Origin of the sequence: Bifidobacterium biavatii DSM 23969, assembly GCF_000741165.1 — a bacterium.
GTDB lineage: Bacteria > Actinomycetota > Actinomycetes > Actinomycetales > Bifidobacteriaceae > Bifidobacterium > Bifidobacterium biavatii.
In genome coordinates this window covers 1-57671 of record NZ_JGYN01000034.1, presented here as the reverse complement: position 1 = coordinate 57671, position 57671 = coordinate 1, and the positions used below count along the sequence as shown (strand labels likewise).

General features: G+C 64.5%; 41 protein-coding genes, 1 tRNA gene and 1 other RNA gene (1 of these 43 running past the window's edge). 14 read left to right on the top strand and 29 right to left on the bottom strand.

The features are described from left to right. The 3 genes from BBIA_RS11455 to BBIA_RS11445 all read right to left on the bottom strand — a co-directional run. Positions 1–956, bottom strand: the 5' portion of a protein-coding gene (locus BBIA_RS11455; RefSeq protein WP_033494111.1) for a glycoside hydrolase family 43 protein. 61 nt of this gene lie to the left of the window's left edge; only the first 956 of its 1017 coding nucleotides appear in the window; the start codon lies at positions 954–956; its stop codon lies beyond the left edge, outside the window. Between the two features lie 132 nt (positions 957–1088). Continuing rightward, the gene (locus BBIA_RS11450; RefSeq protein WP_033494179.1) at positions 1089–2147 is read right to left on the bottom strand and encodes a LacI family DNA-binding transcriptional regulator; all 1059 of its coding nucleotides are present in this window, start codon (positions 2145–2147) and stop codon (positions 1089–1091) included. A 122-nt stretch (positions 2148–2269) separates the two neighbouring features. Next, positions 2270–4366 (bottom strand): family 43 glycosylhydrolase, encoded by a 2097-nt coding sequence (locus tag BBIA_RS11445; RefSeq protein WP_033494110.1) that lies wholly within the window; start codon positions 4364–4366, stop codon positions 2270–2272. A 157-nt stretch (positions 4367–4523) separates the two neighbouring features. Between BBIA_RS11445 and BBIA_RS11440 the strand changes: the two genes are divergently transcribed. The 4 genes from BBIA_RS11440 to BBIA_RS15075 all read left to right on the top strand — a co-directional run bounded on the left by BBIA_RS11440 (position 4524) and on the right by BBIA_RS15075 (position 11186). After that, positions 4524–6086, top strand: a complete 1563-nt coding sequence (locus BBIA_RS11440) for a glycoside hydrolase family 43 protein (protein WP_033494108.1) — start codon at positions 4524–4526, stop codon at positions 6084–6086. Positions 6087–6161: 75 nt separating this feature from the next. Continuing rightward, positions 6162–7838 (top strand): glycoside hydrolase family 43 protein, encoded by a 1677-nt coding sequence (locus BBIA_RS11435; protein WP_081892358.1) that lies wholly within the window; start codon positions 6162–6164, stop codon positions 7836–7838. A 377-nt stretch (positions 7839–8215) separates the two neighbouring features. Beyond that, positions 8216–9277 (top strand): nucleoside hydrolase, encoded by a 1062-nt coding sequence (locus tag BBIA_RS11430; protein WP_051924021.1) that lies wholly within the window; start codon positions 8216–8218, stop codon positions 9275–9277. 103 nt (positions 9278–9380) lie between these two features. Further along, the gene (locus BBIA_RS15075) at positions 9381–11186 is read left to right on the top strand and encodes a DUF805 domain-containing protein (protein WP_051924020.1); all 1806 of its coding nucleotides are present in this window, start codon (positions 9381–9383) and stop codon (positions 11184–11186) included. Between the two features lie 94 nt (positions 11187–11280). Here BBIA_RS15075 and BBIA_RS11420 read toward each other — a convergent pair whose 3' ends face one another. After that, complete coding sequence (locus BBIA_RS11420) at positions 11281–12318, bottom strand: hypothetical protein (protein ID WP_033494106.1); 1038 nt, start codon at positions 12316–12318, stop codon at positions 11281–11283. A gap of 106 nt (positions 12319–12424) precedes the next feature. Next, complete coding sequence (locus tag BBIA_RS11415; RefSeq protein WP_033494104.1) at positions 12425–13084, bottom strand: histidine phosphatase family protein; 660 nt, start codon at positions 13082–13084, stop codon at positions 12425–12427. A 677-nt stretch (positions 13085–13761) separates the two neighbouring features. Here BBIA_RS11415 and BBIA_RS11410 point away from each other — a divergent pair. Then, entirely contained in the window at positions 13762–15195 is a 1434-nt protein-coding gene (locus BBIA_RS11410) for an MFS transporter (protein ID WP_033494102.1), read from the top strand. A gap of 183 nt (positions 15196–15378) precedes the next feature. On the opposite strand, the gene BBIA_RS11405 is transcribed toward BBIA_RS11410, so the two are convergent. Continuing rightward, positions 15379–15915, bottom strand: coding sequence for a GtrA family protein (locus tag BBIA_RS11405; protein ID WP_033494173.1), 537 nt, complete (start codon positions 15913–15915; stop codon positions 15379–15381). Between the two features lie 233 nt (positions 15916–16148). Here BBIA_RS11405 and BBIA_RS11400 point away from each other — a divergent pair, with 233 nt between their 5' ends. Further along, complete coding sequence (locus BBIA_RS11400) at positions 16149–16496, top strand: phenylpyruvate tautomerase MIF-related protein (protein ID WP_033494100.1); 348 nt, start codon at positions 16149–16151, stop codon at positions 16494–16496. Between the two features lie 159 nt (positions 16497–16655). On the opposite strand, the gene BBIA_RS11395 is transcribed toward BBIA_RS11400, so the two are convergent. From BBIA_RS11395 to BBIA_RS11360, 8 genes are all read right to left on the bottom strand, one after another. After that, entirely contained in the window at positions 16656–18173 is a 1518-nt protein-coding gene (locus BBIA_RS11395) for a formate--tetrahydrofolate ligase (RefSeq protein WP_081892356.1), read from the bottom strand. 169 nt (positions 18174–18342) lie between these two features. After that, positions 18343–20010 (bottom strand): C69 family dipeptidase, encoded by a 1668-nt coding sequence (locus tag BBIA_RS11390; RefSeq protein ID WP_033494096.1) that lies wholly within the window; start codon positions 20008–20010, stop codon positions 18343–18345. 28 nt (positions 20011–20038) lie between these two features. Continuing rightward, the gene (locus BBIA_RS11385) at positions 20039–20593 is read right to left on the bottom strand and encodes a YbhB/YbcL family Raf kinase inhibitor-like protein (protein ID WP_033494094.1); all 555 of its coding nucleotides are present in this window, start codon (positions 20591–20593) and stop codon (positions 20039–20041) included. 114 nt (positions 20594–20707) lie between these two features. Then, on the bottom strand, positions 20708–22186 hold the full coding sequence (locus BBIA_RS13525) for a family 43 glycosylhydrolase (RefSeq protein WP_051924019.1): 1479 nt from the start codon (positions 22184–22186) through the stop codon (positions 20708–20710). After that, complete coding sequence (locus BBIA_RS11375; protein WP_033494093.1) at positions 22183–23991, bottom strand: glycoside hydrolase family 2 protein; 1809 nt, start codon at positions 23989–23991, stop codon at positions 22183–22185. The genes BBIA_RS13525 and BBIA_RS11375 overlap by 4 nt, the downstream gene beginning before the upstream one ends. Positions 23992–24066: 75 nt before the next feature. Next, positions 24067–24900 carry a carbohydrate ABC transporter permease gene (locus BBIA_RS11370; protein ID WP_033494091.1) on the bottom strand — a complete coding sequence of 278 codons (834 nt, stop codon included), beginning with the start codon at positions 24898–24900 and terminating at the stop codon, positions 24067–24069. A gap of 16 nt (positions 24901–24916) precedes the next feature. Beyond that, a complete protein-coding gene (locus tag BBIA_RS11365) occupies positions 24917–25792 on the bottom strand; it encodes a carbohydrate ABC transporter permease (protein WP_033494089.1) in 876 nt (291 codons plus the stop codon). A 135-nt stretch (positions 25793–25927) separates the two neighbouring features. Beyond that, complete coding sequence (locus BBIA_RS11360; RefSeq protein WP_033494087.1) at positions 25928–27172, bottom strand: ABC transporter substrate-binding protein; 1245 nt, start codon at positions 27170–27172, stop codon at positions 25928–25930. Positions 27173–27394: 222 nt separating this feature from the next. On the opposite strand from BBIA_RS11360, the gene BBIA_RS11355 reads away from it, so the two are divergent. Continuing rightward, positions 27395–28327, top strand: a complete 933-nt coding sequence (locus tag BBIA_RS11355) for an ArsR/SmtB family transcription factor (RefSeq protein ID WP_033494086.1) — start codon at positions 27395–27397, stop codon at positions 28325–28327. An 83-nt stretch (positions 28328–28410) separates the two neighbouring features. Here the strand turns inward: BBIA_RS11355 and ptsP are convergent, their stop codons facing one another. Next, on the bottom strand, positions 28411–30060 hold the full coding sequence (ptsP, locus tag BBIA_RS11350) for a phosphoenolpyruvate--protein phosphotransferase (RefSeq protein WP_033494084.1): 1650 nt from the start codon (positions 30058–30060) through the stop codon (positions 28411–28413). Between the two features lie 264 nt (positions 30061–30324). Here ptsP and BBIA_RS11345 point away from each other — a divergent pair, with 264 nt between their 5' ends. Together BBIA_RS11345 and BBIA_RS11340 are read left to right on the top strand one after the other, a co-directional pair. After that, positions 30325–30585: an HPr family phosphocarrier protein gene (locus BBIA_RS11345; RefSeq protein WP_033494083.1), complete on the top strand. Its 261-nt coding sequence runs from the start codon at positions 30325–30327 to the stop codon at positions 30583–30585. A gap of 108 nt (positions 30586–30693) precedes the next feature. Continuing rightward, positions 30694–31812 carry a LacI family DNA-binding transcriptional regulator gene (locus tag BBIA_RS11340; RefSeq protein ID WP_081892354.1) on the top strand — a complete coding sequence of 373 codons (1119 nt, stop codon included), beginning with the start codon at positions 30694–30696 and terminating at the stop codon, positions 31810–31812. 81 nt (positions 31813–31893) lie between these two features. Here BBIA_RS11340 and BBIA_RS11335 read toward each other — a convergent pair whose 3' ends face one another. From BBIA_RS11335 to ffs, 11 genes are all read right to left on the bottom strand, one after another. Then, a complete protein-coding gene (locus tag BBIA_RS11335) occupies positions 31894–32745 on the bottom strand; it encodes an HAD family hydrolase (RefSeq protein WP_033494081.1) in 852 nt (283 codons plus the stop codon). A gap of 128 nt (positions 32746–32873) precedes the next feature. Beyond that, entirely contained in the window at positions 32874–34307 is a 1434-nt protein-coding gene (locus BBIA_RS11330; RefSeq protein WP_033494079.1) for a 6-phospho-beta-glucosidase, read from the bottom strand. Between the two features lies 1 nt (position 34308). Further along, positions 34309–34656 carry a PTS sugar transporter subunit IIA gene (locus tag BBIA_RS11325; protein WP_033494077.1) on the bottom strand — a complete coding sequence of 116 codons (348 nt, stop codon included), beginning with the start codon at positions 34654–34656 and terminating at the stop codon, positions 34309–34311. A 72-nt stretch (positions 34657–34728) separates the two neighbouring features. Next, entirely contained in the window at positions 34729–35028 is a 300-nt protein-coding gene (locus tag BBIA_RS11320) for a PTS sugar transporter subunit IIB (protein ID WP_033494075.1), read from the bottom strand. Between the two features lie 279 nt (positions 35029–35307). Then, entirely contained in the window at positions 35308–36648 is a 1341-nt protein-coding gene (locus BBIA_RS11315; RefSeq protein ID WP_033494074.1) for a PTS sugar transporter subunit IIC, read from the bottom strand. Positions 36649–36971: 323 nt separating this feature from the next. Next, positions 36972–37679, bottom strand: a complete 708-nt coding sequence (locus tag BBIA_RS11310; RefSeq protein ID WP_033494073.1) for a GntR family transcriptional regulator — start codon at positions 37677–37679, stop codon at positions 36972–36974. A gap of 241 nt (positions 37680–37920) precedes the next feature. After that, positions 37921–39099 (bottom strand): DNA polymerase III subunit delta', encoded by a 1179-nt coding sequence (locus tag BBIA_RS11305; RefSeq protein WP_033494071.1) that lies wholly within the window; start codon positions 39097–39099, stop codon positions 37921–37923. Next, positions 39096–39872, bottom strand: coding sequence for a dTMP kinase (gene tmk, locus BBIA_RS11300; protein ID WP_051924018.1), 777 nt, complete (start codon positions 39870–39872; stop codon positions 39096–39098). Before tmk ends, BBIA_RS11305 begins: the two co-directional genes overlap by 4 nt. Before the next feature lie 265 nt (positions 39873–40137). After that, a complete protein-coding gene (topA, locus tag BBIA_RS11295; RefSeq protein WP_033494069.1) occupies positions 40138–43131 on the bottom strand; it encodes a type I DNA topoisomerase in 2994 nt (997 codons plus the stop codon). 88 nt (positions 43132–43219) lie between these two features. Continuing rightward, positions 43220–44398: a phosphatase PAP2 family protein gene (locus BBIA_RS11290; protein WP_033494067.1), complete on the bottom strand. Its 1179-nt coding sequence runs from the start codon at positions 44396–44398 to the stop codon at positions 43220–43222. 55 nt (positions 44399–44453) lie between these two features. Next, positions 44454–44548: signal recognition particle sRNA small type (gene ffs / locus BBIA_RS13950), an RNA gene on the bottom strand. A gap of 187 nt (positions 44549–44735) precedes the next feature. On the opposite strand from ffs, the gene BBIA_RS11285 reads away from it, so the two are divergent. After that, positions 44736–47198: a transglycosylase domain-containing protein gene (locus BBIA_RS11285; RefSeq protein ID WP_081892352.1), complete on the top strand. Its 2463-nt coding sequence runs from the start codon at positions 44736–44738 to the stop codon at positions 47196–47198. 67 nt (positions 47199–47265) lie between these two features. Here BBIA_RS11285 and rsmI read toward each other — a convergent pair whose 3' ends face one another. Further along, entirely contained in the window at positions 47266–48345 is a 1080-nt protein-coding gene (rsmI, locus tag BBIA_RS11280) for a 16S rRNA (cytidine(1402)-2'-O)-methyltransferase (RefSeq protein ID WP_238548512.1), read from the bottom strand. A 215-nt stretch (positions 48346–48560) separates the two neighbouring features. Between rsmI and BBIA_RS11275 the strand changes: the two genes are divergently transcribed. From BBIA_RS11275 to BBIA_RS14985, 4 genes are all read left to right on the top strand, one after another. Continuing rightward, positions 48561–49418 carry an alpha/beta hydrolase gene (locus tag BBIA_RS11275; RefSeq protein WP_033494065.1) on the top strand — a complete coding sequence of 286 codons (858 nt, stop codon included), beginning with the start codon at positions 48561–48563 and terminating at the stop codon, positions 49416–49418. 184 nt (positions 49419–49602) lie between these two features. Next, the gene (locus BBIA_RS11270) at positions 49603–50346 is read left to right on the top strand and encodes a DedA family protein (protein WP_033494161.1); all 744 of its coding nucleotides are present in this window, start codon (positions 49603–49605) and stop codon (positions 50344–50346) included. Positions 50347–50466: 120 nt separating this feature from the next. Beyond that, positions 50467–50539 (top strand) — tRNA-Ala (locus tag BBIA_RS11265). A 1141-nt stretch (positions 50540–51680) separates the two neighbouring features. Next, entirely contained in the window at positions 51681–55874 is a 4194-nt protein-coding gene (locus BBIA_RS14985; RefSeq protein ID WP_238548511.1) for a 5'-nucleotidase C-terminal domain-containing protein, read from the top strand. Positions 55875–56063: 189 nt separating this feature from the next. On the opposite strand, the gene BBIA_RS11255 is transcribed toward BBIA_RS14985, so the two are convergent. Together BBIA_RS11255 and BBIA_RS11250 are read right to left on the bottom strand one after the other, a co-directional pair. Beyond that, positions 56064–56819: a type 1 glutamine amidotransferase gene (locus tag BBIA_RS11255; RefSeq protein WP_152600541.1), complete on the bottom strand. Its 756-nt coding sequence runs from the start codon at positions 56817–56819 to the stop codon at positions 56064–56066. Positions 56820–56995: 176 nt separating this feature from the next. After that, positions 56996–57671 (bottom strand): DUF1727 domain-containing protein (locus tag BBIA_RS11250; protein ID WP_156103695.1); only part of this gene is annotated, 676 nt, incomplete at its 5' end.

Here is a 57671-nt window from a genome sequence, read left to right as displayed (position 1 = left end):
GGCGACCACACGTCGTCCGGCTCGGGAACGCCGAAGTCGGGCGTGCCGTCATCGTTCCAGCGCACCACGCCGACTCGGGCGTGGCGGTTCGGGTCGAACAGCGGGTCGCCCTTGATTTCGGTGTAGTTGCGGGCGTGGTAGATCATCAGGTCCTCGGAATCATCCTCGGATTTGGTGAACGAGTTGTGCCCGGGGCCGTACTGGCCGTTCTCGGCGCAGGTCCTGAACACCGGCACCGGGCTCTTGGCCCAGCTCTTCGGGTCCAGCAGGTCGCTGCCGCGCTCGGCGCTCAGCAGGCCGACGGCGTACGGCACGCCGGTGCCGGACGCGGAGTACGTGATGAAGATCCTGTCGCCGTGGAACAGGAACGCCGGGCCCTCGTTGACGAGGAAGTCGATGCACTCCCAGTCGTATTCTGGCTTGGTGAGCATGACTGGATCGGCGGCCAGCGTCCACGGGTTCTCCATCGGGGCGATGTACAGGTTGGAGTTGCCCGGGATGTCGTAGTCCTTCTGCGCCCAGACGAGGTACTGCACGCCGTCGATCACCTCGGTGGTCGCGTCGAGCGAGAACGAGTCCATCGGGGTGACGATCCGGCCCTTCTCCACCCAGTTGTCGGTGGTGGGGTCGGCGTCGGTGTTCTCGAGCACGAACATGCGGTGCGTCGGCATGCCGGACGCCTCGAAATCGGTCTCCGCGCCGGCGAAGTAGATGTACCAGGCACCGCCGATGCGGTGCAGTTCGGGAGCCCAGATGTACTTGCTGCACGGGCCGGACTCGTGCTTGCGCCAGACCACGGTCTCCGGGGCCTTCTGCAGGTCGTTGATCGCGGAGGCGTGGCGGATGGCGATCTTGTCATACTCCGGATCCGAGGCGGTGAACCAGTATTCGCCGTCGACCTTGAGCACCCACGGGTCAGCGCGCTGCAGCACGATCGGATTGTTGTAAACAGTCATTGTTCATCCTTTGCAATCCAGTGTTCATCACGATTTACATCGATGAATATAGCAAATATACAACGATGAAACAACCCGGCGTTTCCTCGGTCCGGCCCAGACACTGCGCGGCCGGCGCCGCCGGCCGCGCGTTCACAGGGAACGGGTGGATTCGCGCACCACCAGCGTGGAGGCCACCTTGCGGAAGATCGGATCCGGAGAGTCGTTGCCGAGCGGGTTCTGGCCGGCGATGCGCTCGTTGAGCACGCGCACCGACAGGCGCGCCACCGCCTCAAGTCCGGGGGCGATCGACGTGAGCGCCGGGGACAGGTACTGCGAATCGTCCGAATTGTCGAAGCCGATCACGGAAATGTCCTCCGGAATGCGCAGGCCGCGCATCTGGATCGCATGCATCGCGCCGGCGGCGAGCATGTCGTTGAGCGCGACCACGCCGTCCGGGTTCGCGCCGGAATCGAGCAGCGCATTCATCGCGTTCACGCCGTCGGTGCGATGCCACATGCCCACCGGGGCCTCGAGGCGCGGATCATAATCCACTCCGGCCTCCTCAAGCGCCTCCTTATAGCCGCGCAGACGCAGCGACGCCGAGCCGATGTCCTCCCCCGGATGCGTGCCCAGTACGGCCACCCGCTTGCACCCGGACTGCAGCAGGTACTGCGTGGCGTGCTTCGCGCCCTCGATGTTCTCGGTGGCGATATGGTCGAACCGGTCGGTGAAGATGCGCTCGCCGACGAGCACCATCGGATATTCGAGCTTGAGGTCCTCGACGTCCTCGACGGCCAAGTCCAGCGGGCTGTAGATCAGGCCGTCCATCATCGACTGCTGGGAGCCGAGCAGCGCGTCGAACTCGCCCTCGCGCGAGTACAGCGTCGGCTCGACGATCACGCGCAGGCCGACCTTCTTCGCCTCCTCGATCACCAGCGACGACAGCTGCGCGAAGTACGGCATCTGCAGGTCCGGGATCGCCAGGCCAATGATGCCCGTGCGGCCGCGGCGCAGGTTGCGCGCGGACACGTTCATCACGTAGCCGAGCTCCTCGATCGCCTTGTTGACCTTGTCGCGCGTCTTGTCGGACACGAATTGGTAGTCGTTGACCACGTTCGAGACGGTTTTGATCGACACGCCGGCCGCCTTGGCCACGTCGCGCATAGTGACCACCCGGTCGGGGGCCGCCGTCGCCGCATTGCTGCTCATGATGTTCTCCATATTCTGTTCTCGTCGGTCGATGGTCATGCGTTGCGGCAATGGCTGCATCGCCGGAAAAACGGCCGTCCCCGCCCACGCACCACAAGCGGGGGACGGCGTGGCGAAAAGCCTTACCGTACGGCGATTTCCATCGTTATACAAGCATAGGCCGGATTGAGTTCCTCGTCTGCCTGCATGTCAAGAATTGGCATGCCGTCGGCCGCCCAGTGGACGCGGCGCACCTGCGCGTCGCGGCCGCCGTAGCGCCCGTTGTCATATTCCGCGTTATGGAACACGTAGATGAGGTTGCCGTCCTCGTCGCGCGACCACATGCCGTGGCCGGTGCCGAGCTGCCATTCGCCGTTGTACACGCCGGATTTCTGCAGCGGATAGTCAAGCTTCGTCCACACGGCCGGATCGGTCAGATCAGCGCGCTGGCCGGCCGGCGCGCTCGCCAGACCGGTCGTGTAGTCGATGCCGACGAGCGAACCGGAGTAGATCAGCCAGATGCGCCCCTTGTGCACGACCGCGTTCGGGCCTTCCGCGATCAGGTTGTCCCACGCGAACTCCGGCACAACGATCTGCCGCGGCTTCGACGTGAGCCGGTCAGGACGCGCCGGGTCGAACGAGGCTATCCACACGCTGCCGACCTGCTGCCACGCGTAGTACCAGCGGCCGGAGTCCTGAATCACGGTCATGTCGAGCGAAATGCGCTGCACCGGGTTGAGCGGGCCTCCGTCCGGGTCGAGGATCGGCCGCGGCACGTCCCAGTTGGCCTTCTCGCGCGGGTCGAGATCGCGCCCGTCCGCATCCTGCTTCAGCTGCATGATGTGGCAGCTGCCGGTCCACATGTCCGGCCGTCCGGCAGCCGGGTTCGGCGAACCGTCCGGGTCCGTCGGCTCGCCGTCGAAGCACGGCATGAACAGCACGGACAGTCGCCCGCCGATCACGTGCAGTTCGGGGGCCCAGAAGCAGCCGGTCATCGCGCGGCCCTCGCTGTTGAGGTCGCCGCGCTTGAGCAGGTCGATCTCGCGCTCGCGTCCGCCGGCCGCGTCCGACAGTTCGATGATCGACGCCGCGGCGCGCAGCGGCATGTGCGTGCGGCCGTCGTTCGGGTCGATGCAGTTGCCGTCGGTGTCGTCGGTCGCGATGAACAGGAACAGCGGCTCGCCGTTGAAGTTCCATGCGAAGACGGACGGATCGGCGCGTTCGACCGCGAACGGCACGGGATAGACGGTCTGGCGGACGCGACCGTCGATGCGGCGCGTCTCGCCGGGCTTGAGACGGCCCGTGGCCGCGTCGTCGGCGAGTGCGGCCAGCTGGTCGGCGTTCCAGTCGACGGCGCGGTTGGCGGTGGATCCGTCGCTGTAGGACAGCGTGGCGGTGGCGTGGCCGAGCGCGCGGACCGCGTCGCGCGCCTCGCCGTCGCGCAGATCGGCGGGCAGCGAGAACGGGCGGACGGATGCGCCGGTGTTGTAGACGCGGCCGAAGCGCGCGATGAGCGCGGCGGCTTCGGCTTCGGTGATGTCGATGACGTTGCCGGGGACGATGGGGCCGAGGGCGGGATACCGGACGGCTGCGGTCTCGTACGGTTCGCCCGCCGCGCCTGCGACGGCGAGCGGCTCGGACGACGCGGCGGCAAGGATGTCCGCGGCGAAGGCGGAGCGGGGCGCGCCCTCATCGTCCTGCCAGCGGATGACGTAGCGTTCGACAGAACCGTCCCAGTCGACGGCGGGACGGCGGACGCCGGCGGCGGTGTCGAGCCGGACCATGCCGAGCTGCGTGTAGGAGCGCAGGTCGCGGCTGACGGCGAGCAGGAACGAGGACCGTTCGGAGCCGTCCGCCTCGCCGCCGCGGGCGGTGCGCGTGGCGACGATGCCGAAGCGTCCATCGCGCAGGCGGAACAGGTACGGGTCCTTCAGGCTTTTGAGCGCGGTGTCGACGTCGGGCATGACCGCATCGACCGCGACGGCGGCGCTAACCGGATCGTCGCCCTCGGCGGCGAGGCGCGCGGCGGCAGTGCATGCGCGGCGGGCGGCGGCGGTCACGCCGGTGCGGGGCACGGCGGCGGCGAAGAATATGCCGTAGTTTTCGTTGAGCGGCATCCATTCGCCGGTGGTTTGCGAACGCAGCGCGAGGTGCATGCTCAGCGCTATGTCCTCATTGTTCGCTTCGTCGCGGGTGGTGGGGATACGGGTATAGCACAGCAGGGAATACGCGGGGGACAATGTGACGGCCTTTCGTCTCGACTTGTCTTTTACAACGATGTACAGTATACTCACGATTACATCGTTGTACAAATGCGCGTCGCGTCGCGAACAGCAATCCACCCCGACCCCCATTTGCCAGACGATTTCATCCATGAACCCAACGGAAAGGGACGTCATGAAGTCTTCCATCATCCGTCGCGTCGCAGCGGCGGTCGCCTTCATCGCGGCCATCGTCGCGCCGCTCGCCGGCTGTTCGGCAGCGGCCGGCGCAGACGGCACCAAACCGGTCGTCTCCAAGGTCTCCGACATCAAGCGCGCCTCGTCGCACGACCCGACCATCGCCAAGGACGGCGACACGTACTACATCTACGGCTCGCACCGCGCCTGGTACAAGAGCACAGACCTCGTCAACTGGGAACCGTTCACCGACAACCTGAGCACCGACTTCAAGGACATCCTCGGCGGCATCTGGAAGGAATGGCCGCAGCAGCCCTCCAACTCCGACCTGACCGGCAACATGTGGGCTCCCGAAGTCGTCTACAACAAGACCATGAAGAAATGGTGCATGTACATGTCCGTCAACGGCACCAACTACAAGTCCGTGATCGTGCTGCTCACCGCAGATCATCTCGGCGGCGACTGGACGTACGTCGGACCGGTCGTCTACTCCGGCTTCCGCACCGAAACCATGGACAAAACCGACGTGGGCAAGGTGCTCGGCACCAATGAGGTACCCACCCGGTACCTGTCCCCCGGCGACACCGAAATCAACGCCATCGACCCGAGCGTCGAAACCGACGACAACGGCGACATGTGGATGACGTTCGGCTCGTGGTTCGGCGGCCTGTGGATGTTCAAGCTCGACCAGAAGACCGGCCTGCGCGACTACGCGACCACGTACAAGACCGTGCCGGACAAGTCCGACCAGTACTACGGCGTCAAGCTCGCCGGCGGCTACGGCAACTCCGGCGAAGGATCCTACCTGCTGCACACCAACGGATACTGGTACCTGTTCGCGTCCTACGGCGCACTGCAGCAGACCGGCGGCTACCAGATCCGCATGTTCCGCTCCAAGGACATCACCGGACCATACGTCGACGAAAACGGCAACCCGGCCGTCTACACCAAATCCGTCGCGAACAACTGGACGTCCGACATCGGCGTGCGCCTCATGGCATCCGTCAAGTGGAGCGGCAACGACAACACCAACATCGAAGTCGCGCAGGGCGGCAACTCGGCATTCGTGGACGACGACGGCACCGCGTACGTCATCTATCACACGCGCTTCTCCAACCGCGGCGAAGAGCACGAGGTACGCGTGCGCGAGCTGCTGCCCACCTCCGACGGCTGGATCGTGGCCGCGCCGTACGAGTACGTCGGCGTCAAGGCCGCGGCCAAAGGCTACGACAAGAGCAAGCTCGCCGGCGACTACGAGCTCGTGACGCACGCGCAGAACACGTTCTTCCAAGGCAAGAAGAACATCGCGGACAAGGACAGCACCGACTACATCGGCGTCAACGAGCCGGTGAACATCACGCTCAAGTCCGACGGCACGGTGACCGGCGACCAGACCGGCACATGGAGCGTCAAGGACGGATCGGACCGGATGAGCATCACGCTCGGCGGCACGACGTACGAGGGCGACTTCGCGCAGCTGCCGCGCGACAAGGATCTCAAGCAGGTCATGACGTTCTCCGCGATCGGCGGCAACGTGTGCATCTGGGGGTCGAAGCAGTAGGCTCCCTGCCTTCGCCCCGCCACGCACCCAATCCGCAGCACGCACATCGCACGCATCACGCAAGGATCGTCACACATGGACACGCAATCCGACATCATCCCCTCCCCCACGACCGTCGCCGGACCGGCTGCCGCATTCCACGGCCCCGCCATCCACGATCCGGCCATCGTCGAGGAAAACGGCACGTACTACCTGTTCGGCACGCACCGCAAGTGGGCGCGCAGCCGCGACCTCGTCCACTGGGAGCCGTTCGAGAACAACCTGAGCCGCGATCCGGAGCGCCTGCTCGGCGAGATCTGGCGGGCGTGGCCGCAGCAGCCGGAGAATCCCGACCTGCGCGGCAACACGTGGGCTCCGGACGTGATCTGGAACGACGCGATGCGCAAGTGGTGCATGTACCTGTCGGTCAACGGGCACGATTTTCGCTCGGTGATCGTGCTGCTCACCGCCGACCATCTCGACGGTGACTGGACTTACGTCGGGCCGGTCGTCTACTCCGGATTCGACGAGGGCAACGTGGACGCGACCGACGTGCCGCGCGTGCTCGGCGAGGAGGAGGCGCACGGCGATCTCGCCCGCTACCGTTCGCTCAAGAACACGCGGATCAACGCGATCGACGCCGCGCCGATCCGCTGCGACCACGGCGAAATGTGGATGAGCTTTGGCTCGTGGTTCGGCGGGGTTTGGATGTTCAAGCTCGACCCGACCACCGGCCTGCGCGACTATGCGACGCGCTACCCGCTCGTACCCGACGCGTCCGACCCGTACTACGGCGTGAAGGTGGCCGGCGGCTACTGGAATTCCGGCGAAGGCTCGTACTTCGTCCATCATGGCGGCTGGTGGTACCTGTTCATGTCGTACGGTTGGCTCGGCCGCACCTGCGGCTATCAGATCCGCCTGTTCCGCTCGCGCAACCTCGTCGGCCCGTACGTCGATCAGAACGGCAATCCGGCCATCGCCAACGGCGAGATTCCGGACAACCAGACCAAGGACACCGGCGTGCGGCTCACGTCGTCGGTGTGCTGGAGCGGAGGCCCCTCCGACGACGCCGACGTCGAGGTGTCGCAGGGGCACAATTCGGTGCTCACGCGCGCCCGCGACGGCCGGCTGTTCCTCACGTACCACACGAGATTCGCCGGCCGCGGCGAAGACGACTTCGAGGCGCGCGTGCGCGAGCTGCTGCCCACGGCCGACGGCTGGCTCGTCGCCGCGCCATACGGGTATCGCGGTGCGGTCGTGCTGCCGCCGTCCGCCGCCGCGTTCGTCGCGGGGAACGGTGACAGTTCGGCGGCCTCCGCGTACGCAAGTCCTGCGTCCGCATGCCCCGCGTACGTCGCCGATCGCGCCCATCCCGCGCATCTGGCCGGTGACTACGAGCTCGTGCGGCACGATCCGCACACGTACTTCGACGGCACACGCGACGCGGACGGATCATGGCGCGGCGTAAACCTGCCCGAAACGATCACGCTGCAGCCCGACGGCCGCGTGACCAGCGGCGGTCGGATCGAATTCAGCGATACGCCGGGCGCGACGCCGCGGCCGACCGACGGTCCGATTTCGCGCGGATCGTGGCGGATGCTCGGCGCGGCCCCGGCCGGCGTGCGCTGCTGCGACAGCGACGTGGCGATCACGATCGACGGCATGACGTACACGGGCGTGTTCGCCGTGCTACCGCGCGAGTCCGACGGCCGACCGACGCTCACGTTCACGGCGGTCGGCGGCAACCGGGCAATCTGGGGATCGCGGGCGTAGGTCCGGCGGCCCAGCCATCCCCCACCCGTCGAATCCAACTGTCAAATCCAGCCAGTTCCACCGATTGTGGGCATAGACGGGTCACTGCGAGCCGTTTTTCGCTCGTACATGACACGTCTATGCCCACGATTGTCTTAATGCACCGTCTATGCCCACGAACTGCGAGACGTTATGTACCGTCTATGCCCACGATCGGGAAGGTCATGGTCGGTTATGCCCACGATCGGGATGTTCGCGATCGGGAACTCGGCCGGTTATGCCCACAACCGGGCAAATCACCGGAGCAATCATCTCAGTTCCTCTCCCCCTAGCGAGTAGAATAAATACCGTTTACTACAACGCTGTATATATTGCGCTGCAACAAAAAGGGAGCGATCATGGGACAAATCAGCACATGTGAGACCACCGACAACAGTGAACGGACGTGGCGACCGAGCACGAGCCCGTGGCTGGGCGACGAGCCACATCCGGCCGCGTGCCGCGTCATCATCGACAACGACTTCGCAGGCGACCCGGACGACCTGTTCCAACTCGTGCACCACCTGCTCTCGGAATCGGTCAACATCCGGCTCATCGTCTGCTCGCACCTGCGCCACGGCGACTTCATCAACGGCTCCGACACCACCGCCGCAAACGGACGCGCGCGCATCGAGCGCATGTTCGGACTCATGGGACTGCGCGACTACGACGACCTGCTCGTCACCGGATCGGAGCTGCCACTGGCCGACGCGACCACCCCACAGCGAGGCGCGGCATGCGAGGCAATCGTGCGCGAGGCGATGCGCGACGACACCGATCTGCCGCTGTACTACGTGGCCGGCGGCGGTGTGACCGACCTGATGAGCGCATGGCTGGTCGAGCCGCGCATCGCGCAGCACATGACGGTCGTGTGGATCGGCGGGCAGGAGTATCCGGGACTGGCCGAACCGCCGCTGGGACGGCCGGCGCGCGAATACAACGCCGAAATCGATCCGGTCGCAGCGCGGATGCTGCTCGCCGGCTGCGACCTGCCGCTGTGGCAGGTGCCGCGCAACGCGTACCGGCAGTGCCTCGTCTCGACGGCGGAACTGGCCGCGAACGTGCTGCCGTGCGGCGCACTGGGCCAGTATCTGTGCGGGGAGGTCGACAACATCCGGTTCCACGGCGAGCACTACTGGACGAAGCCGACCGGCGCGTACTGCCTTGGCGATTCGCCGCTGGTGAGCCTGACCGCGCTGCTCACGCCGTGGGATACGGCGCCGGCGTCGCACGGGTGGGTCGCGATTGCACGGCCCGCGCTCGACGCCGACGACCGGCCGGGACCGATCGAACCGGTGAGCGAAGCGGACGCGCAGGCCGGACGCGGCATCCACGTGATCACGCAGGTCGACAACCGCCTGCTGTTCGGCGACCTGTTCGCCAAGCTGCGGCTGTTCGACGCGTGGCGCTCGGGACGGTAGGCGACGGGCCGCACGTCAGGAACCGGGCAAATACGGACGGGACGTCGGGATTGTGGAAGAATGAGAGCGTGAACGTCATCATTCCAGCGAAGGGAGCGAAACGATGACCGATGCAAACACCAACCCCGACGGCAGCCCCAACGAGCCGCATGTGCCGGCGATTCCGGACATTCCCGGCGTCGGGTCTCTGAGCATGCCGGACATTCCTGATTTAAGCGCGGAAACCTTGTACGACCAGACGCCGGAGCCGAGCGCGCATGCGACCGACGCGGCTGATTCGACCGATTCTTCGGCCCCGGCCGGTTCGACTGGTGTTCCGGAAACTTCCGCGGCGGCCTCGCCGTTCAGCGGTTCCTCCGTGACACCGTCGGCTCCGGCGTCGGACACCCCCGCAACCCCGTCCGATCAGACCGATTACGCGGCTCCGTCCGAGCCCGCCGCCGAGCAGGCGCAGCCGTCTGCGGACTCACAGCCGGCCACGGATTACGGCCAGGCGCCGTATATTCCGCCGGCCGCTCCGGTGCAACCGGCCGCACAGCCGGCCGCGTCAGCGACTTCGCAGACTCCCGACACAAGCGCCTACGCGCAAGAACCGTACGACCAGTCGAACTACGGTCAGCAGCCGTATCAGTCGCCGGAGCCGGCCGCCGACTACGGTCAGCCGGCCACGCCGCAAGCGCAGGCTCCGCAGGCTGCGTCGGCGAATCCGTTTGACCCCCAACCGCAGCATTCGGTCCCAACGCAGGGCGACCAGTCGTACGGCCAGCAGCCGGGCGCGACTGCGACAGGCAATCCGTTCGACCCGCAGCCGCAATCACAGCCGCAGTACGGTTCGACCAACCCGTACGAACAGCCAGGCGCACCGGCCAACCCCTTCGCGGCGCAGGGCGAACAGCCCGCATACGGACAGTATGCGCCGACCAGTCAGGGACAGCCGGACTACGGACAGGCGTATGGTCAGCCGGCATACGGCCAGGGACAGCCCGAGTACGGGCAGGCCGCGCCGGAATATGGGCAGAACGCGTACGGTCAGGGCCAGTCGGGCTACCAGATGCCGCCGCAGGGCGTGATGCCGCAATACGGCATGCCCGCGAGCGGTCCGGGCGCGGGCGTGTCTTACGGCGTGCCGCCGCTGAACAAGCCGTATTACGGATGCCCGTTCCCGGAGGCATTCCTGCGCTTCTGGAAAAAGTACGCCACGTTCAAGGGCCGCGCGTCGCGCAGCGAGTTCTGGTGGTGGATGCTGGCGTCGTTCGCGATCAGCTTCGTGCTGAACATGCTCTCGGGCGCGACCGACGATCATGCGTCGTTCCTGGTCGCGATTTGGGATCTGGCGGTCCTCGTGCCGACGATCGCGCTGAGTGTGCGCCGACTGCACGACACGAACCGATCCGGCAAGCTGCTGATCCCGCTGTACGTTATACCGGTCATCGGCTGCATCATCATGATCGTGGGCGGCGGCGCCACGTTCATCGGCATGCTCAGCGGCTACGGCAGCGCCTACTACGGCTACGGGTATGGCCGCGGCTTCGGCATGACGGCCGGCGGCGTGATGGCACTGCTGTTCGGATTCCTCCTGACGATCATCCCCTGCATCATCTGGATCGTGTTCATGGCGCAGGCCAGCAAGCCGGAAGGCGTGCGCTTCGACGACGACTATCAGCCGTATCCGCCGGCTGGCTCGCAGTACGGACAGCCTTATGGCCAGCCGGGTCAGCCCGGTGCGTACGGCCAGCAGGATCCGTACGGATCGGCATACGGACAGCCCGGTCAGCCCGGCCAGTATGGTCCGGACGCGTACGGACAGCCCGCGCAACCCGGTCAGTACGGACAGCCTGACCAATACGGCCAGCAGCCGCAGAATCCGTACGGCAACGGTAACGCGCAGTATCCGCAGCAGCAGCAGTAGGCATTCGCCGAGATAACAAACCACAAGGGCCGCATGGGATCATTCCCATGCGGCCCTTTGCGTATGTATGAGCGGCGCCGGAACGGCGCGGCGCTCAGAGTTCGACTTCGGGCTTGGAGGGGTCGTCTTTGACGTGGGCGAACTTGGCGGCAAGCGCTTCCTTGTTCTTGCGCTCGTCCTCCTCCTTGGCGCGGCGCTTGGCCTCGTCGGGGTCCCAGGTCACGTCGTCGTAGTGGCGCTTCCACTCGTTGACGGCGACCGGCGCGATCGCCCCGGCGGTGGCTTCCAGCGTGTCCGCGGCGGCCGCACGCGCGTCGAGCAGCGCCTGATACTGTCCGTCGCTCAGGCACAGACGCGGCACGGACATCTGCTCGCGCAGTTCGTTGACGAACAGGATGACCGGCAGCTTGGCGACGGCCGCCTCGCGCGAACCGGGCTCGGCCGCGAGCGTGTCGTCGATCGCCGTGAACAGTCCGTCGCAGATGACGAGCGCCTGCGCGAAGCGGTGGGCCAGCCCGCTGACCAGTTCGGGGGACGCCGCGGGGGTACCATCCGATTCGCCCGCAGGTCCGACTGCGACAGCGGAGGCGGTCTCCGCTTCACGCGCGGATCCGGCGGCATTCACTCCGGCCGCATTCACCACACCGGCGTCTCCGGCCGCGCCGGCAATCCCGTCCGCGCCCTCATCCTCCGCGACAGCCCGCTCGACTTCCGGCAGCGCCGTCCGCAGCGCGTCGACGGTCGCGTCCGGCCATGCCACGCCCATCGCGTCGGCCGCGTCGAACAGGACGTTTGGATCGCGGTCATCGCGGTAGCCGACCATCGTGTCGTAGGCGTCGTTCGCGGCGAGCAGCGCGTCAACGATCTCCTGAGGACGGCCGGGGATCTCATCCGCGCCTTCGTACACGAATTCGGCGTCGGGCACGGTCACGTCGTCGCCGGTCGTGACGCGCGCGATCGTGCGCGTGAGGCGCACCTGCAGGTTTTCCGCGTATTTCGCGTCGTTGTCCATCTGCTTGGCGTCGGTGAGCGGCCACAGCGCGATCAGCTGCGCGCCGGATTCGGCCGCGGCCCGCACGCCGGGCAGCGCGGCCACGCGCGCGACGGTATCGTCATCGATTGCAAACCCCATATTCGCTCCTTTGCATACGTTTCCGCAGCGCTGCCCTGCCATCCGGCCAATCAGACGTCCGTATCCGGACGCGGCCGGGCGCACTGCTCCGTCTACCATTGTCGCGCTACTGCACGTCGGCTGCGGGGTCGACGTACGTGATTGACATCACATTGCCGGTCGCGCAGTCGTACGTGACGGATGTGACGGACGCGAGCGCCGTCTTGCGCAGGAACATCCAGTGTTCCGGATGCCCGGTTTCCAGCAGGTGCCGGTACGACCAGATCGGCGATTCGTGGCTGACGACGACGATCTGCTCGCCGGGATGCTGCGCGACTTTTTCGCGCGCGAACTCGCTCATACGCGCGGCGATGGAGCGGTACGATTCGCCCCAGCTCGGCTTGTACAGGTTGAGGACGAGCTTCCAGTTGCCGTTGCGCCACAGCGCGCCTTCGCCGTGGCCGATGCGCTTGCCGCGGAATTCGTTGCCCGCTTCGATGACGCGGGGGTCGGTTTCCAGCGTGAGCGGGGTTTGGCCGCGGTCGGCGCGCACGGCGTTGAGCGCGTCGATGATCGCGCCGGCGGTTTCGCGCGTGCGCTCGAGCGGCGACGAGTAGACAGCGGAGATGGTGTTGGTTTGCGGATTGCTGGCGAGATAGCGCGCGGTCGCTTCGGCCATGCGGCGGCCGCGGTCGGACAGGTGGAAGCCGGGAAGCCGCTCGTAGAGCAGGTGGCCGGGGTTGTAGACCTTGCCGTGGCGGACGAAGTGGATGGTGGTTGCGGGCATCGTCGTCTCCTTGTTCTCGAGGCCGCCGCGCGCCCAAGGGCCGCCGCGAACGTCAGTCGTGCCGTCGGCAACGGCGAAGGGGCCGCATGGGTCACGCCGTGCGCGGCGGTTCCCAGCCGAAGGGTCAACGTGACCATCGGCACGATATATTCACTTTGCTTTCTTTCACTGTACCGCGTGTCGCGACCGGGGTGGCCTATAGAGTGGCCCTGACCAAACAAGTGAAGAGCAACGCATGCATTCGCACGGCTGACCCACGGCACGGCAACATGACGCAGTGACCGTCGTTGGGAAGTAACGGGAAAGCCGGCCTTCAACCAGCTACCAAACGGTAACCAACGGCGACGGGAGTCCGCCGGCAAACGGGCACCTGCCGGCGGGCGGTAGACTACGGCATCGTCGTCGGACGCGGCAGTACGCGGCAGCCAGAAGCCGGCAACCGGAAGCCGAATGGGCGACGATCGTCGGCAGTCGACTCGGCACCGAGCCAAAAGGTGCCAACCGCCACCGTCCGAGCCAGCAACACGGCATCATCGTGCATGACATGCGGCGTGTGGCGTCAATCGATTGACGATCAATCAATCGGTCACGTCCGCACAACACGCAACAAGGCCGACCGACGCGACGCAAAGCGACGGCCCGGCCTCAGACCCAACCGTGAGCAGAAAGGAGCGGCCATGGCAACCGGCAACAACCAGGTAGTGAGCGCAATCAAGGACATCAACCACAAACTCTTCGGCGGGTATGCGGAACTGCTCCGCATACCCCACACCGCACGCTTCGCCGTCGGATCGGTCATCGCCTGCATGCCGTTCCCGATGGTCGGCATGACGATCACCATCTCCGTGCAGCACTACTACGGCAACTACTCGCTCGCCGGCATGCTCACCGCCATCCAGGCGATCGCACTGGCGATCACCTCCCCCGTGCTCGGCAAGCTCGTCGACAAGTTCGGCCAGCGGCAGGTGTCGATCCCGACGATCATCGTGTGGATCGTCTCGGCGATCGCGCTCGTCACGGCCATCACCAACCGGGCGCCAGAATGGGTGCTGTACTGTCTGACCCCGCTCCTCGCCGCCATCCCACCGTGGGGCGCGATGAGCCGCGCCCGCTGGACGACGCTGCTCAAGGGCGACCGCGAACGCACCGACCGCGCGCTGAGCCTGTCCGGCGTGTTCGACGAGTGCATGTGGGTGATCGGCAACCCGCTCGCCTCCACGCTCGCCGTGATCTCCGGCCTGCTCGCGTTCTCGTTCACCGGCGTGTGCGTGGTCGTGGGCGCGCTCATGTTCCTGACCGAGCTCACGACCGAACCGAAGTCGCAGACCGTGCTCGCCCGCGAAGCCGGCATGACGCGCAAGCAGTACCGCGAACGCGAGGCGGCGCGCGCGAAGGCCGTGCAGGCCGAGGCCGCGGTGGAACGCGCGCGGTGCAAGGCGATGAGCGAAGGCCTCGGCGAGGCGGAAGTGGCCGCGGCGATGCGTTTGGCCGAGGCCGACGTGCAGGCCGGACGCAAGGAGTCGATCTGGGGACCGGGCCTGATCGCCGTGTGCGTGACGTGGTTCTCGCTCGGCGCGTTCCAGTCGGCGGCCGGCATTTCGATCATCGCGTTCGCCACCGAGGCGAACATGAAGCAGTACACGGGATTCGTGTTCGCGTGCTTCTCGTTCAGCTCGCTGTGCGGCGCACTGTTCTACGGCGCGAAGAACTGGACGATCCCGCTGTGGAAGCGCTTCTACTTCTGCCTTGCCGTGGTGAATATCGGCATCGGCACGTTCATGTTCGCGAAGCACCTGTGGGTGATCATGATCATCTACCTGCTCATCGGCGTGTGCCAGGCCCCGACGTGGATCAACGGCAACCAGCTGATGCTGCACTTGGTGCCGCCGACGCGCTTCACCGAAGGCGTGGCGTGGATGGGTGCGATGAATTCGATCGGCTCGTCGGCCGGTTCGGCGATCGCGGGCCAGTTCATCGACCGCATGGGATCGCACGGCGGATTCATGGTGGTCACGACGCTGGCGCTGCTGTCGCTGGTGATCGCGTTCGTCGGATTCAAGCAGATCAAGTCGAGCACGGAAACGCCGACGCTGACGACCGTGAGCGTGTGACGCGCGTGACGCGCACGCATGCATGGGCGAATCACCGCGCATGACAAGGCTTGCATGACTCGCATGGCAGACGCAAGAGGGCGGTCTCCCGATGATAGGGAGACCGCCCTCTGCATATTGCATATGTCGCGCATGCGTTTGCCGGACAATGCGACGCGCCTGCCCGCATCTATGGTCTATGGCCTACTTCGGCCAGCCCTTGGGCGTGTGCTCGAGCGACCACAGGCCGAGCCGGTGGGAGAAGCTGCGCTCCCACTTGGCCTCGAGCTCCTCGGCGGTGAGGCGGTTCTCGGCCTTCTTGAGACGGTTCATGGCGTTGGTGTGCGTGTCGTCGAGCAGCCACTTGCGGATGCAGAAGTTCCACACCATCACCACGGCGGTGGCGACGAGCTTGCCGATGTTGGTGCGCAGCAGGTATTCGGCGTGCTGCGACCAGTAGGCGTCGTGGTTCATGCCGTACGTGGAGATCCAGATGATCGCGTCGTTCATGAACAGTCCGACCACGGCCGCGCCCACGAAGATGAGGATCTCCATCCACCGGGCCATGTCGGGACGGTGCTTGAACACGAATTTCATGCTCGCCAGATAGTTGAACACCAGCGAAATGAGGAATGAGATGGTGGCGGCCAGCACGTTGTGCATATGGAACACGCCGACCAGCAGGTTGAGGATGCCCCAGTCGATCACGAAGGCGATCACGCCCACGATGCCGAACTTCATCAGCTGCGCTATCAGTTTCTTCACGGGGAACCATTTAACACGGCGGCGATGACTCGAGCCGACGACTTGTCCCGATCCGCACGGTTTCGCCGCATGATCATGCCGTGCAAATTTGCCACACATTTTGTGTTGCACGATGCCGCCGCACGCCGCGGAAAAGACGCCACGTTTTGCCCGCACACGGAATGATTAGGATGGAAAGCGACGATTGTCAATCCAATCAAGGAGGAATCATGCCCGTCATTCACACCCACGTTTCCGTCAAGACCACGCCCGAGCAGCGCGAGGCGCTCAAGGCCGCGTACGGCAAGGCGATCACCGCCGTGCCCGGCAAGTCCGAAGGCTGGCTGATGTGCCCGTTCGAGGATGAGATGCCGATCTACTTCGGCGGCGACGATTCCAAGCCGGCCGCGTACGTGGAGGTCAACGTGTTCGGCCGTTCCGTGCCGGGCTCCGCATGGGAGAAGCTCACCGAGTCGATCATGGCCGCGCTCAACTCCACGCTCGGCATTCCGGAGGACCGCACGTACATCCGCTACACCGCCACCACCGACTGGGGTTGGAACGGCAGCAATTTCTAGTTGCCACCTATAAAAAACTGGAGGAGCAACCACCGCAGGCCTACACAGAGTAGGTAGGCCACGGGTCGTACGCTCCCCCAGTCAGCTTCGCTGACAGCCCCCTCAGCCGAGGGGGCCGAGGCTGCCGCCAGCTTTACGACGCACTTTCCTCTCCGCCAATCAGACGATCTTCGGCATCGGGGTGGTCAGGGACGTGGTCAGGTTCACGTGGACCAGACCGGCGCCCGCATGCACTTCGACCTTCTTGAGCGTCACGGTGCGCTCGGCCTCCGGCGCGCGGTCGTTGTCGGTCATCGTGGCCGGCGACTTGACCGCGACCAGCGCGAGGTCGTCGAGCGAGAGGCCCGCGTCCTTGCACAGTTCCGAGGCCTCGCCGAGCGAGTCGAGGAAGCCGTCCTTGAGCACCACGCGGTCGGCCGGCACGCCGTACGCGTTCTCGGCGACCCACTTGACGTTGTCGATCAGCGGCATGCCCCTGTGACTGTCGCGCGCGGCCGGAGCGGCGGCGTTCGCAAGCACGTCGGCGAACGCGTCGATCTGGTCGGCGAGGCCCTCGCCGCCGTCGCGGTACAGGTTGCCGACGATCGGATCGCGGAAGCCGAGCTTGGCCGCGGTCTCGCGCAGGGACGGCACCTGATCGTCCTCGCCCTCCCACAGGTTGATCAGCGGGAACGCCGGGATGTCGAGCTTTTCGAGACGGTTCACGTGGAACGGGTAACGCCACGCAAGTTCCGGATCGTCGCGCCACGTCGAAGCGCGAGTCACGACGACCGCGGCCGACGGCCACTGCGCGCCGTACTCGCGGCAGGCGATGTCAAGCCACTTCTGCGCGCCCGCGTCGGTGCCGTAGCCGGCTTCGACGATGACGACGTCGTGCAGCGCGCACGCCATCTCCACGGAAACGAGCGTCGGGATTCCGATCGACACGTTCGCGAACGGGCCGCCGTGCACGTACACCGGGGAACCATTCACGGTTTCGGTCAGGGCCGGCTTGACCGCGTCAGCGAGCATGTCGGTGATGCGCCACAGGTCGATGAACTCGCCGAACTGGACGGGCTTGCCGTCCTTCGTGCCGGCGATCATCGCGGCGACGCGCTTGCCGAGCTCGTCCATCGAACGCGACAGGACGACGATCTGCATGAGCTCAGAAGTCGGCGTGAGCACGACCTTCTCGGCCACGTTGTTCTTGCCGGCATCCACGGTGATGGAACGCAGGGAGCGCGACGGAACTTCGGACACGCGCGGCACGAGAATCGTGTCGAGCTTGCCCTCGTCGATCGCCTTCTCAGCGAACGAAACCAGCAGGTTCTGGGCGGCCGCGATGGCGGCCATTTCGCCGCACAGACCCCAGTCGATGAGCTCAGGGTGGGTCAGCGACGCCTTGCCGCCGCCGGACGCGCCGCCCTTCGAGCCGGCCGCGGTGATGCCCATGCTCGGCTGGCGCAGCACGGCGGTCGCGTCGATGCCGCGGGCGCGCAGCGCGTCGATGAGGCGATGGTCGTGGTGGTCTTGCCTTCGCCGCGGGACGCTCTTGAGCGGCGTGTCGGCGGTGACGAGCACGACCTTGCCGTGCTTGCGCGGCGCGTCCGGGTTGGACTTGAGGTAGTCCATGTAGCCGAATGCGTCGATCTTCTTGACCAGGCCGTACTGGCTGGTGAAATCCTCGATGGTGGTCATTGACGGGAATCCTTTCTCACCTACTGGGTCCCCATTTGTCAGGGGAAATGGGCTCGCGCAGCGAGATTAAGAGATAATCAGAAAATTATAGGTCTCACCTTCTGACTACCCCTCAGTCAGCTGCGCTGACAGCTCCCCTGGCAAGGGGAGCCGAGAGTTATAGAGCAATCTAGAAGTCGGACAGGTGGAAGCCGTTCTTCATCTTCATGCTCACCGTGTAGAGCACGGAGTCGAGCAGCTGGTCGGTTTCGTCCTTGAGCACGTCGGCCATGCGCTGGTTGGCGGCGGCCAGCGTCTCGCGCACGGCGGCGTTGCGGGTCGCCTCGACGATCTCGTCCGGATCCATCGGCTGCACGTCGCGCTCGTCGTCGGTACCGTCGAAATCGTCGAAATCAAGCTCGTCGACGGCCTCGGCCGCAGCGTTCTCGGCCTCGTCCTCGGCAACATCCTCCGCGGACTCCGGCCACACGCCGTCGATCGCATTGATCGCGGCGTCCGTATCGGAGATCAGACGGTGGCCGAACGCGCCAGTCTTCTGCTGGTAGCGGTCCACGGCGTTCGACGTGTCGCCGAACGCGGCGTCGCACAGCGCGGCGATGACGCGGTTCTCCCAGTAGAAGTTCTCGGTCGTCACGCGCGTGGTCGTGTCCTCGAGATACTTCGGGGTCGCGTCGACGTTCGGATAGAACGGCACGAGCGTGTTGAACGGGTTGGAGCCGTAGGCGATCCACTGGATCGCGCGGTCGACCTGCGGGCGGTACGGGCGGATCTGCATGACCGACAGCTGGCTCTGACGGTTGATGCCGATCGGACGGTACATGTGCTTGGTGTGCTCGTCGCCGAGCTTGCCGTACGGATCGTACGGAGTGCCCTGATAGTGGTTCGACAGGACCCACTTGATGTCCTCGATCGTCACCTTGCGTTCGGGCTGGCGGGCCCACGGAATGTCGTTGGATTCCGGCTTGTGGTCGGCGTCCGGGCCGTCCCAGACCTCGTCGTACGGGTTGAGGAAGCGCTGCATGGCCCATGCGCGCGGCGTGTTGTACACGTGGTCCTGATCGGAGTGCGAGCCGAACGCGTCGCGCGGGTTGAACGGCGTGGTCGATTCGACCGACAGGTCGAGATGGTTGTCGGAGATGAATTCGGCCAGATCGGCGGAGCACATGTGGTTCTCCTGCTCGCCGAGCGCGTCGTCGAGATCGAATTCGTCGATGCCGAGCTGGTTCGGCATGGTCACGTACGCCTCGTCCGGCACGCGCTTGGCGATCCAGTGATGGCCGCCGACGGTTTCCATCCACCAGATCTCGTCCGCGTCGGAGAACGCGGTGCCGTTCATCTCGTACGTGCCGTACCGCTCGAGCAGGGCGCCGAGACGCTGCACGCCCTCGCGCGCGGTCTTGACGTACGGCAGGACGAGCGTGACGAAGTCCTCCTCGCCGATGCCGCCGGGGACTTCCGGCTCGTAATCGGCGTCGCCTTCCTTGCCGCGTGCAGGCTTGCGCACGACGAACGGGTCGGCGCCGAGCACGCGCTCGTTCGTGGTGAGCGTTTCGGTGGCGCTCATCGCCACGTTCGCCTCGTTCACGCCGGCCTCGCCCCAAATGCCGTCCTTGAGATCCGCATTCGGCACGGCCGTGTACTGCAGCGGCTCTTCGTCGCTCAGATCGACTTCGACGTGGGAGATGACGCTGCGGTAGTGCTTCGGCTGTTCCTCCGGCTTGACGACGACGAAGCGCTTCGGGCAGAACTCGCCGTTCGAGCTGTCCTCGTTGCGGGCGATGATCGTCGAGCCGTCGTAGCTCGCGTCCTTGCCGACCAGAATCGTGGTGCAGGCCATAGTTGCTGTTGCTTCCTTTCTCAGAGAATCACGCTTTGCCGGTAACGAAGATACCGCCCTGATCGGGCGTTTCGTCGCAATTTCTCAGAGCATGAAGCAGCTCGTTGAGCCAGAAGCCCTGATTGAGGCCGGGAAGCGGCTCTTTGGTGGCCCACACGTGCAGGTAGTAGTCGTGATCCTTGTCCGGAGGCTGAGGACCGTTGTATCGCATGGTGATCGCCGGGTCGTTGTCGCGGCCGACGAACTTGGATGCGGACGAGTTGCGGCCCTGCACGGCCTCGGGGATCATGGCCGGCAGCTGGCGGGAGAAGTCCGGCGGAATGGACAGCGCGTGCGAGTCGTTGAAGTCGTACATGAGCGCGTCGATGGGCAGGTTCGCGACCGTCCAGTGGATCCATTCGAATCCGCACACGGGGATCGAGTCCGGGTCGGTGAAGGCCCAGTGCAGGTAACGGGCCTCCGGCTCGATCTGGTCGATGTAGAACGGGAAGGAGACGATGGGCACGCCGCCGTTGCGGTAGGGCGCCGCCGCGGCCTTGGCGAAGTCGTCGGGAACAACCGTGAAATCAGCGGAAATCTTCATGTGCCCAGTGTACGCACCAACGTGTAACACGTCGGCACGTCGGGTCGGCCTGATCGGCCAGGTTCAGCTGGCCTGGTCCGATCAGCCAAGTCCGATCCGTAGAATCGCGCTGCGTCACTTGTCGCTCGGCATAAGTTCCATGCGGTCCACGCGCACGGGATTCCCGATCGAGTTGAACGAGACCTTCAACGTGTGCCTGCCCGCGGTCAGCCGCACGCGCATGCCGGTCGGCTGGTAGTAGGCGGTCTGGTAGATCGTCTTGGTCATGCCTTCCCCGTCGTCTACGGTGAGCGTCACGTCGGACGTTTCGCTTTCGTCGCGCAGCTTTTCCATCCGGTTCCAGACGAACAGCGAATAGTCGCCGTCCTTCGGCACGTCGAACGTCCACGACACGCTGCGGGACGCGTCTTCGAGACCGCCGATCGCCTTGCCGGAGACCGCAAGCCCGTCCTTGACCACGGTCACGTCGTCGCGGTTCGATTCGGGTATGTCGATGTCGTCCGGCAATGCGCGCGTGCGCTCGGGCTCGCCGGACGGCACGGGAACCATCTGGTTGGAGTATTGAATGTCCATCGGTTCGATCGCGCCGTTCTTGTCGAACGTGACCGGCTGGAAGCGCACGGACCGGTTCCAGCCGCCGCCGCTCCAGCGCGCGGAATGGTAGATCATGAGCGTTTGCCTGCCGTCGGGCGATTCGACGAAGCTGTTGTGGCCTGGACCGTAGATGCCGTGGCCTTTGCTCAGGATCGGCTTATCATGTTTGGTCCATGCGGACGGATCGGACAGATCGGCCGTGGCGGATGCGGTGAGCAGGCCGATGCAGTAATCGTCGGTCCAGCTGCCGGAGGCGGAGTACGTGAGGTTGACCGTGTCGCCGTGCACGATCGCCGCGGGGCCTTCGTTGACCTTCGGGTCGCCGACGCGCTCCCAATCATGGTCGGGTTCGGAGATGAGGATTTTCTCCGACTTGACTTCGACCGGGGAGACCATGCGCGCGATGTACAGGTTCTGCTGCACGTTTTCGTAGCCTTCCCAGCCGGACCAGACGAGCCAGCGACCGCGTTTCGTCTCGACGACGGTCGCGTCAATGGCGAACTTGTCGTCCATGCCACCCATGGGCTCGATCTGCCATTCGCCGCTCATCGGGTCGTCCGCATGATTGGAAAGCACGTATGTGCGGTGGATGGTATCGCCGACTTTCTGCGCGGCGACGTAGATGTACCATGCGCCGTCGAGCCGGTGCAGTTCCGGCGCCCAGTACTGTTCCAGCCCGTTGCCTTCCTCCAGTACGGTGGCCGTTTCGCCGGTGGAGATGTCGCCCAGCCAGTTGGATTTGACGAGGACGATGGTCCCGTTGTCGACTTTTACGTAGTAGTAGCTGCCGTGGTAGTGGATGATGGCGGGGTCCGCTCCGGCGGCGTCAAGCCCGTTGGTGATCATGTTGCCGTTCCTTACGTCGCTCATGCTGTTGGTGGTGCCGGCGCTCGACCCTGCTCCCGCGCTGGAGGGCAGGATCGAGCAGCCGGTCAGGAGCAGCGCGGCCGCCGTGGCAGCGGCGATCGCGCGGATGCCGCGAAGCAGACGGGTGCTCATTGGACGATCCTGTTGGTGTGGTAGCGGTCGTTGATGGCCTTGATCGCCTTCGGATCACACTTGGGTTGGCGATCATAAGTGAGCAGTCCGTTGATTTCCTGTTCCACATCGGTCAGCTGCGTGTAGCAGTAGCCCCACAGCGCTTTGGACGAGTACACGGCGTCCATGATGCGCGCGTAGTCCTTCAGGAACTGTTCTTCGTTGGCGGCGGAGGTGTATCCCCAGCCTGGTTCGCCGGATACGTCGAATCCGATGCCGCCGAATTCGGTCAGCAGGATCGGCTCGCCCTGGTAGGAGAAACCGGATGCGTAAATGTCACGGCAGGTCGACGGATGACGCAGCAGGCCGTCGCGATCGGCGAGCATGGCACGATATTCGGCGTATTCGCCGCCGTCCGCGCTTTGCCCGTGTGAATAGTTGTGGATCGCGCAGATGTCCGTTTCGGTCTGTTCCCAGCCGTCGTTCGATTCGACGAGCCGGGTCGGGTCGATGGAGTGCAGATAGTGGTAGAACGCCTGCGTGCAGTGCTGCTGTTCGCGGTTCGAGCGGATGAATGGCACGCCCCAGCTTTCGTTGAACGGCACCCAGGTGACGATGCTGGGATGGTTGTAGTCGCGGTCGACGATTTCTTGCCATTCGCGCATGAGCCGGTCGACGGCGGACTTGGTGTACGCCGGCGCGGCCGCACATTCGCCCCATACGATGTAGCCGAGCTTGTCGGCCCAGTACAAGAATCGCGGGTCTTCCATCTTCTGGTGCTTGCGGCAGCCGTTGAAGCCCATCGACTTGGACAGTTCGATGTCCTTGCGGTAGGCGTCGTCGTCGGGAGCGGTGAGCAGGCCGTCGGGCCAGTAGCCTTGGTCGAGCACGAGCTTCTGGTAGTACGGGCGGTTGTTGAGGTAAGTCATGCCGTTTTGGATGTGGATCTTCCTCATACCGAAGTACGAATCTACATGGTCGGTCGTCCGTCCGTCGCCGCCGTCGATCACGTCGAATGCCACGTCGACGAGGTTGGGGTGTTCGGGCGACCACAGCGGTTCGTCCTCGTTGTGGAATCCCGTACGGAAGATGTGGTTCTGCACGTAGTCGACTTCCCACACGAGTTCGTCGGAACGCCATGTCAGCTCGCCGTCCGCGACCGGAACGTCATGGTAGGAGATGCGATAGCGCAGCTTGTCTCCGGATCGCATGCCGGCGCCGGTCGCATCGAAGCGAATCAGGCCGCGGTCGATGTCGGTCGTGATGCGCACGTCGTCGAGCCGCTTGGCGCTGACAGTCTCGCACCAGACGGTCTGCCAGATGCCGGTCGTGTTCGTGTACCAGATACCGGCGGACGGCCCGTTCCAGTATTGCTTGCCGCGCGGGATGCGCTCGTCGTCCTGCGGATCCCAGACGCGCACGGCGATCGACTGCTCGCCGTCCTCGTTCAGATACGGGGTGATGTCCGCAGAGAACGGCGTGTTGCCGCCGATATGATGGACGACCTGCCGGCCATTGACAAATACGGTCGCTTCGTAGTCGACGGCGCCAAAGTGGAGAAGCACGCGATTGCCGTCGTCCGGACGGGATTGGACGAAGTAGCGGCGGTACCAGACGACGTCATGACGGCTGACGTCGTGGATGCCGCTGAGCTTGCTCTGGTAGGCGAACGGAACCTGAATGCGACGGTCGAAATCAGTCCGTTCCTGCCAATGCTCGTCGAGGCCGCGGTTGTCGTCGTCGAACGCGAACTCCCATTCGCCGTTCAGGCATGTCCATTCGTCACGTCGGAACTGGGGGCGCGGATATTCGGTGCGCAACGTCATTGTTGTTGGTCCTTTCACGATCATGTGCGCATTCAGTAGCAATGCGCACGGAAATTCATAAGGGTATGTTTTCGGTTACTTGATGCCGCTGTTCAGTGCCATGGCCTGCATGAAGTACTTCTGGGCAAACACGTACAGCAGCAGCATCGGGATCAGCGCGAGCAGTGAACCGGCGGTAACCACGCCCGGGAAGGTGAGGTACTGCCCCTGCAGCAGCTGCAGGCCGGGGGTGATCGGCATGGTGTCCACGTCGGTCATGACGACGGACGGCCACAGAAAATCGTTCCATGCGCCGGTGAACGTGAACAGGGCGACGACGGTAAGCGCCGGGCGGATCAACGGCAGAATAACATGGCGGAAGATCTGCCATTCGTTCGCGCCGTCGACGATCGCCGCTTCGTCCAGCTCGTGCGGGATACCGACGACGAACTGCCGGACGAGGAAGATGTTGTACACGCCTGCCGCACCGGGGACAATGACCGCAAGGAACGTGTTCGTCCAGCCGAGCGTGTCGATGATCTTGTAGTTCGGGATCAGGTTGAGCACGCCAGGGAACATCATCGTGGCGAGCAGGAAGTTGAACAGCGCGTCACGGCCCTTGAACTGAAGCCGCGTGTAGCCGTAGGCTGCCAGCGACACGACGACGAGCACCAGCAGCGTCTGGCACGAGGAGATGATCAGCGAGTTCAGGAACCATTTGAACACTGGCGTCTGCTCGTTGCTGGCGGTCAGTTCCTTGTAGTTGTCGAGCGTCCAGTGTTGGGGCAGAAGCTGGAAGTCGGAGCTGATGATCTCGTCGTTGGATTTGAAGGACGTGAAGATGGCCCAGACGATCGGGAACATCCAGAGCACGCCGAGTATGGCAAGAATGGTGAAGAAGATGATCTTCGTGGCTTTCGAATACTGCATGACGGGTTCCTTTCCGCTAGTCCTGGCGGCGCATGACGACGAATTGGACGACGGACACGAGCATGATGAGCAGGCCAAGCAGCACGGCCATGGCGGACGCCATGCCGGCGGTCGGAATGCCGGCACCGAAAGCGTTGTTCTGGATGTCCATCATGAGCACTCGCGTGGAGTTGTTCGGGCCGCCGTTGGTGAGCATGAGCGGCTGGCCGTAGACGTTGAACTGGGCGATGGTGGTGGTCACGAGGGTGAAGAACAAGGGGAAGCGGATGTTCGGCATGAGGATCTTCATGAAGATGGTGAAGTTGCCCGCGCCGTCGATTCTCGCGGCCTCGACCTGTTCTACCGGCACGCCGTTGAGGGCGGCCACGTAGATGATGAGGTTCTGGCCGACGCACCACCATACGGTGATAAGCACGAGCGCGACCCATGCCCACGGCTGCGTGGACGTGATGTTGATCTTGAGGCCGAACCATTTCGGCAGCGGGCCGTAGGACAGGCTCAGCAGGAAGCTCCAGACCAGCATGACCGCGGACACGGCGAACAGCGTCGGCAGGTAGAACAGCGACTGGAACAGCTTGTACAGCTTGGGCTTTGCCTGAATCATCGTGGCGATGACCAGCGGGACGATCACGCACAGCGGCACGGTGAAGATCACGAACAGGATCGTGTTGCGGGTTCCGTTCATGAACTGCGTGTGGTAGATCGACTTGCTGTCGAACAGTATCTCTTTGAAGTTGTTGAAACCGACCCACTGCGGGGTTCCGAACAGATCCCAGTCAGTGAACGCGATGTAGATGCCGAATACGGCGGGGATCAGGAAGAACAGAATGAACAGGATCATGTGAGGGCCGAGGAACAGCAGCGACCATAATCCCTGATGCTTCTTTTTCATGGGAACGTTCCTTTACGCACTGAAACAAATCGACCCAAATGAGTCGGACACGGATAACCGCCGATTCGACGGGCTCTTCCGACGACGCGGGAGACACGGCTGTCGAATCGGCGGAGACGGACAAGGGCGTCGGTATTACTTCATCTTCTGTTCGGCGACCTGCTGGATCTCATCCATGGTCTGGGCAATGTCGGCCTTGCCCTCGATCATGTCCCAGTTGCGGTTGTCGATCTCGGAGTTCACGTAGCTCAGGCCAGGGGTGGTGATGATGTTGATCGCCTTGCGGATGTTCTCGTCCTTGAGCAGGAACGACTGCGGCATCTTCGTGTATTCCTCGTTGTCGAGCATCGCGACGGACGACGGGTTGGCGCCGGAACGGACCATTTCAAGCTGGTTGTTCTGCATCCACGACATGAAGTCGACCATGCCCTTCATCTTCTCCTCGGAGCGCGCGGCCTTGGAGCGGATGATGACGAACTGATCCGCACCGGAGCACTGGACCAGATGCTTGGCGTCCCACTGCGGCACGACGGTTTCACCCCAGTTGAAGCTCGCCTTCTTGATGTTGGCAAGGGACCACGAGCCTTCCGGCATGAACACGAGCTTGCCGTTGAGGAAGGTCTTGGTCACGTCCTCGCCGTTCGGGACCATCCAGCCGTTCTTGTACAGCTTCTGGAACTCCTCGAACACCTTCTTGGAGGTATCGTTGTTCACGCTGATCTTGCCGTTGGAGCCGAGCCACTTGCCGCCCATCTGCAGGTACAGGTTGTCGTAGTTCTGGAAGCCCCAGCTGTTCGCGTAGCTGTAGACGCCGTCGGCCTTCGCGGCCGCGCCGGCCTTCTCGATCTCGTCGAACGTGACGATGTTGTCGTCCAGGGCGCCGGGCACGTACTTGTCGACCAGATCCTTGTTGTAGTACATGATCCACGAGCCAATGATGCTCGGGATGCCGTACTGCTTGCCGTCGGCCTGGCCGGCCTCCCACGCGGACGGGATGTAGGCGTCCGCGGTCACCTTGCTGCCATCCAACGAGGAACCCCAGTCCACAAGCAGGTTCTGGCTGTGCCAACTCGGAACCTCCTCGGAGGCGACGATCGCCAGATCAGGAACGTCCTTGCCGCTGCGGCCCGCCGTGGCGAGCTTGGCGTTGAACGTGTCCTTCTTCATGGTCACGAACTTGACCTTGTACTTCGGGTTCGTCGCATTGTAGGCGTCGAACGTCTTCTTAGCGTTCTCCGCATCCGGTCCGGTCTGCTGTCCCCACAGAAGGATCTCGTTCGAGCTCTCGGACTTCGCAGTGCTGGTTCCGCAGCCAGCAAGCGAACCGACCGTCAGAGCGCCGGCAATCAAGATAGTTGCAAACTTAGCAAACTTGTTCATCTTTTTCCTCCATTGGTGTTTCCTGTTTCCTTAAGCTCAACCTCGAGCTGATACTTAAGATAGCGCGGCATTTCAGCGTTTGCAAGCTCGCAGGCAGTGTATTATGAAGGTGTGTCGAAGGTGAACTATTCACATAACGATTGCCTATTTGTGCAATCATTAAACTGAATATGGTATCCTAAAAAGTAAACTATTTCATGTCCCGCAAAGGAGCTGACGACCATGGAACTCAGACTCGACAAGGAGTCCCTCGCCGTATACAAGGCACTCGCATCGCAAACCAGACTTGACATCCTCAACCTGCTCTCGGAAAAGAACCACACCGCCAGCGAGCTCGCAGAACAGCTCAACCTGAGCAAGGCGGTCCTATCACGGCACATCGCACAGCTCGAGGACGCCGGGCTCATCCAAATAGATCGCAGCGTGCGCACCGACGACAACCGCAAGAAAAACTACACACTCCGCGTCGATCACGCCAACATCGTCTTCCCGCGCAAAATCTATCTGCCCTACAAACAGAAGACGCAGGACATCCGGCTCGGCTACTACACCGACTTCAGCGTCGAACCAACCTGCGGACTCGCCAGCCGCGACGCGGTCATCGGACAGCTCGACGAACCGCGCGTGTTCGCATCCAGCGAGCGCACCAAAGCATCCCTGCTCTGGCTGTCGAACGGCTACGTCGAATACAAGATCCCCAATACGCTCGAGCCGGGGCAGACGGCGCAAATGCTGGACATCTCCATGGAACTGTCCAGCGAATATCCCGGCAGCAACAATGAATGGCCCAGCGACATCACGTTCTTCATCAACGGGGTCAACATCACCACGTGGACCAGCCCGGGCAACTATTCCGACGTGCGAGGCAAACTCACCCCGCTGTGGTGGAACGAACGGTTCAGCCAGTACGGTCTGCTCAAGCACCTGCGCGTCAACAACGAGGACAGCGGCCTCGACGGCGTAAAGGTCTCCGACACCACGCTTGCCGACCTGCGGCTGGAGGACTCCCCCTTCATCACGCTGCGCATCGGCGTCCTGCCCGACGCCGTGCACCGCGGCGGCCTGACCATCTTCGGCAAGGACTTCGGCAACCACCCGCAGAACATCACCATGACGCTCTACTACACCGAACCAAACTCCCCCGACGCCGACTGACTTCGACATCCGATGCGAAACGGGACCGGCCGCGGAAGGCGGTCGATCCCGTTGTACTAGGTGGTCGGATTAGAGCGATGAGCTCACTTGGCCGGCTTGTAGAAGTCGCCGTTGAGGGCCTTGGCGGCCTTCTCCTTGGCTTCCTCGAAGGTGACGCTGGCGAGTTCGGCGCGCACGTCGTCGAGGGCGACCGGGGTCATGGACAGCGAGTTGACGCCGAGGCCGACGAGCACGACGGCCAGATCCGGATCGGCCGCGGCCTCGCCGCACACGCCCACCGGCATGCCGTACTTGTTGCCGGCGTCGGCGATGAGCTTGATCATGCGCAGCACCGCCGGGTGCCATGCGGTCTGGTAGTTGGCGACGGAGCCGAGCGTACGGTCGGCGGCCATCGTGTACTGGGTCAGATCGTTGGTGCCGATGGAGACGAAGTCGGCGACCTGCGCGACCTTGTCGGCCATGAGGGCGATGGACGGGACCTCGGCCATCACGCCGACCTTCTTGAGGCCGAAGCTCTTGCCGAGCTTGACGAAGTAGTCGGCCTCGTACTCGTCGGCGACCATCGGGGCCATGACCCACAGGTCGGCGTCGGTCTGAGCGTCAGCGGCGGCGAGCGCCTTGAGCTGGCCTTCGAGCACGTTCATGTGCTCGCGCAGGGTGCGCAGACCACGCAGGCCGAGGGCCGGGTTCGGCTCGTCCTCCGGAGTCAGGAACGGCAGCGGCTTATCCGCGCCGGCGTCCAGCATGCGGATGACGACCTTCTTGCCCGGGAAGCGGGACAGCAGCTCGGCGTACGCCTTGGTCTGGTCCTCGACGCTCGGCGGCTCGGAGTTGCCGATGAACAGGAACTCGGAGCGGAACAGGCCCACGCCCTCGGCACCGTACTCGAGCGCCGGGTCGGCGTCCTTCGGCTTGCCGACGTTGGCCAGCAGCGGCACGTGGTGGCCGTCCTTGGTGGCGCCCGGCTTGCCGCGCAGCTCCTTGGCAGCGGCGGCCTTGGCCTTGGCGTGCTCGGCCTCTTCGATCTGCTCAGCAGTCGGATCGGTGGTGATGGTGCCGGCAGCGGCGTTGACGATCACCTGCTCGCCGTCCTTGAGATCGGCGGCTTCGGCGGCGGAGACGACGGCGACGATGCCGCGGGCGCGCGCGAGGATGGCGGTGTGGGAGGTCGGGCCGCCCTGCGAGGTGACGATGGCGAGCGTCTTGTTCATGTCGAGCGCGGCGGTGTCCGCGGGAGACAGATCCTCGGCGACGAGCACGAACGGGGTTTCGGAGACCGGAACGCCCGGAGCCAGCACGCCGAGCAGGTCAGCGATGACGCGCTGGCCGACGTCGTGCAGGTCGGCCGCACGCTCGGCCTGATAGCCGCCGATGGCCTTGAACATGGCCTCGACCGCGCCGAAGCCGTCAAGCACGGCACGCTCGGCGGTCTTGCCCTCGTTGATGAACGTCTTGATGCCCTCGGCCAGCGACGGGTCGGAGGCAAACATGGAAATGGCCTGCAGGATCGGGGCGGCCTGCTTGGCGCCTTCGTCGCCGTTGGCGGCCTCTTCGGCGCGGCGGGCCAGGTCGGCGTTCACGACGGCCAGCGACTTGGTGACGCGCTCGATCTCGGATTCTGCGGAGATGTCCGCGGAACGCGGCGCATCAGACGGTTCGGCCAGCGGGGCGGCCATGCGAATGACGGGGCCGACGGCAACTCCGCGACCAATGCCAACACCCTTGATTTCCATGTGATCTCCTTTGTTCGTGGTCTGGTTGTTTGGTTATGAAGCCTTCGGGCGGATTCCCGCGCGAGCGGTCACCCACCTGCAATCACCGACGTCCTCGCCGGTAAATGTTTTTCAAACGTCTGCTAGTATACGCCGACCAAACAGCGACACGCCAACAGTAAACGTTTTCAGAAATGCGGTCGGAACCCGTGCTATACTGCTCAATCAGCAGCCATCGCGGCCGCGCTGTAACAGCCAAGTACATCGACGCAAAGGAGTGTCCTTATGGTTACCCGCACCATCACCATCAACGATCCCGTCGGCATTCACGCTCGTCCGGCCGCGCAGTTCGCCCAGGCCGTCACCGCCTCCGGCTGCACCGTCACCATCGCCAAGCAGGGCGGCAACCCGGTTCCGGCCGGCTCCATCCTCTCCGTCATGGGCCTCGGCATCAAGCAGGGCGACGCCGTTGAGGTCAACGTCGAGGGCGACAACGCCGAAGCCGTGGCCGACAACCTGACCAACATCCTCGTTTCGGCCGAGTGATCTGACTCTTTCCTTTTCTATCCTATCCTTTTGAGACGGCCGTCCGCGATACCGGGCGGCCGTACTTGTTCTCCGGATGTTTCACGGGCGACACAGTAAGGAGGCAACATGACGACGACCAGCACGACACCGCAGCCGACGGCCGCATCGACATCAACCGGCGCAACCGGCAACACATCGGCAAAACCAGCCGTCTCGTCATCGTCATCCTCCGCCTCGATCACCAACGTCGCCGCGCTCGCCAACGTCTCCACCGCCACTGTCTCGCGCGTGCTGTCCGGCAAGCGGGCCAAGGACGACGACATCGCCCGCCGCGTGCGCGCCGCCGCCGAAGAACTCAACTATTCCGTCAACTACGCGGCCAGCGCACTCCGCAGCGACGTGACGAACACGATCGGACTCATCATCCCGTCCGCAACCGACCCGCTCAGCGCGCAGCTGCTCGACGAGCTCGAACCGCTCACCGACGTCGACTCGCAGCAGCTCCTGCTCGGCATAGGTGCCACGCAGGAAAAGCAGGAGGAACGCATCGAATCGCTGATCGCGCGCAACGTCGACGGGCTGATCATCGTCACCGCGCCCGGCGCGGAACTCGCCGCCACGCTGGAACGCCACGCGCGGCAGATCCCGATCGTGCAGGTCGGAGGCAGGCAGCGCTCGTTCCGCACGTCGATGGTGAGCATCGACGACAACGCAGCGATGGAGATGAGCGTGCGTCATCTCGCCGAATCCGGCGTTCGATCGGTCGCGTATCTTGCGAATCACGACATGTCGTTCGAATCGGCTGAACTGTTCGCGATGTTCCACACGCAGGTGCGATCGTATGCGCTGTATACGGACCGCGCGTGGAATCAGTTCGGCGAAAAGACCGTGCAGCGCGGATTCCACTGCACGATGCGGCTGTTCGGCGACGCGCTCGACCGGTCCGGTCGCGACGACCTGTATCGGCTGCGGCCGGAAGCGCTGATCTGCTGCGACGACACGGTCGCGTTCGGCGCGATGGTCGCGCTCGACGCGCTCGGACTCGCCGTGCCCGGCGACGTGCGCATCATCGGCTACGGCGATTCGCCGCTCGCGCTGACGACCATGCCGCCGCTGACGTCCGTTCGACCGCCGGTCAAGCAGATCGTCGCCGAAGCGCTGCGGCTGATCGCGGCCGGACCGGCCGCCCCCGCGCACATCACGCTGCCGCCGCAGCTCGTCGCGCGCGGGTCGACCGGCGACTGACGGACGGGCGTGCCAGTCGGACGGTTCGCACCGAATCGGCGGGTCGGATCGGCACGCCGAAACGGACCGTCGGGCCAATCGTCAGATCAGACCAAGCCGCGTGAACGCGTCGAGCAATCCGCCCTGGTCCACGTCGCCGGTCACGAAATCGGCGACCTCCTTCACGGAATCGGTACCGTTGCCCATCGCCACGGCCACTCCGGCCACCATGAGCATCGACAGATCGTTGTCGCTGTCGCCGACGGCGATCGTGTCGGTTTCGCTCACGCCCAGCGTTTCGGCGACCCCATGCAACGCCGAACCCTTGGTGATGCCGGGGATCATCACCTCTCCGTTGACCTTGGCGAACATGCCCATCGAACCGTTGATCACGGTCAGATAGTCGCCGATCGCCTCGCGCACGTCATCGACGCCGAGCTTCGACCACTGCGGCACCATGAACGTGCCCTTGCTGGCCGGCACCAGCTCGCCGATCGGCTTGCCGAGCGCGACCGCGCGATCGCGCATCCGATCGATGCCGTGCCAATACTCCAGCGTCGACTCCCGCGATGGCTTGGCGAACCGCTCGCGCATGTTCACCCGCGTCAGATAGCCGGACGTGGCCCACATGCCCTTGGACGACTGCCACACGTAGTCCACGCCGAGCCGCTCGAAGATCCGCGTCACGCGGGTGACGACCTCGGGCTCTATGAACGTTTCGGACAGCACCTTGCCGCCGACCTCGGCGCAGGCGCCCGCGGAGGAGATCACCCCGTCGAATCCGGGGGCGAGGATATGGTCTTCGATCTCCGGTCTCGCACGGCCCGTGCAAATCATCACCAGATGGCCGTTCGCCTGCGCGGCGTGCACGGCGAGCACCGCGTCGGCGGGGATGCGGTGCGTGCGGCCGACCAGCGTGCCGTCAATGTCCAGCAGAATCAGTTTGCGCGACATGGCGTTGCGCTCCCTTCCGGGCCTGCGCCCGCGAATGTTTCATCGCGCATGTTTCTTATGAAACAAGGGCCGGGATGCATGCGTCATCCCGGCCCTTGCCGCCATCGGAAGCCCGAAGGCCCGACGGCCTACAGATCCTCGCCGTTGCTGGCGATGACCTTGCGGTACCAGTTGAACGATTTCTTGCGGAATCGCTTGTACGTGCCGTTGCCGTAGTCGTCGGCGTCGACGTAGATCATGCCGTAGCGCTTCTTCATTTCGCCCGTGCCGAACGAGATCACGTCGATGCAGCCCCACACGGTGTAGCCCATGACCTCCACGCCGTCGAGCGCGATCGCCTTGCCAACCTGCTCGATGTGCGAGCGCAGATAGTCGATGCGCGCGTCGTCAGCCACGTAGCCGTGGTCGTCGGGCGTCTCGTACATGCCGATGCCGTTCTCGACGATGAAGATCGGCTTGCGATAGCGCTCGTACAGCGTGCACAGCGTGTAGCGCAGGCCGACCGGGTCGATCTGCCAGCCCCAGTCCGTGGCGGCGATGTACGGGTTCTTCACCTGGCCGGGCAGGCCGTGGCCGTCCCAGTCCTTGACCGCTTCCGCGGAAACGGCGGCGGACATGTAGTAGCTGATCGAGATGAAGTCGACGATACCGTGCTTGATGATGTCGGCGTCGCCGGGCTCCATCTTGATGTCGAATCCATCGCGCTCCCAGCGGTGCGTCAGATAGTGCGGGTATTCGCCGTAGTTGTACACGTCGCCGAACAGCAGGCGGTCGCGCATCAGGACTTCGGCGTGCATCACGTCGTCCGGCTTGCAGGTGGCCGGGTAGATCGGCACCATGGCGAGCATGCAGCCGATCTTGAAGTCCGGGTTGATCTCGTGGCCCTTGCGCACGACGAGCGCGCTGGCGACGAACTCGTTGTGGATGGCCTGCCAGACCTTCTGCTCGACCTCGTGCGGGGTGTCGTTCGGGTCGGGGATGATGCCGGAGTTGGTGTACGGGAAGATCTCGGTGTGCATTTCCATCTGGTTGTTGACCTCGTTGAAGGTCAGCCAGTACTTCACCAGATCCTTGTAGCGTTCCATCACCGTGGTGGCGAAGCGCACGAAGCAGTCGATCGCCTTGCGGTTGGTGAATCCGCCCTGCTTGGCGAGGGCCAGCGGCATTTCGAAGTGCGAGAGCGTGACCACCGGCTCCATGCCCTTGGCACGGTAGTCGCTGAACAGCTCCTCGTAGAACTTGAGGCCGGCCTCGTTCGGTTCGGCGTCGTCGCCGTTCGGGAAGATGCGCGACCACGAGATGGAGGTGCGGAAGCACTTGAAGCCCATCTCTTGGAAGAGCGCGTCGTCCTCGCGGAACGTGTGGTAGTAGTCGATGCCGCGCTGGTTCGGGTAGTTTCTGCCCGGCTCCACGCCGTCGGCGGTGATGACGCGCTTGACGCCGTGCGCGCCGCCGGTCAGCACGTCGCAGATGCTCGGCCCGCGGCCGTCGACGTTCCACGCGCCTTCCAGCTGGTGGGCGGCGACCGCGCCGCCCCAGAGGAATCCGTCGGGGAACTTCATGTCAGGCTTCCTGACCTTCGGTCTTGCCGTCGAGGCGCTTGTACAGGTCGATCATCTCGACGACCATCGCGCGGAACACTTCCGCGGCCATCATCTGGTCTTCGACGTGCGTGAGCAGCAGGCCCATCGGGACCGGGTTGCCGGCCGCCTCGCGCTGGACGAGGCTGGAGTGCACGGCGTGGCCTTCGCGGTAGCTCTTGTCGCCTTCGTCGATGGACTCCTGGGCGCCTTCGAAGTCGCCCTCCTTGGCCTTGTTGAGGGCCTCCATGTAGTCGGACTTGGCGGTGCCGGCCGCGGTGATCAGCTGGAAGCAGGTGGTTTCCAGATCGAACTTCTCTTCGTCTGCCATTTCGTTACGCTTTCTGTCGGTTCGTTATCGGTTCGTGCTTGCTTGTCGTTGCTTGTCGGATGCGGCGATCGATCACTTGCCGGCGAGCTTGAGCGCGAAGTCGAGCACCTTGTCGCCACGGGCCATGCCGTAGTCCTGCGGGGCGATGACTTCGACCGGCTTGTTCGGGAACTCCTTCTGGATGTCCTTGAGCATGTAGCGCACCTGCGGGCCGAGCAGGATCACGTCGGCGTCCTGCGCGTTGGTTTCGAGGGTGGAGACCGGCATGGCGGAAATGTCGAAGTTCTCGCCACGCTTGGCGGCCGCGTCCTGCATCTTCTTGACCAGGATGCTGGTGGACATGCCATCGGAGCAGCACAGTACGATCTTCATGATGATCTCCTTTGATTGTGATTGTTGAGTTGTTGAAGTCGGATAAGTGAATGGTTGTCAGGAACCGTTGCCGTTGCGGAAGCTGCGGGACGGTTCTGCGGACGGACATGCGGACCGCTTGGCGATCCGGGGCGTGCATGGGCGTACGTAGGGTGGCCGGTCGCGCCATCGGTCCGACGACAGATCGGTGGCACGGCCGGCCGGTTGTTTTCTCAGAGGAGGCGAGAAAAGGATGTGTATGTCGTTATTCAGCTGTCAGGTTCTGGGCGATGGCGCCGATCACTCGGCGGAACCGGCTTCCTGCTCGAGGCAGATCTTGTCCTGCATCTTGACGAACGGCATGTAGATGAAGACGGCGATCACACCGATGATGACCTGCAGCAGGGCGGCCTTCCAGCCACCGAGGATGATACCGGAGATGATCGGCGGCGTGGTCCACGGCACCTGCACGGCGCCGAACGGGGCGATGAATCCGATGGAGATCGCGCCGTACATGATGACCATGGCGACGAGCGGGGTCAGGACGAACGGGATGAGCATGATCGGGTTGAACACGATCGGCAGGCCGAAGATGACCGGCTCGTTGATGCCGAAGATGCCCGGCACAATGGAGAGCTTGGAGACGGTGCGCAGCTGCTCGGACTTGGCGAAGATCAGGGCGGCGACCAGCAGGCCGACGGTCAGGCCGACGCCGGAGTACTTGCAGAAGCAGTCGATGACCTGCGGGGTCAGGTAGTGGTAGCCGTTGGCCTTGGTGTACGGGGCAACGCCGGCATCGAAGAGCTTCTGGTTGCTCAGGGTGTTGGCGAGCAGCAGCGGGGTGACCACGCCGGAGACGACGTTGGCGCCGTGGATGCCGCACCAGAACAGCAGGGACATGAGGACGATGATGATGATCGCGCCGCCCCAGGTGTCGGTGAGGGACTGCAGCGGGATCTGGAGGATCTTGAAGATGAGCTCGGTCAGGGACAGGCCGCCGAACACCTTGCACAGGTGGTACAGGATGGCGGAGCCGGTGACGACGAACAGGCCCGGGATCAGGGCGGAGAAGGCGTTGGTGACGCCTTGCGGCACGGCGTCAGGCATCTTGATCTTCAGGTCGTGCTTGATGCAGGCGGTGTAGACCCAGCCGACGAGCAGGCCCATGATGATGGCGGAGATGATGCCGTTGGAGCCGGTCCAGGTCTGGTTGAAGATGCCGGAGAGTTCGGCTGTCTTGTTGCCGAGGGCCTCGACGTTGTCCTTGGACAGGGTCATCGAGGACGGGGAGACGATGAAGAACGCGACCAGCGAAAGCAGGCCGGAGGAGATGCCATCGCACTTTTCGTTGCGGGCGTAGGCGTAGCCGATGCCGACCGCCACGATGATTGCCAGAATGTTGAACGTTGCCGTGGAAACCTGATTGAGGCCGACGTTCCACATGTCACCGAAAATACCGGCCATGAAATCGCTGTAGCCTTCGAACGGCAGGTTGGCGAGCAGCAGGAACAGCGAGCCGATCAGCGTGGCCGGCATCGTGAGGACGAAGCCGTCCTTCAATGCCACCAGCGCCTTGAGGCTGGCGAACTTCATGAAGCCATTCAGCATCGCATCGCCGATGGCTTGCATCTTTTCCTTCATCTTGTTGTCTTTCCCTTCCTTGGGATGTCGGGGCGGCTCAGCCCCTCATACCATGTGCAGTTATCAGTTATTCGTAACTTCTTGAGTTGTTCGAATAACTATGGCTTCATTATATACGCCGTTTTTACGGAACGTCAAATCTGCGAAAACACGCGATTTTTACAGCAAAAAGCGTTGGAAACACTGGGGTTTATCGCAACCATTGCGCCACTGCGACACGCGGCAGCCAAAAAGTTATTCGAATAATTTATTGACGTTAGGGCATGATGCGTCACACCCGCCCCGCACGGAGCGCGCCGCACGAATCACAACGGCGCGCCCCGTCAGCGCATCGACGCCATCGAATAGAACTTCGCGTTCTTGTAGTGATACAGGTTGTACGAGGCGTTGAACAGCCTGCCGTTGGACAGAAAAGCATCATCCTCGATGCAGATCGCCGGATCCCCCTCCTCGAGCCCCAGCCGACGCGCCGCCTCCGCGCCAAGCCAGCCCATATGAATCACCTTGTCGGTGAACCCGAAGCGCAGTCCCAGATCATCGCGCATATACCGGTACAACGATCCGGACGCGATATCCTCGTTGAGAAACGGCACATACTCCTTGAGATACCACGCCGTCTCATAGCTGATCGGCAGGTCGTCCACACAACGCAGACGCACCACACGCCACACCGGAGCATCCACATCGCAGCGCATGCGCTTCGCCAGCTGTTCGTCCGCACGGGTCACCGCGAGCTCGCACACCTTCGAAACGACCTTCCTGTCCGGAAAATCAGCCGCGATGCCGTAGGACGTGCTGATCGGCATGTATATGCCATTGCGTTCCTCACGAACGAACACGCCGCTGCCCCGCACCGGGAACACCTCGCCCGCCTCGGCGAGCACGGCGATCGCACCACGCACGCAGTATCGCGACACCCCGTACTGCTCGATGAGCTGATCCTCAGTGGGCAGGCGGCTTGTCTCGGCGAATTCGCCCGCCTCGATGCGATGCAGAATTTTTGCTGCCAGTTCCCGCTGCTTCACGGTCATGTGTACCCCTTCGTCCCAATGATTGCAGCGATTCCCGAAGTCGCACGCCGAACGCCGCCGTTCTGCAGCATTCGGAAAATCGCATAACTTTTTATTCTTCGAATAACTCAAGTATACGACCGTACACGCCGCCCCACACGGGCGGTTTCACGACTCTCCGCGCAGACCATGCGCACGGGCGGCGCGGCACCGCACCGACGCTGCACCGACGCCCGCAACGACGTTCGCGGCACACGCGTCGTCAGCGCGGAATCAACGCGCAGAACAGGGCCTCGAACAGAAGCAACGGGTTGCCGTTGCCAGCCAAACGGCGGCGTGCGGTGGCGATGTCGTCCAATCGTCGCACCGCGCCCTCGCGCGTCAAACGCACCGACAGTTCGGTGATCGCCGTGCGGTTCTCCAAGTTCACCAGGCCAACCGAATCCTCCGCGTTGTTCTGCAACACGGCCACGTCACGGTAGATCGACGCGACCGAATTGAGCGCGCGGTCGAGCACGTCGCGGCTGCGGCGCGTGGCACGGCGTTTCAGCTCGTCCTTCTTGGCGATCTGGTTATACGCACCGCGCAGGCTCGTCGGAATCCGGTCCTTCTCCCCTAGTCCGTTGACGCGGCGGAACTCGGCCTCCGCGGCCGCGGCCTGACGGTTCACGTCGTCGTCGGCCTGCCCTTTCGCGTTGTCGATAAGACGGCCGGCGAGCAGCACCGCGTCGGACGCGCGCGCGAGATTGAGCACGCCGACGACCAGCTCGTCGCGGTCGGACATGACCCGCTCGTCCGTGGCGTACAGGCGGGCGACGCCGATGTGCCCTTCGGCCAAGCGGGCCGCACGCGCGGCGACATGCTCGTTGAAGCGCTTCTCGTCCGGCAGGGACGGGTTCACCGTGTTCATGAGGAAGTTCGCGACCGCCCGGTCGGACGGCACGGCGAGGTTCACGATGCGCGTGCGCGAGCGGATGGTCGGCAGCACGTCCTGCGCGCTCGGGGCGCACAGCAGCCAGATCGTGTGTTCGGCCGGCTCCTCGATCTCCTTAAGCAGCACGTTCGTGGTGCGTTCCAGCATGCGGTCAACGTCCTCGATGATGATGATCCGCCACGGCGCAGTGCCGGGCATCTGCTCGCTCACGCCGATCAGCTCGCGCACCTCGGCGATGCCGATCGTGACCTTGTCGGTGGCGAGCGAGGTCACGTCCGGATGCGTGCCGGCGAGCACCTGTCGGGTGACCTTGGTGGGTTCGTCGTTCAGGCCGTGGTCGGGGCTTTCGAGCGCGGCGGCGAAGGCCCGGGCCACGTTCGAGCGGCCGGAGCCGGGAGGGCCGCAGATCAGCCACGACTGGGCAATGGCCTTCGGGTCGCCGGCGGCGATCGCACACAGCTGGTCGGTGACGGGCTTCTGGCCGACGATCGAATCCCACACGCTCATCGCGAGCCGCCTTTCCGGTTGCGGGGCTTGGAACCGGACTTCGGACCAGGCTTGGCCGCCGAGGCCTGGCCAACGCGGGACGCCGAGACGCCGTCAGCAGGAACCGCATTGGCCCCCGCGTTGGCGAGCAGCGCGTCGATGTCGGCCTGGATGGTCTCCCACACTTCCTCGACGGAACGGCCCGCGTCGATCACGCGGAAACGGTCCGGGTCGCCGGCGGCCAAGTCGAGGAACGCCTGCCGGGTGCGCGACTGGAAGCCATCGCCGGCCGATTCCATGCGGTCCTCGCCGTGGCGCAGGCGCGCGTGCGAGGCGGCCGGGTCCATGTCGAGCAGGTAGGTGCGGTCGGGCAACAGGTTGTTCGTAGCCCACATGCTCAGGTTCCGGATCTCGTAGGAAGTCAGTTCGCGGCCGCCCGCCTGATAGGCGAGCGACGAGTCGATGTACCGGTCGGTGATGACCACCGCGCCGCGCGTGAGGGCCGGGCGGATGACCTCAGCCACGTGCTGCGCGCGATCGGCGGCGAACAGCAGCGCCTCCGTGCGAGCGGCGATGTCGACCGGGACGGACTTGGCGTTCTTGCCGCCGTTCGGATCCGCGACGACGCCTTCGAGCAGCATGCGGCGGATGGCCTTGCCCAGCGGCGTGCCGCCCGGTTCGCGGGTCACGACGGTTTCGCGGCCGAGATCGCGCAGATAGCGCCTCAGCCGCTTCACCTGCGTGGTTTTGCCCACGCCGTCGACGCCCTCAAACGAAATGAACAGTCCGGTCATAGTCCTTCACCTTAACAAAAAGTGCCCTCCGTCTTGCGTGAACCTCGGTTCGGACCCCATTCACGTGCCTATCCGCATTGTGTGAGGCAGATTCACCGAGCTGCACGGATCTACTTGCGATCTGTGAGGCAGCGTTCCCCGGTTCCGTCGGCTCCGAACCCGCTTCTTCCAAGAGGATATGGTCGAAACGACAAGGCAGGCTGCCTCACAGATCGCAGATAGACGCATGCCATCGCGCAAAACTGCCTCACAGATCGCAACAAGCCTATTCGGCGGTCTTCTTGGCTGCGGTCTTGCGGGTCGTGGTCGTCTTACGCGTGGTCGACTTGGTCGTCTTGGTCTTAGACGTTGCCGACTTGGCCGTCGTCTTGCGCGTGCGCTTCTTAGCAGGTCCGGCCGCGCGCTTCTCGGCGAGCAGGCGGAACGCCTCAGCCGGCTCGATCGACTCGGGCGTGTACTGCTTGGGCACCGTGCGGTTGGTTTCGCCGTCGGTGATGTACGCGCCGTAGAAGCCGTCCTTGATGGTCACCGGCTTGCCGGTCTCCGGATCCGGACCCAGCTCGCGCAGCGGCGGCTTGGCCGCGCCTCGCCCGCGGCCGCGGCCGTACTTCGGCTGAGCGAACAGTTCCTTCGCCTTGTCGATGTCGACCGTGAAGATCTCGTCCTCCGAGCCGAGCGAACGGGTTTCGGTCTTGCCGTCCACCGCGGTCTTGGTCAGGTACGGGCCGTAGCGGCCGTTGTTCGCCTCGACCTTGGATTCGCCGATCTCACCGGTTTCCGCGTTCGTTTCCTCGTACGTGCCCACGAGCCTCGGCAGGCTGAGCAGGCGCAGCGCGTCCTCGAGCGTGAGTGATTCGGGGCTCATGGTCTTGAACAGCGATGCCATCTTGGGCTTCGGCGCGGCAGCCGCCTTCTTGGAGGTTTTCGCCGTGGTCTTCCTAGTCTTGGCCGTGGTCTTCTTAGCGGTACCCGCAGAACCGTCAGCGCCCGCGGCATCCTCCGCACCGGACGTACCGGCGGCTTCGGCGCCTGCCTCTGCGGTCTCAGCCGGCACCAGCGCCACATACGGGCCGAACCGCCCGTTGCGCACCTCGACCGTGCCACCCGATACCGGATCCACACCCAGCACGCGCGGACCGCCAGAATTGTTCTCGATTAGGTCGTGGCCCACGGCCACGGTCAGCTCGTCCGGCGCAAGCGTGTCCGGCAGGGACGCGCGCTTCGGATTGCCTTCCGCGTCGAGATGCTCCATATCCTCCAGATACGGGCCGTAACGGCCGACGCGCACGTGCAGCCCGTCGCCGATGTCGATCGTGTTGATCGCGCGCGCGTCGATTTCGCCAAGCTGCGCGACCTGCTGTTGCAAGCCGGCGTGCGCCTGGTCGGCGTTCTCCGCCGCGCCCTCTCCGGAGCCGAAGTAGAAACGCGTCAGCCAGTCGCGGCCGGTTTCGCGTCCGTGCGCGATCTGGTCGAGCCCGTTTTCCATGTCGGCCGTGAACTCGTAGTCCACGTACTTGGGGAACTTCGTCTCGAGCAGCTTGATGACCGAGAACGCAAGCCACGACGGGATGAGCGCACGGCCGCGCTCGTACACGTACCCGCGGTCGATGATCGTGGAAATGATGCTCGCATACGTCGACGGACGGCCGATTTCCTTGGCTTCCAGCGTTTTCACGAGCGACGCTTCGGTGTAGCGCGCCGGCGGCTGCGTCTCGTGACCGTCGGCGGTCACGTCGCGCGCGCCGACCTGCTGGCCGACGGTCATCGGCGGCAGGGACGCGTTGTCCTCCGCGTCCTTGGCCTTGGCCTTGCCGTCGGCGGTCTTGCCGTCAGCCGCGGCGGACGCAGCAGCGCCGGTCCCAGACGGGCCGGAAGCACGCCGCCCCTCCCCCGTCGCCTTCATGAAGCCCGGAAACTCGATCACCGTGCCGGACGCCTGGAACACCGCCTCGCCGAACTCGCCTCCGGCCGGGGCAGAAAGCCGCACGGTCGCGGTCGAACCGGTTGCGTCGGCCATCTGCGAGGCGAGCGTACGCTGCCAGATCAGCGTGTACAGGCGCAGCTGGTCCGGCGGCACCTTGGTGGCCAGCTCGGCCGGATCATGGAACGTCGCGCCGGCCGGGCGGATGCACTCGTGCGCCTCCTGCGCGCCGGCGGTCTTGGTCGCGTACTGCTTGGGCGCGTCGGACAGGAACGACTTGCCGAAATGCTGTTCGACGGACGCGCGCGCGGCCGAAATGGCCTCCTGCGACAGCGTCACCGAATCGGTTCGCATGTACGTGATGTAGCCGTTTTCGTACAGTCCCTGCGCGGCGCGCATCGTCGCGCGCGAGCTCATGCCGAGACGGTTGCCGGCGGTCTGCTGCAGCGTCGACGTGGTGAACGGCGGCTGCGGACGACGGCGATACGGCTTGGTTTCCATCGACATGACGGTGAACGCGGCCGTACGCAGCGCGTCGGCGACGGCGTGCGCGGCCGTTTCGTCCAGCTGGCGGACGTTGTCGGCGAGACCGGCGGCCGTAAGCTTGCCGTCCGCACCGAAATCCTTGGACGCGGCGAGACGACGGCCGCCAAGCGACGTCATGCGCGCGTCGAACGTGGTTTCCTGACCTTCCGCGTCGGGCGCGGCGAGTTCGGCCGTCACGTCCCAGTAGGGCGCGCGGACGAACGCCATGCGCTCGCGCTCGCGCTCGACAATGAGTCGCGTGGCGACGGACTGCACGCGGCCGGCGGACAGGCCGGGGCCGACCTTGCGCCACAGGACCGGCGACAGCTCGTAGCCGTAGAGGCGGTCGAGGATGCGACGGGTCTCCTGCGCGTCGACCATAGCGCCGTCCACGTCGCGCGTCTTGGTCAGCGACGCCTTGATCGCCTCGGGCGTGATCTCGTGGAACACCATGCGCTTGACGGGCACCTTCGGCTTGAGCGTCTGCACGAGATGCCACGCGATCGCCTCGCCCTCGCGATCCTCATCGGTGGCGAGGTAGAGCTCGTCGGCGTTCTTGAGCGCGCTCTTGAGCTCGGAGACGGTTTTCTTCTTGTCGCCGTCGACGATGTAATACGGTTTGAACCCGTCCTCGACGTCCACGCCGAACTTGCCGAACTTCGCTTTGTCGGACGCGGGCACCTGGCTGGGCTGCGCGAGATCGCGGATGTGGCCCACCGACGCCATGACGGTGTAGCCGCTGCCGAGGTAGCCGCCGATCTTCTTGGCCTTGGTGGGAGACTCCACGATGACGAGCTTGCTGCCGGTTGCCATGCCTTCTCCTTAATACTGTGCCTACGGAACGTCATATTAACCATGACGTGCGGTCAACGGCCGCGTCAATCGTCGACGCGCGACCGGGCTAACGGCGAGGTGGCGCCGGCGGCGCGCCGACGAGCCCGAGCTTGGTCAGCGGCGCGGCGGTCAGGTGGCGCAGGGCGATCGCTAGGCCGAACACGAGCGCGGCGACGCCGTTCACGCCGACGATCACCGACAGGTACGCGCCGGACGCCGACCACGCGGCACTCACCGCAAGTCCGGGCGCGATCTGCCAGATCACGTACGCGGCGTACGCGCAGGCGAACAGTCCGGCCGTGATCATCACCGTGCCAACGATCTGCACACTCGGCGACGACACACGACGGCCCGGATCATCCATGCCGGACGTGCGCGTGAACGCGAGCGCGACGAGCGCCAGCCCGCCAACAATGAGCAGCGACATGGCCACGTCGGTCGGCCGGTGCCATCCGCCGGCGATCACGGACATGCCGATCACGATGGAGAAGAACGCGGCGAACAGCGCGCACACGGCACGCCACGCGCGCGGCACGGCGACGAGCAGGATCATCGCGGCGGTCGCGGCGAGGATCGCGTGACCGGACGGCGCGGAATTGGTGTGCGGCGTGTCCGTGTTGATGAGATACGGCCGCGGCAACACGTCCTTGAGATACGTGGACGCGTAGCACAGTGCGGCGAAGACGGCACTCTGGCCGATCAGCCACCAACGTTTGCGCACGACCATGACGACAAGTCCGGCCAAGCCGATGAGCAGCGACACGATGATGGTCGGGTTGAGCGCGACCGGCAGGCCGAGATAGTGGTCGGAGATCAGGAACGGTTCGAGCAGGAACGTGATCCAGCCGGGCAGGTTGTTCGTGAAACCGGTGATGACGATTTCGTCATACGACTGGCCGGTTTCGGTGCGCACGCCGAGCCACCATGCGCCGAATGCGGCGGCGAGGAGCAGCAGACCGAACACGACGCACAGCACGCGGCTGGACGTGCGCGGGCGGACGGTAAGCGGGTCGAGCCGGGCGAGGCCGCGTTCCAGATCGTCCGCGTCGGCGGAGGGGGCGGACGGTGTTGCCGGTTCGGGCGGCGCGCCGAACGCGTCCGTTTCCCGCAACGGGGCGAACGGCTGGGCCGACGGGGAAGGCTGGGCGGCCGCGGGCGACTGTGCACCGGGCTGCGCGGTCGGAGGCTGCTGCAGCATGTTCACGGAAGGCTGGGGGTCGCGCACGATGGGGGTCTTGTCGGTCATAGGCTTGACTCTACTATCCGACGCATGGGCGGAACCGGGGATAAGCGCGAAAGTATGGAAAAACCTCCACGCACCCGTCAGAGGCCACTTACCCTTGCTGCATTCCTGCCCTGGGGGAGTTGGGTGACATAGCGCCGCGTGGAGGCTGTTAAACAGTGTACAGCATCCTCGGACAAACGCCTCCCGCCCCGAACATCACGCCCATCGGAGGCTGCGTTGTGCCGCCGATGGGTCTTCCGTCGAATTGTGAGGATTCCGGGGAAATAGTGTGAAGGAACCCATGTAATCGTGTGAGAGGACACCGACGTTTTCATGGGTGGTGGTTACGGTGGGGATCATGTCTGACTCACGAAACGCAACCCGCAGCACCCGCTCGGCCAACAACGGCACCCGCCGCCACGCAGCCCACCGCGCCGGTTCCCAGAACCGCTCGTCGGCCCGTAACAGCGGCCCGCGCAGGCCCGCGCCGCGCCATTTCGGCGGCGGAATGCACCGTTCGGCAGGCAGCCGCGACCCCCGCCGCCACAAGCATCTGTTCCTCAAGATCTTCCTCGGACTGATCCTCGCAGGCATCGCCGCGGGCGTCGGCGTATTCGCCTATTTCTACGTCACCACGGCCATCCCGCAAGCCGACAAGATCGCGCTCGCATCGAAGACCACCGTCTACTATTCGGACGGCACCACGGAAATCGGCTCGTTCGCCGAACAGAACCGCGAAATCATCGAATGCAACGACCTGCCCGAATACGTCGGCAACGCGATCGTCGCCTCCGAAGACCGCACGTTCTACACGAACAAGGGCATCGACCTGCGCGGCATCGGACGCGCGCTTGTCAACAACATCACCAAGGGCACACGCCAAGGCGGCTCGACCATCACCCAGCAGTACGCAGAACGCTACTATCTGGGCGAAACCACGTCATACATCGGCAAGGCGCGCGAGGCGATCCTCGCGCTCAAGCTCGCGCAGGCGCAGGACAAAAGCGAAATCCTGTGCAACTACATGAACACGATCTACCTCGGCCGCGGCGCATACGGCATCCAAGCGGCCGCGCAGGCGTACTTCGGCAAGGACGCGAAGGATCTGACCCTCAACCAAGCGGCCATGATCGCCGGCATCATCCCCGCGCCGAGCACATGGGACCCGGACGACAACCCAAAAATGGCCACACAGCGCATGAAGCGCGTACTCAACATCATGGAAGAGGACGGCTACATCACCGCCGCCGAGCACAGCAAGAACAACACGCTGCCCAAAACCATCGAATACACGCAGAACAACGTGCTCGGCGGCTACAACGGCTACTTGCTCACCACGGTCGAAAACGAGCTCATCAACTCCGGATCGTTCACCAAGGACGACATCGAAACCGGCGGCTACACGATCGTCACCACGCTCGACAAGTCCATGCAGAGCGAAATCCAAACCGTCGGCGACACGCGGCCGGACGGCATGCCGTCAAGCATCCAAGTGGGCGGCATCGCCGTCGACCCGCGCGACGGCTCGGTCAAGGCCATGTACGCCGGCTCCGACTACCTCAAGCAGCCGCTCAACAACGCCACGCAGGCCACGTTCCAGCCCGGCTCAACCATGAAGCCGTTCGCGCTGCTCGGCGCCGCGCAGGAGGGCGTGAACTTCAACACGATCTTCAACGGCAACTCGCACCAGCATTTCACCGGCATCGAAAAAGAAGTGAACAACGCGCTGGAAATCAATTGGGGCTACATCAACCTGTACCAGGCCACGGCCAACTCGGTGAACACCGTGTTCATGAACGTCAACGAGCACCTGACCCCGCAGCGGCTCGCCAAAATCGCGCACGAGGCCGGCATCACGTCCAAAATCGACGAAACGTCGCCGTACAACGTGCTCGGCATCAACGCGACCACCGCATGGGACCTCGCTCAAGGCCATTCGACGATCGCCGCGAACGGCGTGAAGAACACGCTGCACGTCGTGTCCACGGTCAAGGACTACAAGGGCAACGACATGTACAAGACCGCGGCCGAAAACAAGCAGGTGTTCGACGCGAACGACTGCGCGCTCGTGCAGAAGGCCATGCAGGGCACCACGACAACCGGTACCGCTGCGGGCACGGCCGCCGCGCTAGGCCGCGACGTGGCCGGCAAGTCCGGCACCGCAAACGACGAGACGGCCGCATCGTTCGTCGGCTACGTGCCGCAGCTGCTCAACGTGTGGGCAATCTGGAACCCGGACGACAACGGCTCGCCGCAGGTCGTGCCCGAATTCTCCGGATACGGCGTCTCCTCGACCGGCTACCCGGCGCACCTGTTCACCGAGTTCATGCAGCAGGCGCTCGCCGGCACGGACGTCGAGCAGTTCCCGACCGCGACCGACAACGGCAAGATCGGCGGCCCGGACGGCACGTGGGGCACCGGCGGCGGCTACACGTACACGTATTCCAACAACAATTCCGGAAACTCCGGCACGACGACCGAAAACAACGGCGCCACCACCGAAGGCACCGACGGTCAGTCCGGTACGACCAGCGGCGGCGCGTCGGGCTCGGGTTCCGGCGACGGCACGGGCAACGGTTCGAGTGCAGGCACGACCAACGGCAACAGCTCCGGCACCGCCGGCACGACGAACGGTTCGGATTCGACGAACGGCACCACCAACAGCACGACCGGCAACGGTTCCACGGACGGCACGACCGGCGGCGACGGCACGACGGGCACGGATACCGGCTCGAACACCGGATCCGACACGACCGGCGATTCCGGCGATGCGGGCACGTCCGGCCAGTCCGACGGCGGGTCCTCAAGCTCCGCGCAGTAGCCGTGATCTGACTGCGAGATCATCCCGCCGTCACTCGATCTGACCCACTATCCGGCTTACCCCCGGCTCACTCCTTGATTTTGAGCACGGCCGCGTAGATCTGCTTGCGGTTCGGCAGCGAGCCGTCCGGCAGCGGATGCTCCTGCGCGACCTGCGTGATCGCGTCCTTGATGCGCAGCCCATCCTCAAGCGCGCGGTCGATCGCCAGCACGGCCAGCTCGTCCACGCTCAGCGTGGCGGGCGCGGCCGCAGCGGCCTCCTCGTCGGACGCGCCGCCGATCACCAGCACAATCTCGCCGCGCGGCGGCACGTCAATCACGCCCTGCCGAATCTCACCGACCGTGCCGCGGCGAATCTCCTCATAATCCTTGGTCAATTCGCGGCACAACGCCATCGGACGATCCGGACCGAACGCGTCGAGCAGATCGTCCATCGACTCGGCGATGCGGTGCGGCGTCTCGTAGAACACGATCGTGCGGCGCTCGGGCAGCAGCATGCGCAGATGCTGCACGCGTTCGGCGTGCTTGCGCGGCAGGAAGCCCTCGTAGCAGAAACGGTCGGTCGGCAGGCCGGACAGCGCGAGCGCGTCGAGCACGGCGGACGGGCCGGGCGCGCACGTGACCGGCAGGCCGCGTTCGATCGCGCGACGCACGATCGCCAGTCCCGGATCGTTGATGGTCGGCATGCCCGCGTCGGAGACGACGAGCACGGTCGCGCCGGTTTCGACGCGGTCGAGCAGGCCGTCGGCCTTGTTGCGCTCGTTGTGGTCGTGGTACGCAACGACGGAACCGTTGACGTGGACGCCGAGACGGTTGGCCAGATCGTACAGTCGACGCGTGTCCTCGGCGGCGACGATGTCCGCGTCGGCGAGCAGCGCACGCAACCGTTCGGACGCGTCGCCGACGTTGCCGATCGGCGTTGCAGCGAGCACGACCGTGCCACGCGGGATCGCGATCGTCGTCGCGCGATCGGCGGCGGCCTGGCCCGTCTCCTGCGCGCCGGAGGCACCGTCGTCGGCAGCGGCGCCATCTGCAACGTTCGCAACGTTCGCAACGTTCGCAACGTTCGCAACGTTCGCGGCATCCGCGGCATCCGCCGCGACACCGTCGATCATCGTTTCTTCAACCTCATCATTCGCGTCTGTCATGCCTACCAGTATTCCGCACGCCGGCTACTTCGCCGTGCGCGGCGGCCAGGGCACGGGACCGGCCGACGGTTCCGATCAACCCGCACCCGGCCGTCATGTCCGCAGCCGGCGCGAACTCTCGCCGTGACCAGCGACGCGAGTAACGTGACTCGTGCCGCGACGTGCACGGTGGACAAGGCAAACGCACGACGCGAACCATCGCAACGGAGGGGACAATGCAGTATTTTGAACGGACCATTACCGGCATTGACGGCAGCGAGGCACGATTTATCGGCTATGTGATCGACAACAGCGACGAGGTGGACGCGAACCGCCGGCGGCCGGCCGTGCTCGTGATTCCGGGCGGCGGCTACGCGATGACGTCCGACCGCGAGGCCGAGCCGATCGCACTCAAGTTCGTCGGCGCAGGCTATCACGCGTTCGTGCTGCGCTACTCGTGCTCGCCGAGCCGGTATCCGGTCGCACTGTGCGAGGCGGCGGAGGCGATGCGGCAGATCCGCGATCATGCGGACGAATGGCACGTCGACCCCGATCGCGTCGCGACGATCGGCTTTTCCGCGGGTGGGCACCTGGCCGCGAATCTCGCAACCACAGTCGGCGACGACGATCTCGCCGCGCACGGCTATGACGCGGACGCCGTGCGACCGAACGCGCTGATGCTCGCGTATCCGGTCGTCACGTCCGGACCGCTCGCGCATCGCGGCAGCTTCGACAATCTGCTCGGCCCGGAGCGCAAGGACGACGCCGCGTGGCTCGACAAGCTGTCGGTCGAGAAGCACGTCGATGCGCACATGCCGCCGGTGTTCGTGTGGCATACGGTCACCGACAATGCGGTGCCGGTCGAGAACACGCTGATGCTGATCGGCGCGTGCAAGGCGGCCGGCGTGAGCGTGGAGGCGCACCTGTTCCCGGAAGGCTGGCACGGGCTGGCGCTCGGCACGATGGAGACCGCGTGGAACGCCGATCCGGCGGCCGTGTTCCCGTGCATCCAGATCTGGCCGAAGCTGGCGTGCGACTGGCTGGAGCGCACGTTTGCGGCGGGGCATGCGGATGAGTGCTGTGCGAGTGACTGAACATGCGGCGGGTGTCCGGCTGAACGCATGATTGAGGGTCCGGCCGGACACTCGGCGGAATGACACTCGGCGGAATGATGCCGGGGCCTCTTGCAGATTCATATTGCCCGTCCCTCTTACATGGCCGCTGGTATCGTTCGTACAGGTTTAATTTGACATTCGCAACGATATTGACGGGATGTTCATGGGTTTCATCAATTTCATCATCGAGCTGCTCAAGGATCCGCGCGCGGCGATCGCCAGCTGGATCGCGATGGGCGTGGCGCCCACGCTCGGCTTCATCTTCCTGATCGTGTTCATTGAGACGGGCGTCGTGTTCTTCCCGTTCCTGCCGGGTGACTCGCTGCTGTTCGCGGCCGGCGTGTTCGCCGCGCCCGACGCGACGACCGGACAGGTCGCGCTGCCGCTGCACTATCTGCTGCCGGTCGTGTGGTGCGCGCCGATCATCGGCGATCAGTGCAACTACTTCATCGGCCATTTCTTCGGCCGGCGGATCATCGCGTCCGGCAAGGTGAAGGCCATGACGCCGGAGCGCATCGAGAAGACCGAAAAGATGATCGAGAAGTGGGGTCCGCTTGCGGTGTTTCTGGGTCGCTTCTTCCCGTTCATCCGCACGTTCATGCCGTTTATTTCGGGCATTTCGGGCATGCGCTGGCGCCGGTTCACGCCGTTCTCAGTGCTCGGCGGTTTCATCTGGTCGTCGCTGTTCACGCTGCTCGGCTACTTCTTCGGCAACATTCCGGCCGTGCAGCAGCATTTCGAGCTGGTGATCGTGCTGATTCTGGCCGTGTCGCTGATTCCGACGATCGTGGGCCTGCTCAAGGCCAAGTTCGGCAAGAAGACGGCGGCGGGCGCTGCAGGCGTGGATGGTGCCGGGGACGATGACATTGCCAGCAGTGAATCCGCCACGCCGCGTCACGCCAAGTGAACCGTAACCATTCGCAACCATCCATAAGTCATCACGAAACCTTCACACTTCGAGTTGCATTCGAGCCAATCGCGTATTAGAGTGTAGCGAGTTGTCCTGCGGAGCAAGACAACATCCAATGGGGCTGTAGCTCAGTTGGTAGAGCGCTTCGTTCGCATCGAAGAGGTCGTGGTTTCGATTACCATCAGCTCCACGAAGAACCCTCGGGATTCCACCCCCGAGGGTTTTTCTTTACCCAAAACCGTTGGAATTCCGCCATTTTTGTCCCGTGCCGGATATGAGCCCTATCACACACAATGAGGCAGGATGAGGCACTGTTATGGGTACGGTTATGGGTACATTCTTTCCCATTCCTGTCTTGTTTTCGTAATGTACCGTTTCCACCCACACCATGTCTGACGAGCACAACGAATCAGTCTCGTCGAATACCGGGTGTGGGCATAGACGGATCATTCTCCACGTCGAGCACCGACGAAAACCGGCTCGAAGAGCAAAACATCATGAATAATCACATGAATAATCAGACATTGTGGGTGTAAACGGTACACTGACAGAATTCGTGGGCATAGACGGTACATGAGCGGGCGGGAATGGACTCGTTCGTGTACCGTCTATGCCCACGTTCCCGCAAATGAACCGGCCATGCCCACGATCAGCGGGTGATAGTGGTCGGGTTATGCCCACGACCCGATTCTTCTGCCGACAAAACCGTTCGGAGCACCGGCATTGTCCTGTCCATGCCCAAAAAGAGAAAAGCCCGGCGGGTGCCGGGCTCAAAGGAGAAAGAAAGGAGATGAAGAAGAAAGGTGTTAAGTTGTGGACCTTGCGGTCACAAGTGTCATATAACCATACATTCCATAGCGCATTATCGATAAATACTGAAAATTACCTGAGAATCCCGAATGCCGCCGAATTGCGGCCGAATCCATCACGCCGGCAACCGAAGAGTCGCCCCCCGTCCTCGCATGCGCATGACCCGCGCGCCGCAGGAGACGGCACACCTCGCCGCATCACCATTCGAACCCGCCCACGCATCATCGCACGTCATCCCGCATTATCGCTCATCATCCCGCATCTCCCGCACAGCACCCCGCCCGTACAGCGCCACGCCCGCATTACGCCACGCCCGCATTACGCCACGCCCGCATTACGCCACGCCTGCATTGCGCCACGCCCGCATTGCGCATCCTCCCGGCAACGTAGCCGCCCCGAGGCCTTCGCGTAAAGTTGGTCTCCCGTTCAGACGCCTTCCGCACGGCCGTTGCCGCAAACCCGTAGCGTGGAATCCATGGGTTGCAAGTTGGGGGCCCATATCGATGAAGACAAGGAGCATCATGCCAAGCATCACGAAGCGCATGCAGGGCCTGCTGCTGTCGGTCGCCCTGATCGTCCCGCTCGCCGCGATTCCGGCGACCACGACGGTCACGGCATTCGCCGACGAGCAGCCGCCCGTATCCAGCACGCAGGCGACCACGCAGACGGCATCACCGGCGGCAAACGCCGCGACCGACACCATCATCAAGGACGCCGCCACCGCCGTCTATCTCAAGCGCATCGACGTCGGCACCGACACCGTGACACTCGGATCGAAGAACACCAAGCCGGTCGACGTGTCCGGCTGGCTGATCCGCGACGACAAGGACAGCGCCGACCACACGTACACGATTCCGGACGGCACGGCGATCCCGGCCGCCGGCGAACTGCAGTTCAATCTGGACCAGCTGGCGAGCATCGGCCTGGGCAAGGAAGATCAGGTGCGCGTCTGGAACAAGTCCGGCGAGCTGGTTCTGAACTTCGGCTGGTCCGGCGACGACAAGAACGCCGTGTACGTTGCGAACAGCGACGCCGATGGACTCGTCAAGCAGGGAGACGGAACCCAGACCGAGCCGGACCAGCCGTCCGGCGACAAGCTGGACGTGGCCGCATGGCCCGGCCTCGACGCGGTGACCGCAATCGACGGCACCGACGAGTTCGGCGCCGGCCAGGCGACCGGCGAGCACACCGACGGCAACCTGTCCGGACTGGTCTACCAGCCCGGCGCGAACGGCAAGCCGGGCACGCTGTGGGCCGCGGACAACGATCTCAACCCGACGCTCGGCATCACCGGACCGAAGGGTGCCGGCGCGATCAACAAGTTCGTCTACGACGAGACGACCGGCTCGTGGAAGCAGGATCCGGCCGACGGCTGGAGCTTCCAGCTCAACAGCCAGACCAAGGGCGGCAAGCAGCTGCACTTCAAGGACGGCAAAGGCGGCGTTGATTCCGAAGGTATCACACTGATCGGCGGTGACCCGGCGAAGGGCGTGTTCATCGGCGCGGAACGCGACAACGAGAACAAGAAGGAACCCCGCCCGTCCATCCTGCGCTACGACGTGAGCCAGCAGACCACTGACACGAACGACGACGGCGCGCAGGACCTGACCGCCACGAACGAGTGGAACCTGACCGCGGCGCTCAGCCAGTTTGGCGTGACGCTCGACAAGGGCGACGATGCGAACCTTGGCGTTGAGGGCGTGGCGTTCATCCCGGACGCGACGCTCACCGCGAACAAGTTCGTTTCGAACCTTGATCCGAAGAACGCGCACGCGTACGATCCGGCCGGCACCGCGAACGATTTCGGCGGCCTGTTCTTCGCCGCGCTCGAAAAGACCAACGCGATCTACGCGTTCGCGCTCGCCACGGTCGGCGGCAAGGACGTCGCGTACCCGGTGGCGCAGATCCCGCTGCCCGAGAACGCGGCGAACGCCGGCTATTCCGGGCCTCGCGACCTGACGTGGGATGCCGAGCACAACCAGCTGCTCGCCGAGGGCGACAACACGATCGGCACGGACGAGAAGCCCACCAAGGCGATGATCGCGACCTACGAGTTCGACAAGTCGGGTGCACTGCAGCTGACCAAGCTCACCGCCACGCCGACCGAAATCGCAGCTGGCAACACCGAAGGCTTCGCCGTCACCCCGGACGCGGAGGCGCGCACGGTCAAGGGCGGCAAGGCCGGCAAGACCTACAAGCCGGTCTTCTGGGCGGACGACTCGGTGACCAACGGCCATTCGCTGCGGCAGGGCTGGATCGAAGCCGCGAACGGCGGTTCGCAGCAGCCGGGCCAGCCGGAGCAGAAGACGACCACCATCAACCTGCTCAACGTCAACGACTTCCACGGCCGCATCGACAAGAACCTGACCGTGCCGTTCGCCTCCACGGTCGAACAGCTGCGCGCCGCGTACCCGGATTCGTCGCTGCTGCTCGGCGCGGGCGATCTGATCGGTGCGTCGCTGTTCAACTCGTCCGTGCAGCGCGACCAGCCGACGATCGACGTGCTCAACGCGCTCGGGCTGAAGGCGTCGTCGGTCGGCAACCATGAGTTCGATCAGGGCTATGCCGATCTGACCGACCGCGTGATCGGCAAGGACAACGCTCGCAACGCGAAGTGGGACTACCTCGGCGCGAACGTATACAAGAAGGGCACCAAGACCCCGGCGCTCAAGGAGTACAGCATCCAGGACGTCAACGGCGTGAAGGTCGGCGTGATCGGCGCGGTCACGCAGGAGACTTCCACGCTCGTCTCCCCCGGCGGCATCAGCGGCATCGACTTCGGCGATCCGGTCGAAGCCGTGAACCGCGTCGCCAAGCAGCTGACCGACGGCGACGAGTCCAACGGCGAGGCCGACGTGATCGTGGCCGAATACCACGAGGGCGCGCCCGCCAGCGAGGACGCGACGACCGGCAAGCCGACGCTCGACGAGCAGAAGGCCGCCAGCCCGGTGTTCAAGGAGATCGTCGACCAGACCGATCCGGCCGTGGGCGCGATCTTCACCGGCCACACGCACATGGCGTACGACTACGCCGATCCGGCGCACAACGGCCGGCCGGTCATCCAGACGGGCAGCTACGCAGCGAACGTTGGCCAGGTCGTGCTCGACTATGACCAGACGACCGACAAGGTAACGTACGCAAAGTCCGGCAACGTCCCGGTCGACACGAGCAAGTCCGACGACGAGCTCGCCGCGGCCGGCGACACGACGGTCAAGCAGGTCAAGTCGATCGTCGACGCGGCGCTCAAGGTCGCCGACGCGAAGGGCAACGAGAAGGTCGGCTCGGTCGCGGCGGACATCACCACCGCGTATCTGGACGGCAAGCGAGACGACCGCGCGTCCGAGTCCACGATGGGCAACCTCGTGGCCGACGCGCTGCTCGACTCGCTCAAGTCCGCGGACCGCGGCGGCGCCGAAATCGGCGTCGTCAACCCGGGCGGCCTGCGCGCGGAGTTCTGCCGGACCGGCAATGGCGACAAGTGCTCGCTCGCGGCGGACGGCTCGATCACGTACGCTCAGGCGAACGCCGTGCTGCCGTTCCTGAACAACCTGTGGACCACGACGCTCACCGGCGCGCAGTTCAAGGAAGCGCTCGAACAGCAGTGGCAGACCACCGCGGACGGCACCACGCCGTCCCGCCCGTACCTGCAGCTCGGCCTGTCGCACAACGTCTCGTACACGTACGATCCGAACGCCAAGCAGGGCGAGCACGTCACGTCCGTGACGGTCAACGGCCAGCCGCTCGACCTGAAGCGCAAGTACCGCATCGGCTCGTTCAGCTTCCTGCTCGAGGGCGGCGACAACTTCCGCGCGTTCGCTGCCGGCACGAACACGAAGGACACCGGTCTGGTCGATCGCGACGCGTGGATCGAGTACATCGGCAAGAACTCGCCGCTCAAGCCGCGCTACGATCGCCGCGCGGTCGCCGTGACCGGACTGCCGACCGACGACGTGACGGCCGGATCGTCGTTTGATCTGCGCTTCTCCAAGCTCACGCTCACGTCGCTTGGAGTGCCGGTCGAGACGAAGCTGACCGCGACGATCGGCGACGCGACTGTCGGCGCGGCGGACGTCGCGAACGGCGACACGGCCGATCTGAAGATCACCGTTCCGACCGGACAGGCCGCCGGCGCCGCGACGCTGACGATCGTCGGCGCGACGAACGGCACGACGGTGACGCTGCCGATCACGGTGAAGGCCGGCGAATCGCCGTCGCCGGAGCCGTCGCCCGAACCGGAACCTGAGCCGACGCCCACGCCGAAGCCCGACGAGCCGTCCGAGCCGACCAAGCCGACGGTGAAGGCCGTGCCCGTGTACCGTCTGTACAACCCGCACTCCGGCTTGCACCACTACACGGTCAACTCGCACGAAAAGGACATGCTGGTCAAGCGCGGCTGGAACTACGAGCGTGTCGCGTTCAAGCAGGCGGCGTCGGCGAGCGCCGGCAAGCCGGTGTACCGCGCGTACAACCCGGACAACGGCAACCACCATTGGACCGCCAGCTACGGAGAATGCGTGATCCTCACCACCAAGTACGGCTGGCGTGCCGAGGGCATCGCCTGGTATCAGTCGGCCGAAGGCAAGACGACCGTGTACCGCGCGTACAACCCGAAGAACGGCGAGCATCTGTACACCACCAGCAAGGGCGAATACGACGTGATCACGTCGGCCCACCGCGGTTGGCGTGCGGAGGGAGTTGCGTGGCGCAGCCTGTGAGGCTATGCTAGGTAACGCTTGAAGGGGCATCCGGTTTCATCTGCCGGATGCCCCTTCCGCTGTTTTCGCGGCATTGTCGCGCCGCACGGTCATGCCTCGCATGATCCGCAGCCGCAACCGTACGTCACCGTGGCTGTACGTCACGCCGCGTCATACCACGTCACTCCGCGACCGTACGTTGGCTGCGCGTCACCGCGGGCGCGAGGCGGCGACGCGACGCGCCTGATCCGCAGCACGGTCGAGCGCAGCCAACGCCGTCCGCTGGTCGTCGGTCTGGTACCGTTCCGGCTCGAACGCGCCGTATCGCCGTTCGACGGCCGTGCGGATCAGGAAATCGGCGATCTTCGGGTTCTTCGGCAGCAGCGAGCCGTGCATGTACGTGCCGATCACATTGTGCACGCGCGCGCCCTCGGTGTGGTCCTCACCGTTGTTGCCGCGGCCTTCCGCGTCCACACGGCCGAGCGGGCGCACGCCGTCGCGCAGGAACGTCTGGCCGGAATGATTCTCGTAGCCGATCACGTCGCCGAAGTCGTCGCTGTGTTCGACGAGATTGCCGATCATGCGCACGTCCTGGCCGACCGTGTACGCGCCGATCACGCCGATGCCGTCGAGACGCGTGCCGTCGACCGTTTCGAAATACTCGCCGAACAGCTGGTACAGGCCGCAGATCATGAGCATCGGCGTGCCGTCGGCCGCGAGCGTTCGCAGCAGGTCGGCGCGGCGGAAGAAGTCGTCGATGATTTTCTTCTGGCCGGTGTCCTGACCGCCGCCGCCGAGGATCATGTCGACGTGGTCGGGCCAGTCGTCGCCCTGATTGTATGCGGTGACGCACGGCTCGTAGCCGTACAGCGCGAGGCGGCGCGTGACGGTGAGCACGTTGCCGGAGTCGCCGTAGATGTTCATGTCCTTCGGATACAGGGACATGATGTCGATGGTGGTCATGATAGCTTCCTTTGGTGTTGCATGAAGGCGACGGTTGATTTACCAAGTCACTTCGAGCGGGTGCGACTGCGTCTTACCGTGTCATTTCGAGCGAAACGCAGCGAAGTCGAGAAATCTTGCATGCCGCGCATCCTAAGATGTCTCCGCTCGGCTTCGCCTCGGTCGACATGACAGGACCGTCACTTGCCGACGCCGGCGTCCGCGACGTCGGCGATGCGGGCGAGCGCGGCGCGCACGGCGAGCATGGCCGTGTACGTGCAGTAGATGTGGCGGCTGGTCGGGGCCGCGACGGATGTTCCGGACGCGTCCGAACTGGCGGTCGTGCCGACGGACGAACCGGATGCCCCGGGTTCGCCGGCCGTGTCGGCCGCGCAGGCCGCCGGCTTGAGGAACGCGGCGAGCGCGGCGTCAATGTCGGTGTCGACCGCACCGACCGGCACCTGGTCGTAGCCGAGGCGCAGCGCCATGTCCCACGCGCGCACGCCGGACACCTGCCGCACGCCGGTGCCGCGCAGGCTGGTGAAGTCGACGTCCCACAGCCAGCTCATGTCGCGGCCGTCCGCGTATTCGTCGTTGATGACGATCATCGTGTCGGTCGTGGCGCTCGGCGGGAAGCTGGCGAGCGAGAGGCGGAATCCCATCGGGTTCTTGACGAGCAGCAGTTCGGTGGGCACGCCGTTCACGTCGATGACTTCGCCGCGGCCGAACGCGGGCGTGACGTGCGAGACGGCGGCGAGCAGGGCGCTGTCGGAGGCTTCGGCGAACGTGTTCACTCGGGCGGCCAGCGAGCCGGTGCGGGACGTGGCGGCCGGCGCGGAGGGTGCGACGACGGCGGCGGGCGCGGCCTTGCGGGCG

What these genes read in the sequence shown, in the direction of transcription:
- BBIA_RS11450 (WP_033494179.1), bottom strand. Translation starts at nt 2,147, where the DNA reads ATGAGCAGCAATGCGGCGACGGCGGCCCCCGACCGGGTGGTCACTATG.
- BBIA_RS11440 (WP_033494108.1), top strand. Translation starts at nt 4,524, where the DNA reads ATGAAGTCTTCCATCATCCGTCGCGTCGCAGCGGCGGTCGCCTTCATC.
- BBIA_RS11435 (WP_081892358.1), top strand. Translation starts at nt 6,162, where the DNA reads ATGGACACGCAATCCGACATCATCCCCTCCCCCACGACCGTCGCCGGA.
- BBIA_RS11430 (WP_051924021.1), top strand. Translation starts at nt 8,216, where the DNA reads ATGGGACAAATCAGCACATGTGAGACCACCGACAACAGTGAACGGACG.
- BBIA_RS15075 (WP_051924020.1), top strand. Translation starts at nt 9,381, where the DNA reads ATGACCGATGCAAACACCAACCCCGACGGCAGCCCCAACGAGCCGCAT.
- BBIA_RS11420 (WP_033494106.1), bottom strand. Translation starts at nt 12,318, where the DNA reads ATGGGGTTTGCAATCGATGACGATACCGTCGCGCGCGTGGCCGCGCTG.
- BBIA_RS11415 (WP_033494104.1), bottom strand. Translation starts at nt 13,084, where the DNA reads ATGCCCGCAACCACCATCCACTTCGTCCGCCACGGCAAGGTCTACAAC.
- BBIA_RS11410 (WP_033494102.1), top strand. Translation starts at nt 13,762, where the DNA reads ATGGCAACCGGCAACAACCAGGTAGTGAGCGCAATCAAGGACATCAAC.
- BBIA_RS11405 (WP_033494173.1), bottom strand. Translation starts at nt 15,915, where the DNA reads ATGAAGTTCGGCATCGTGGGCGTGATCGCCTTCGTGATCGACTGGGGC.
- BBIA_RS11400 (WP_033494100.1), top strand. Translation starts at nt 16,149, where the DNA reads ATGCCCGTCATTCACACCCACGTTTCCGTCAAGACCACGCCCGAGCAG.
- BBIA_RS11395 (WP_081892356.1), bottom strand. Translation starts at nt 18,173, where the DNA reads ATGACCACCATCGAGGATTTCACCAGCCAGTACGGCCTGGTCAAGAAG.
- BBIA_RS11390 (WP_033494096.1), bottom strand. Translation starts at nt 20,010, where the DNA reads ATGGCCTGCACCACGATTCTGGTCGGCAAGGACGCGAGCTACGACGGC.
- BBIA_RS11385 (WP_033494094.1), bottom strand. Translation starts at nt 20,593, where the DNA reads ATGAAGATTTCCGCTGATTTCACGGTTGTTCCCGACGACTTCGCCAAG.
- BBIA_RS13525 (WP_051924019.1), bottom strand. Translation starts at nt 22,186, where the DNA reads ATGAGCACCCGTCTGCTTCGCGGCATCCGCGCGATCGCCGCTGCCACG.
- BBIA_RS11375 (WP_033494093.1), bottom strand. Translation starts at nt 23,991, where the DNA reads ATGACGTTGCGCACCGAATATCCGCGCCCCCAGTTCCGACGTGACGAA.
- BBIA_RS11370 (WP_033494091.1), bottom strand. Translation starts at nt 24,900, where the DNA reads ATGCAGTATTCGAAAGCCACGAAGATCATCTTCTTCACCATTCTTGCC.
- BBIA_RS11365 (WP_033494089.1), bottom strand. Translation starts at nt 25,792, where the DNA reads ATGAAAAAGAAGCATCAGGGATTATGGTCGCTGCTGTTCCTCGGCCCT.
- BBIA_RS11360 (WP_033494087.1), bottom strand. Translation starts at nt 27,172, where the DNA reads ATGAACAAGTTTGCTAAGTTTGCAACTATCTTGATTGCCGGCGCTCTG.
- BBIA_RS11355 (WP_033494086.1), top strand. Translation starts at nt 27,395, where the DNA reads ATGGAACTCAGACTCGACAAGGAGTCCCTCGCCGTATACAAGGCACTC.
- ptsP (WP_033494084.1), bottom strand. Translation starts at nt 30,060, where the DNA reads ATGGAAATCAAGGGTGTTGGCATTGGTCGCGGAGTTGCCGTCGGCCCC.
- BBIA_RS11345 (WP_033494083.1), top strand. Translation starts at nt 30,325, where the DNA reads ATGGTTACCCGCACCATCACCATCAACGATCCCGTCGGCATTCACGCT.
- BBIA_RS11340 (WP_081892354.1), top strand. Translation starts at nt 30,694, where the DNA reads ATGACGACGACCAGCACGACACCGCAGCCGACGGCCGCATCGACATCA.
- BBIA_RS11335 (WP_033494081.1), bottom strand. Translation starts at nt 32,745, where the DNA reads ATGTCGCGCAAACTGATTCTGCTGGACATTGACGGCACGCTGGTCGGC.
- BBIA_RS11330 (WP_033494079.1), bottom strand. Translation starts at nt 34,307, where the DNA reads ATGAAGTTCCCCGACGGATTCCTCTGGGGCGGCGCGGTCGCCGCCCAC.
- BBIA_RS11325 (WP_033494077.1), bottom strand. Translation starts at nt 34,656, where the DNA reads ATGGCAGACGAAGAGAAGTTCGATCTGGAAACCACCTGCTTCCAGCTG.
- BBIA_RS11320 (WP_033494075.1), bottom strand. Translation starts at nt 35,028, where the DNA reads ATGAAGATCGTACTGTGCTGCTCCGATGGCATGTCCACCAGCATCCTG.
- BBIA_RS11315 (WP_033494074.1), bottom strand. Translation starts at nt 36,648, where the DNA reads ATGAAGGAAAAGATGCAAGCCATCGGCGATGCGATGCTGAATGGCTTC.
- BBIA_RS11310 (WP_033494073.1), bottom strand. Translation starts at nt 37,679, where the DNA reads ATGACCGTGAAGCAGCGGGAACTGGCAGCAAAAATTCTGCATCGCATC.
- BBIA_RS11305 (WP_033494071.1), bottom strand. Translation starts at nt 39,099, where the DNA reads ATGAGCGTGTGGGATTCGATCGTCGGCCAGAAGCCCGTCACCGACCAG.
- tmk (WP_051924018.1), bottom strand. Translation starts at nt 39,872, where the DNA reads ATGACCGGACTGTTCATTTCGTTTGAGGGCGTCGACGGCGTGGGCAAA.
- topA (WP_033494069.1), bottom strand. Translation starts at nt 43,131, where the DNA reads ATGGCAACCGGCAGCAAGCTCGTCATCGTGGAGTCTCCCACCAAGGCC.
- BBIA_RS11290 (WP_033494067.1), bottom strand. Translation starts at nt 44,398, where the DNA reads ATGACCGACAAGACCCCCATCGTGCGCGACCCCCAGCCTTCCGTGAAC.
- BBIA_RS11285 (WP_081892352.1), top strand. Translation starts at nt 44,736, where the DNA reads ATGTCTGACTCACGAAACGCAACCCGCAGCACCCGCTCGGCCAACAAC.
- rsmI (WP_238548512.1), bottom strand. Translation starts at nt 48,345, where the DNA reads ATGACAGACGCGAATGATGAGGTTGAAGAAACGATGATCGACGGTGTC.
- BBIA_RS11275 (WP_033494065.1), top strand. Translation starts at nt 48,561, where the DNA reads ATGCAGTATTTTGAACGGACCATTACCGGCATTGACGGCAGCGAGGCA.
- BBIA_RS11270 (WP_033494161.1), top strand. Translation starts at nt 49,603, where the DNA reads ATGGGTTTCATCAATTTCATCATCGAGCTGCTCAAGGATCCGCGCGCG.
- BBIA_RS14985 (WP_238548511.1), top strand. Translation starts at nt 51,681, where the DNA reads ATGCCAAGCATCACGAAGCGCATGCAGGGCCTGCTGCTGTCGGTCGCC.